The organism is Paenibacillus sp. J22R67 (assembly GCF_059692175.1).
In genome coordinates this window covers 748,137-805,807 of record NZ_JCAUAX010000002.1, presented here as the reverse complement: position 1 = coordinate 805,807, position 57,671 = coordinate 748,137, and the positions used below count along the sequence as shown (strand labels likewise).

The window sequence follows — 57,671 nt, the reverse complement described above, 5'->3', positions numbered from 1 at the left end:
TGCGGGTTACTTTTTTTGTTAGGCTATGTAGTGGGCATTAAGTGAACGTTAGACGAGGAAGAATACGACGCCTAGGATGATGTAGACAAAGAGCAGCAGGAGACCTTCATACCAATTGGTTGAACCATCCTGCGTAATCGATTTGGTTATGAAGACGGCTACCCCGATGGCGGCAATCTCATAGGTCGTGAATACGATATTCATTGGCGTGCCGCTCATGAAGAAGCTGATCAATACTAGCACTGGAGCTACGAATAGCGCAATTTGCAAAGAGCTGCCGATGGCAATTTCGACGGCTGCACCCATTTTATTTTTCATCGCCATCATGACGGCTGCGCTGTGTTCGGCAGCATTTCCGATAATCGCTACAAGGAAGGCCCCGACGAAGAGCTCTGAGAATCCGAATTTGTGAGTAACTTCATCTAAGGTGCCGACCAGCCACTCACTCGTGAAAGCAACCATCACGGTGGATAGAACTAGGAAGAGAATAGAAGTTGATTTGGACCAAGCGGCCTCTCCGTGTTCAATGGCTTCATCAGAAAGCACGCTTTTGTGAGTAACCATGGAGAATAGAAGCCAGAGCAGGTAGGCGGCTATAAGTATAATCGATACAATCATGCTCATATTGGTTGTCTCACTAGTCGTTAAGCCTCCTGAGAAAATCGCAGGAATGAAAAGCGCGACGACGCCTAGAATCATCAAGGACGAATTGTGAGAAGCCAGCTTTACGTTAAACGTTTGCTCTTTGAATTTGAGTCCACCTGCAAAAATACTAAGCCCGAGTACTAGCAGGAGATTCCCGATGATAGCCCCTGTAAGGCTGGCCTTAACGATATCGTACAAGCCGTCCTTCACAAGGAAGATGGCAATGATAAGCTCGGCTGCATTGCCAAACGTGGCGTTAAGGAATCCACCAACCCGTTCGCCAGCATAATGGGCCACACTTTCAGTCGCTTTGCCTAGGAACCCGGCGACAAAAATAATCGCGATACAGGCAATGACGAATTGCAGGGTTGTATCCATATGGGCGTAGTGCGCAATCCCTGTCAATACAAAAGAAATGATTAAACCCGCATAAAACAATTTACCTTTCAATGTACAACCTCCGAGTCTTGAAATATTGGTACTTTTTTACTTCTTTTTACTATACCCACTTTGCCCGATAAAGTAAATTCGATTTGGACATTTGCAGCAGTTCTTGCTTTCATCTATTGAACTTATTACAATAGATTTATACCAGAGTGGAGAAGTTTGGCATTCCATTCAAAGAACCCTATAATAGGAGTTGATCCATATGTCCGAAGACAATCAAACCGGTTTAATTCGTATTTCTGATGATGTAGTATCCACTATAGCAGGTCTTGCAGCTCTTGAAACAGCTGGCATAGCAGGAATGTCAGGTGGCATTTCAGAAGGCTTAGCTAAGCGCTTGAGCGGTAAAAACGTGCAACGAGGCGTATCAGTAGAGGTAGGCCAAGTGGAAGCGGCCATCGATTTACGCGTTATCGTCAATTACGGTTCCCGTATTCAGGATGTATGCAGGGATCTCCAAGAGAACGTTCGGGAAGCTGTCGAAAATATGACAGGCTTAAATGTGGTTGAAGTGAACGTTAAAGTAGAAGGCGTTGCTTTCAAAGAAGATGAAGCACTAGACGATCCTAATCGTGTAAAATAGAAAAAAGACCCAATCGAAGTTTCCTGTCGATTAGGGTCTTTTTTTGGTAGCAGGTTCTTCTTTGCGTGTTTGTTCCCGAGATATGCTAAGTATAATACCCATACTGATCAGTGAGACCATCATAGAAGATCCCCCGGCTGATATAAACGGAAGGGTTACCCCGGTTAGAGGGATGGTTCCTGTGACGCCTCCAATATTAACAAAGGCTTGAAAGCCGAACATCACCATGATACCGACTCCCGCAAGCATGCCGAACATATCCGGACAGCGAACAGCAATAAGGATACCCCGCCAAATGAAGAAAACGAAAACAAGAATAAATAGAGCACTTCCTATGAATCCTAATTCCTCACCGATAATAGCAAAAATAAAATCGTTATGGGCTTCAGGTAAGTAGTGAAGTTTCTGGATGCCTTGTCCAAAGCCAGCCCCGCGCAAGCCGCCATGTCCAAATGCGTATAAGGATTGGACAACTTGATGACCAGAGCCCTGGGGGTCTGAAAAAGGATCTAGAAACGAAGTCAAACGGTCTATTCGATAGTTAGTGCCCTTGGCACCGCCTTTTAACATGTAAAGGGCTATACCGATTGCACCAAGGGTCAGTAAGCTTGTCCCCAGTAAAAAGATGTGCTTCAAATTTGAACCGCCAACCATAATCACAATGGCCGAGCAAATAAAAAGAATCATGCATGAACCAAAATCCGGTTGGAGCATGATCAAGAAACAGACGAAGCCGACAACAATTAAGGCAGGGAGCAGTCCCTTTTTGAAATTGCGGAATTTTTCGTCCTTGTTGCTGATTAATGAAGCCAGATACAGGATGACAATCAACTTGGCGAACTCTGTTGGCTGAATGCCGAACTTACCAAGCGTGTACCAACTGCTGGCTCCGTTAGCTTTGGTTGTGAAGATAACGAAGATTAAGGCAATCACGATAAAGAAGAACGCAGGGATGACAAGCTTTTTGAGCTTCGTGTAATGGAGATTCATGCAAAAGAGCATGCCGATAGTTCCAATTCCGACTGCAATTAGCTGCTTTTTCGTGAATGCCCAGGGATCTCCATAATAGGCGCTTGTCATCGAGCTTGCACTGAAAACCATGGCCAGACCGAAGCATACAAGTACAAAGGTTAATAGAAGCAGCAGAAAATCCGGCGTTCCTCTTCGAGGTGGATTCATGCTGTATCCTCGCCTAGTCCGCCAACGCTTGCTTCAGCTGATCCAATTTTTGTTTGGAAAGTTTGAGCACGGATTCAGGAACTGGTGAATCGTAGTCCAAACCATGTGGGAATGTTTCTCTACCTATGTATGCATCCTCTAGAAACAAAATCGCGTAAGGAGATTCCAGTTTGCCCGATTCTACACGTGCATTGACACGTAAGAAGTACACGGAATTACTTGCTTTATCTTCCATTTTGAAATCATAAGTAGCACGAGTGTATTCCCACTGCCAGCGCACGAAACCAAGCTTCGTCGTTACTTCATCCAGGTGAGCCAAATCGCTTTTTAAGCCTTTTAGGCCAGTTGCTTCAATAATCACTTATAACGCCTCCATATTGTACGTATGCATTCTTTATTCATGATAGTATGTTTCCAAAGGTTCTGCAAGTCGATAGCTTCGTCTAATTTCTAATATTTGATGGCACTTTGGAGATGAAACTGGAGCATTAATTTGGTAGAATAGGTTCAATCACTAAGGCAAATAGGAAATACCAAGATATAAGGACGAGCGGAGGATTTATCTATGATTGATTTTCAAGCGGACTTACAAGCCATTTATGAAGAAATGGTTGGCTGGAGGCGCTATCTGCATCAAAACCCTGAGCTCTCCTTCCATGAATACCAGACGGCTGATTTCGTAGCGACTCACCTTCGCAGTTGGGATATCGAAGTTCGTCAAGGTGTTGGCGGCAACGGAGTTGTCGGTCTGCTTCGCGGCAGTGGAGAAGGGCCAACCGTTGCTCTGCGAGCCGATATGGATGCTCTTCCTATTCAAGATGAGAAAGACTGCTCGTATACGTCACTCACCAAAGGAGTTATGCATGCGTGCGGACATGATGCCCACACATCAACACTGCTCGGAATCGCGAAGATAGCGAGTAAGCACCGGGCTGAGCTGAAAGGAAATCTGGTTTTTCTGTTCCAGCATGCCGAGGAAATCACTCCTGGCGGGGCAGACTCCATGATCCAAGATGGAGCGCTTGAAGGTGTAGATGCTGTGTTTGGCGTGCATTTGTGGACACCATTCCCAGTAGGCAACGTTTACTCCAAAGCAGGTCCCTTAATGGCAGCTCCTGACGAATTTATGATTCAGATTCAAGGTAAAGGCGGTCACGGCGGATTGCCTCATCAAACCATTGACAGCATCTACGTTGCCTCGCAATTAGTCGTGAATCTGCAATCGATTGTAAGCCGTCAGGTAGATCCGATCGAACCATGCGTAGTAAGTATCGGTTCCTTTCACGGAGGGACGAGCTTCAATGTCATTGCAGAAACGAGTGCGTTAAGCGGGACTGTTAGGACTTTTAACGCAGAGCTTAGACAAGATGTCAAGCAGCGTATCGAGCGGATGGTGCATGCCACTTGCGAGATGTTCGGAGCTGCCTACGAAATTGATTACAAGCTGGGCTATCCAACGGTAGTTAATGATGTGAACGAAGCTCAACGATTCTTTAAGGTAGGTACTGCCTTATTTGGGGCAGAAGCTACGCATGAATCTCCACTTATTATGGCCGGAGAAGACTTCTCTTATTATTTGCACCATAGACCGGGGTGTTACATGTTTGTAGGCGCGGGTAATGTAGAAGCGGGCATTATTCATCCGCATCATCATCCTAAATTTGATATCGATGAGAAGTCCATGCTGCATGCAGCTAATTTGCTATTAGGAATGGCTTTGGATTATATGGCATGAATGCCGTCACCCCTTTGGAGAATGCTATGTCTGTAAGACAACTCTAGGGGAGGGATCGTTGATATGGCTGGTAAAACAGTTCGAGAGATTATGAGTAAAGATTGCGTGACAGTGACTTTGCAGGATAATGTATACGAAATTGCTTTGAAAATGAAACAGCACGATATCGGATTCGTTGCCGTTGTAGACGGTAAAAAGCTAATTGGTGTTGTTACCGACCGAGATTTGGTCGTTCGCGGATATGCGGAAAAGCATTCAGGTTCTACGGCCGTTGAGCAGGTGATAACGAAGGATGTCGCAACTATAGATCCGAATACTTCAATTGAAGAAGCAGCTAAAATAATGGCGAAAAATCAAATCCGCCGACTGCCGGTTGTTGAGAACGGTGAGCTCGTGGGCATCGTAGCCATCGGGGATTTGGCTGTGCGCGGCAGTTTCGAAGATGAAGCTGGTCAAGCACTTGGCAAAATCTCTTCCGATAAAACGCCGGTCGGAGCTAGATAAAAGGCATATTCTGAGTAATTTGGACCGGGAACCCGGTCCTTTTTGCTTGGCTAAAATAGCGTTTCTGTCAAAGTTCGCAATAAGGTAGTCAATCTGCGACAAGATGCGAACGCATAAATATGCTACATTGGTAACGTGTTCAATTTTGAATCTGACAAGAAAAAGGTGATTACATATGGAGAAGGTTAGGATTGGTATTATCGGTCTGGGCAATATGGGAACTGGACATGCCAAATATTTGGTGAAGAACGAAGTAAAAGGCGCTGAGTTAACAGCTATATGTGAATTCAGAGCGGATCGTTTGGAGTGGGCGAAAGAAAACCTAAGTCAGGACATCCAATTATTCGACAATCTTGATGCATTCCTGAACTCAGGCGTCATTGATAGCGTACTGATTGCGACTCCACACTATGACCATCCCGAAGTAGCGATAAAAGCTTTTAAAGCTGGACTTCATGTTTTGTGTGAGAAACCAGCTGGCGTTTATACGAAACAAGTTCGTCAAATGAATGAGGCAGCTAAAGAGTCAGGCAAAGTATTCAGCATGATGTATAACCAACGTACTAATCCTTTATATAAAAAGCTAAAAGATTTGGTGGAATCTGGTGAACTCGGCGAAATCCGCAGAACAAACTGGATCATTACCAACTGGTATAGATCCCAAAGCTACTACGATTCAGGCGGCTGGCGCGCAACATGGGCTGGTGAAGGTGGTGGCGTTCTTATTAACCAGGACCCGCATCAGCTTGATTTGTGGCAGTGGACGATTGACATGATGCCGAAGCGTGTTCGCGCATTTTGTTACTTCGGGAAGCACCGCAATATCGAGGTTGAAGACGATGTAACAGCATTCGTTGAGTACGAGAACGGCGCAACAGGGTTGTTCGTTACAACGACAGGGGAAGCTCCTGGAACAAATCGTTTTGAGATTTCCGGTGATCGCGGCAAAATTGTTATTGAAGATGGCAAGCTGACATTCTGGCGTTTGCGCGTTTCCGAAAGAGAATTTAACGAAACGTTCAAAGGCGGATTCGGTCAACCAGAATGCTGGAAAATCGACATCCCAATCGAAGGCAAAGAAACAAGTCACATGGGGATTACACAAAACTTCGTGGATGCAATCCTACACGGTACGCCACTTGTTGCTCCAGGCGAAGAAGGCATCAAAGGCTTAATGCTTTCCAATGCGATGCTGTTATCTACTTGGACAGACAACTGGGTTGATCTGCCGATTGACGAAGAGCTTTTCGAACAACATTTGCAGGACAAAATCAAGAATTCCACAGTTAACAAAGAAGCCGGATATAAGACGTTCGACGTTTCCGCTTCAAGATAAATCATACAAACCATTGACCCTGTCGAAACATGGGTAAGATCGTGGAGGAATTCGGATATGCAAAAAAGCGATGGAATGAATTATGCACCAAAAGGTAAGCCGAACATCGTCGTGCAAAAAGGGGAGTTCGTCTTCGCAGCTATTGCCTTAGATCATGGTCATATCTATGGGATGTGTAATGGTTTGCTGGAAGCTGGAGCAGAACTGAAGTGGGTCTATGACCAAGATCCTGCGAAAGTAGCAGCTTTTATTGAGAAATACCCACAAGCGAAAGCAGCCTCTTCAGAGCAAGAAATTTTCGATGATGCTGAAGTTAAGCTGATCGCTGCGGCTGCAGTTCCGTCAGAGCGCGGACCACTAGGCATCCGGGCGATGGAGAACGGTAAAGACTACTTTACGGACAAAACACCATTTACCTCGCTGGATCAGCTTGCTGCTGCCAAAGCGAAGGTAGAAGAGACTGGCCGTAAATATGCGGTTTACTTCAGTGAGCGTCTGCACGTAGAAAGCGCTGTATTTGCTGGACAGTTGATTGAAGAAGGCGCTATCGGGCGCGTTGTACAAGTGATCGGACTTGGACCACACCGACTGGGTGCTGCAGGCCGACCGGGTTGGTTTTTCGAAAAAGATAAGTATGGCGGTATTCTGTGTGATATCGGCTCTCATCAAATCGAACAATTTCTGCATTACGCGGGATGTAAAGATGCTACCGTTGTAAGCAGTAAAGTAGCTAACTACCATGCGAAGGATTATCCGGAGCTGGAGGATTTCGGTGACGCTACGCTCGTTGGGGATAACGGGGCAACGAACTATTTCCGTGTGGACTGGCTGACACCGAGCGGTCTTGGGACATGGGGAGACGGACGTACGCTGATTCTGGGGACAGAAGGATATATTGAGCTTCGTAAATATATTGACATCGCGCGTGACCCGCAAGGAGATCAGTTGTATCTGGTCAATCAGCAAGGGGAGAAACACTACAGTCTTCATGGACAAGTAGGCTTTCCTTTCTTTGGCCAATTGATCCTTGATTGTATCAATCGGACAGAGAATGCGATGACGCAGGCTCATACGTTCAAAGCAGCAGAGCTCTGCTTGCTTGCACAGGAGAAAGCAATTCGCGTTGAATAGAGGTTATCAAACGGGTAGTCTGGCGATCGTCGCCGGGCTGCCCGTTTGGTTTGTTCATGAATAAAACGAACAAGCCAAGTAGGTTTAAATCCCTTCCTTTCTTTTCATACTAGTGAGAAAGGAGATGGCAACCAATGAAAGTAGATTCTACCCGTCCTCTGATCGTACAAAGCGACTTGTCTGTCTTATTGGAGACGCATCATCCTGAATTTGAGTCGGTTCGGGGAGTTCTCTCCCGTTTCGCGGATCTCATCAAAAGCCCGGAGCATCTGCACATGTATCGGATTACACCGTTATCGCTGTGGAATGCAACGGCTGCAGGTATGCCAATTGAACAAATGTCGGCTTGCCTTCAGCAAAATGCGAAATTCGGTGTTCCTTCCTCCGTACTTAGCGGAATTCGTAAATATGCAAACCGATATGGCATTCTGCGCATGGAAAACGTCGGCAACGAACTCTATCTCGTGAGTGACGATACGGTCATTCTGAGAGAAATTCGTGCGTATGATTCGCTGAAAAAATATTTAGAAGATACCCGCGGTGAGCGGGCTATTGCCATCTCTCCGGCTTATCGCGGCGTCTTGAAGCAGGAATTGATTAAGCTCGGTTATCCAGTTGAAGATTTGGCGGCATACCGGAGCGGTGAATTTCTTCCTATTCAGCTGCGCGATGAAGAAACAATTGAAGAGCCTTTCCAGCTGCGCGACTATCAAAAGAGTGCCGTTGATGCCTTTCATCGCATCGGAGAAGGGGGAAGCGGCGTTCTTGTGCTGCCTTGCGGGGCAGGCAAAACCGTGATTGGTATCGCCGCAATGGCAAGATGCAACTGCGCGACGTTGATTCTCACATCGAATGTCACATCTGTCAAGCAGTGGAAGCGGGAGATTTTGAGCAAAACAGGGCTTGCGGAAGACCAGGTCGGCGAATATAACGGAACGACGAAGGATGTACGGCCGGTCACTATTGCAACGTATCAAATCCTAACACATCGTGGGAAAAAGGAAGATGACTTTGCTCATATGCGTTTGTTCAGCGAAAGAGAATGGGGGCTTATCATTTATGATGAGGTACATCTTCTGCCAGCTCCTGTTTTTCGGGCTACAGCAGATATTCAGGCGACACGCAGACTCGGTTTGACCGCTACCCTAATCAGGGAAGATGGCCGAGAGGAAGATGTTTTCTCCCTAGTAGGGCCCAAGAAGTTTGATATGGCTTGGAAAGAGCTCGAGTCGCAAGGCTGGATTGCTAAAGTTACCTGCCAAGAAGTGCGTGTTCGTCTATCCGAGAGCGATCGTGACCTGTACGGAGCCTCTGGTGCTAGACAGCAATTCCGGATTGCAGGCGAAAATAGGGCCAAACAACAGGTGATAGACCACTTGCTAAGACTCCATGTCGATGAACCAACGTTAATTATTGGCCAATATATTGATCAGTTAGAACAGATTTCAGCTCATACTGGTGCGCCTATGATCAGTGGTTCTATGGCGTATGAACACAGAGAGGAACTCTATGATCAATTTAAAAAGGGGCAGCTGCCGCTCTTAATTGTCTCCAAGGTGGCTAATTTTGCAGTAGATTTGCCGGATGCCGCGGTGGCAATCCAGGTATCGGGAAGCTATGGTTCGCGGCAAGAGGAGGCTCAGCGGCTGGGGCGCATTCTTCGCCCGAAGAGCAGTGGTGCGAATGCAGCCGTATTTTATTCAATTATCAGCGAAGATACGAAAGAGCAGGACTTTGCCATGAAACGTCAACTGTTTCTGGTCGAGCAAGGGTATGAATACCGCATTACACGTTGGAGTCCTGAGACGAAAGATCGAAAAGGAGAGCAGCATGAGATATGAGCATGTAGTAAGTCGAATGCCGGAGGCACTGAAGCAGCTTATTTCTAGCCAAACTTGGTGTTCTTCTTACATCAAAGAAGGAGTCGGATTGCCTGATCTGCTGACTGATCGGAAATATCTCCTAAAACTGCTGTCCCATCTGTCCGTGGATGAGAAAAACACACTCCGCCTTGTTCTTTCCGCATTTGGCTGTGAATCGTTCACGAGCGCTGCGCTTGAAAAGCAAGCTGGCCTCCGAATGGCAGGCGCACAAGTCGCTATTGGCCTGGTAGGTCTTAGACGGGCAGGCGTTATTGCCGCTTTCAGCAAAACCTGGGGGGAGCAGCTTTTTGTGCTGCCTGAAGATGCTTTTGACGCCTGGCAGGGATTGCTTTTTCCTTCCGCAGTGCTTAAAACTGTTGCGGATGAAAGCACGCTAGAGTCGATGCCAGCGGGGGCTATCCAAGCGAATGGTTCACAGCAGGAAGAAGCAACCGTGCACCCGAGAGGTCTTGCTCAACAGCTCTTTCATTTTATTGTGGGCTGCTCGCAGCAGCCTTCACTTCCTCTAACCAATAAAGGGACCTTACATAAAAAACAGATATTGAAGCTCACCGAGCAACTTGCTCTTCCGAACGATCTGCTGCGTGCAGCGGGTATTACTTATGCATTCAGAGATATTTACGATGATGGTGCAGTATTAATGCTAGAAATGGCTATTCGGATGGGTTTCATTGCGGGGAATGGCAATCAGCTAGTCGTATGCAAGAACGCCTTTCTAGCATGGCTAGATGGTCCCTATGAGAGGCAGCAGAGGGCGCTTTACGGCGTTTGGAGTCAATTGCTGCTTCCTGCTCCTGTCTGGCTACAGCATGGCTTAGCGTTGATGGAGAGGGCAGAGAGAGGGCGATGGGTTGAAGTTGGCGCCGTAGTGAGAGCGATTATGGCCTGCTGCGCTGAGAGTGGTCAGATGAAAGAAGTTGATTCTCTTACTCGTGCGCTACTCTCTAGCTGGATTGCGCCGTTGTCGAGCTTCCGTTTTGTAGAGCTTGCTGCTGATAAAGAAGGCGGCATTTGGTTTCGATGGCTGATTTCACCTAAGAGCGAATGGGAAGATGAGGCTGAATTCAGCGGTGATCAGACAAATATTTTGGAAAAACAATCGAAGACTCCTTCGTTTTATGTGCAGCCTGACTTTGAAATTCTGCTGCTTCCAGATGCATCGCTTCGAACAGAATGGGAGATCGCGGCTTTCTCCGATCTTAAGCAAACAGATCATGTTCGTACTTACCGTATGACAAAAGAAGGCTTTCATCGCGCCTGGGAAATAGGGCAAAGTAGTGAAGAGATCATCTCCATGCTGCAAGAGAATGCTTATTATGAAATTCCTGAACCAGTAACTATGACCCTGCGACAATGGGGGGAGCAGATCGGCAAGGTGCATTTTGAAGAGGTAACGCTGCTTCGCTGCCGTTCGAGCGAAATTGCAGATGCCCTGCTAAGAAACGAGAAATGCCAGCCGTTTCTTAGGGATCGTATCAGCGATGCTGACTTCATCGTGCCCAAAGCACAATTGGCTCAGCTTACTAAATGTTTAGACCATATGGGATATAACCCTAAAAGCAGCCGTAAAGAGGCAAATAATTTTGGAATCAACGCTGAAAATGCCCCCGGAAATCAGACGCCCGGTTTATGTTATTCCAGAGATTCGATTCAGCTTTATGAAATGGATGCCGAGCTGCCCGAAAGAGATGGCTTGTACCCGGATATGGGGGATATTCCGTTAAGTTGGCTGCAGGATTTCCGTTCATACCATGGTTCAACGCGTAAAGAAATGATTCGCAAGGCCATTGAATGGAAGAGCTGCTTGCAGCTGCGCAAAGAGGGGCAGAGCCGCTTCATAATCCCTCGAAATCTGCGGGAAGAACGATCAGGCTGGATCTTGGAGGGACTAGAAGAACTACAAGAGATTGCATTGGCTGGTGAGGACTGGGAGGAAATGAAATTGATTTTGCCGGGCATTAATGACGAGGGTGTATAGAGAAAAGGAAGAAACTCTTGAGGAACTGTGGTATAGTAGAGATGTCAGATACTCTTTAAGAGGAAGGAAGTTGAACATAGGTATGTTACAGACAATGGAAGCAGAAACGATCGATATGTCGGCCGTTCTTATGCAGGCCTATGACATGGGTGACATGATTAATTCCTCTGCTGAAGTGGCAGATTATTTATATTGGAAGAACGCTGTTGAGAACAGTGCGGAAGTGAAACAGCTTAAAGCCGTCTTTGCAAGAAAGAAAGATGCTTTCGAAGAATGTGAGCGTTTCGGGCATTATCACCCGAGCTATCATGAAGCTTTGGCTGCTGTGAACGAGGTTCAGGACAAGTTGCATCAAGTCGAGGCTGTTCGCAGATTCAAAGAAGCGGAGGATCGCTTGGACGATTTACTGTTTACCGTATCCACGACGATCGCTCACGCTGTATCTGATTCTATCAAAGTTCCCAGCAATAACCCGCTCCCAACCGGCAAAGGATGTTCCTCGGGTGGAAGCTGCAGCGGCAATTGCGGTTAATCTATGCTACAACTGGAAATCGGGGCGGATGATTCCGACCTCGGTTCCTTGCCAGTTATGAACGGTAGGCGTATGAAAAGCAGCAAGCTGACTGCTTTCGGTCGCCGAAAGCAGATCTAACTGCTTCAGAGCTTCAACGACAGCTGGATATAGCGCTCGTTGGTTACCGTCTTCAATCTTCAGCACCAGACCCAACCCCTTTTCGGGAACCGTTAGTGCGAAAATGCCCTCAGCACCCATTTTGCCGATGATTCGGCCCTGCGTGACTTCGATTAATTGCGTATCGAAGCGATCGCTGCCTGCTAGGTATTGAGGATATTTTCGCACCGCGGCGACGATTCTCTGGCAAGCGTTTGCACGGACCTCGGGCAGCGCTTCCGGGCTTCCAAGCCTAGCGAAAGCAAGTGCGAGATGGTTGATGGGCATGCCGAATACCGGCACTCCGCAGCCGTCGATTCCGAGCTCCATCTGCGATTTCGGGATGTCGGACATGGCGCAGACCGCCTCCAGCATGAGCTGCTGCACTGGATGCTGCAGGCTCATGTATGTATCCGGCGATGCGCCGAGATGCGCACAAAGCGCCAGCATGCCTGAATGCTTGCCCGAGCAGTTGTTATGCAGCGTGGTCGGCGCTTCTCCCCGTTCGCGCATGGCCTGTGCGGTCGGCGCGTGGTAGGGCTCATGAGCACCGCACTGCAGGTGCTCGTGATGGAACCCGAGCTTGCCCAAGATACCTTGGGCAGCGCTCACGTGCTCAGCTTCCCCATTATGGGAAGCGCAGCACAAAGCAATTTCGGCATCTCCGAGGCCGAAATGATCTGCCGCGCCGGATTCGATGACCGGCAGCGCTTGTATGAGCTTCGCCGTTGAACGGGCGAAGGTTAGAAGCTGCGGGTCGCCTGCCCCGTGCAGCAGCGAGCCCTGGTTGTTAACAACCGCGAGATGAACGCGGTGAATACTTTCCGTTATGTTCCCGCGGTACACGCGGACAATGGTGTTAGAAGGCTTCATGTAAGGGTATCACTCCATACTAGGATTATTGAAAAGAGGTTGCAATCATGATGATTGAGCGTAGCGGGTTAATCATTTGGGTTAACGATATCAAGGCCGCCAGAAACTTGGAAAGATTCGGTTCACTTCATTACATATCCAAGAAAATGAATTATGCAGTTCTTTATATACATGCAAGTAAAGTTGAAGAGACGACTCGCAGCTTACTTAAGCTGCCATACGTCAAAAAAGTAGAAAAATCTTATCGCAACGAAATCAAAACCGAATACAGTAGTGATGTACCGGACAAAACTAGATTTTACACCCTTTGAGGCTGTAGTGCAAAACGAAAGCTTCGGAAGAAGCTTTTTTTATTTTTTGAATTTTTAGATAATAAGCATTTTTTCAGGAATTCACAAATATTTATTAATAATTTTATATATTCTTACATGGGAAAAAAAGTTATAATCAAGTAAACTATAACTTACATACAGTCATGGAATAGGTACGCGGACTCATTTTTCTAGGAAAGGGGGTGTGATCATGAAAGACAAAGTAATGGGCAGATGGAGTACTTATGAACCATTCTTCGTGCAGCTGGGTGACAAGAAAGTGGCGGATGTCGTGATCACGAATCATGCGAAGCTGAGATGGAGCGATCGTGTTTCTAGCGAAAACAACTCATTGGAGGAAATCTGTGCTTTTCTATGGGAAAAGCTTAAAAATGATAACATCGTCCCTTATTATCGAAATGAAGAAGACGTTTATTTGATTGATGATGACCTTGTCGTCGTTGCAGAGTTTTCTCACCTGGAGAATGAGACGGATCTGGTGGGCAATCCGCTGCATAAGATGATCATCGTCACCTTCCTCGGGAGAATGTCCGAAACCATGGAGCTCCGCGATTTGAAATCATATTATTCTTGGCTTAGGCATTCACGGCGCATGACGTTAATCAAGAATAGCCGCAAGCGCCGATAACTCGATAATAACTGGATCAAGAGCGTGTCCATCGTGGCATGCTCTTTTTTATGTCTTAATGGACTGCGCGCGCGCAATTTCATATAATGGTAGCAAAGAGAGGCGGGTTTTCATGGCACTTAATTTTCATCAACTCCACATTTTTTATACTGTTGCGGAAAAAGGAAGTTTCTCACACGCCGCCGGAGCGCTTCATATGACCCAACCTGCCGTTACGATGCAGGTTCAATCCCTTGAGGATTATTTCGGCGTGAAGTTATTTCACCGCAGCACCAAGAAGATTGAACTTTCTGAAGCGGGAAGAGCACTGATGCCTTTTGCCAAGAATAGCATTGAGTTGATCCGTGAAACGGATGTTGCGATGTCCAAGTTCACCAAAATGATTGAAGGACGTCTGCAGCTTGGCGCGAGTTTGACGATGGGTGAATACATTTTACCTCGTCTCCTTGGTCCATTCAGCAAAGATTATCCGAACATCTCCGTTTCCATGAAGGTTATGAATACGACTCAGATTCTGGATGAGGTTCTTGGGCATCAGCTTAATTTCGGGCTTGTCGAGGCGCCGATTCATCATCCGGATGTTCATACGGAAGCGATTCTAAGCGATGAGCTTAAGCTTATTGTGCCAGCAGACCATCCCTTAGCTGACATGGAGGTCGTTACACTCGAGGAAGTGTTGAAATATCCATTCGTGCTTCGTGAACAGGGCTCCGGGACTAGAAGAGTAATGGAAGAGGAATTCGCCCGCTGCAACATGGATTGTTCCACGATGAAGATTGTCATGGAGCTAGGCAGTACTGGCGCAATCAAATCAGCCGTTGAAGCTGGGCTTGGTATATCCATCCTCTCGCAGTCTTCGGTTAAGCATGAAGTGACCTTAGGGCTGTTTAAAGTGAAGACGATTGCAAATATCCGTTTTGAACGCAGCTTCTATGCGATCTATCTAAATTCCACGCTGCTTCCTATATCCGCAGTAAGTTTTATGACCTTTTTACGGCAGGAAGAATTGAGCCGTTTTCTATAACATGTGCGATATCCGGTGAAGGAAAAAGGGATAAAGGGAAAAAGGGGGAACAGAATGACAGCGAAAAAGGAAGCGGACTTGCATACACATACAACGGCTTCGGATGGGACGCAGCGCCCTGCTGCTAATGTGCAAATGGCCCACGATGCCGGACTGGCGGCAATTGCCATTACGGATCATGATACGGTTTCTGGGGTGGCTGAAGCGCTTGCAGAGGGGGCGAAACTCGGCATTGAAGTCGTGCCAGGGGTCGAGATTTCAACTGTCGAAGGTGGTCAAGACATCCATGTGCTGGGGTACTATATTCAGATTGATGATGCTCAGTTTCTGCAAAGATTGGCCTCATTGCGCGACACCCGAAATACGCGCAATGACATGATTATTGAGCGCTTGCAGCAGCTCGGCTTGGACATCACGATGGATGATGTGCTCAAAGAAGTAGCGAATATTAAGCGCAAAGGGGATACCGTCGGAAGACCTCATATTGCTGCTGTGCTTCTGAACAAAGGTTATGTTTCCTCGATAAGTGAAGCTTTTGATAAGTATTTGGCTACAGGAGCTGCCGCTTATGCCAACCCGCCGCGGATCAAACCGGAAACGGCTATCGAGTGGATTCACGAAGCAGGTGGCAAGGCCGTTCTTGCTCATCCAGGCATATACCATGACGATGCACTCGTTGAGGCTATTACGCAGCAAGGATTAGACGGCATTGAGGTTTATCATTCCGACCACACACCGGAAGATGAAGCGAGGTATCTTGAACTTGCTCAGCGCACAGGACTTCTCATCACTGCAGGCTCAGATTTCCACGGCGAACGGGGCGGCGTAGTATTTCATGCGCCTATCGGCTCCAAGCGAATTGGGATCGAAGTCTTGCAAAGCCTACAAATCGAGAAGGAGCAGCGTTAATGAAAAAGATTCGCAAAGCCATCATTCCTGCGGCTGGTTTAGGGACGCGATTCCTGCCAGCCACGAAAGCGCAGCCGAAAGAAATGCTGCCGATTGTGGACAAGCCTGCCATCCAATACATCGTAGAAGAAGCAATTGAGTCTGGGATTGAGGATATCATCATTGTAACCGGCCGCAACAAACGTGCGATTGAAGATCATTTTGATAAATCTGTTGAACTCGAAATGATGCTCGAAGAAAAGGGCAGCACACAATTGTTGAACATTGTCCAGTCTGTCTCTAACCTGGCAGATGTTCATTATATTAGGCAAAAGCAGCCCTTAGGTCTCGGTCATGCCATCCTTTGCGCACGTAAATTTATTGGCGATGAGCCGTTTGCCGTGCTTTTAGGCGATGACATCCTGCAATCTTCTACACCTGGACTCAAGCAGATGTTAGACATATATGAACAGACGGAAACGTCCGTTATCGCTGTACAAGAAGTGCCATGGGAAGATGTGAGTAAATATGGGATCGTATCCCCCGCGACGAACTACGGCAGCTATCGTTTGATTGAGGATTTGGTTGAAAAGCCTGATCGTGACCAAGCGCCTTCGAATTTAGCGGTGATTGGCCGTTATCTCATCATGCCTGAAATCTTCGGCATCTTGGAACGCCAAGAGCCAGGCCGTGGAGGAGAAATTCAACTAACGGATGCCCTCCGTGTCCTTAATCGCGTGCAGCAAATGGCCGCCTATTTGATGCAAGCGAATCGCTACGACGTGGGCGACAAATTTGGATATATTGAAGCGACCATCGAGCTTGCCCTCCAACGGCCAGATTTGCAGAATCAGGTGAAAGCGTATCTCCTCAATTTGGCTAGAAAGTTAGAAGCGGAGTAAAAACAAAAAGAACCTAGTGCAGGAAGGCTGCGCTAGGTTCTTTCTTTATTTTATAGTTACTTTCATTTGCTTGATGTCCTGTTCATCTGGTGTCACGAACAGCGTTTTCTGATTCACATAGATAACGAATCCAGGTTTGGAACCATTCGGTTTATGGACATGTTTGATCGTTGTGTAGTCAACAGGAACTTGACTGGAATGCTTGGCTTGGCTGAAATAAGCGGCTAACTGCGCAGCCTCTCGCAGTGTTGCCTCGGAATAGTTGTCGCTCCGGATGACGACATGAGAGCCAGGAATATCCTTCGTATGCAGCCAAGTATCGGATGAAGAAGCGAGCCGGTTTGTTAAAAACTCGTTTTGCGTATTGTTTTTGCCGACATATATCGGAATTTGCTCACTAGACATATAGCACGCCAAAGCAGGCTTATCTTTTTTCTTCTTTTTGCGCTGCTTTTTGTTACGGTCGCGGATATAGCCTTGTTCCATGAGTTCATCGCGGATTTCTTCGATATCAGTCAAAGAAGCTACACCTAGCTGCTGCAGTAAGGAGTTCAAATACGTAATTTCCTGATGTGTTTGTTCGATTTGTTCCTCGACAATAGCGGTACTGTTTTTCATTTTTGTGTATTTTTTAAAATAGCGCTGCGCATTTTCAGACGGGTTCAACAAAGGGTCCAAAGGAATTTTGATCAGAGCCTGATCTTCATCATAGTAGTTGGTCGTTTCGAGCTCGCGATCGCCTTTGTTAACGGTATGCAGGGAAGCTGTCAGCAGCTCGCCAAGTATTCGAAATTTGTCGGCATCTTTAGAATCATCGACGGTCTCTTGCAGTTTTTCTAGTTTTTTAACATTTTTATTTGATTCATTCTGTAAAAAGCGGAGCAAATCCGATACACGCTGTTTGACCGTATCTCTTTCGGCTTTGTCTCCATAGAACATCTCTAAGCATGCACTAGGCGTTGGGTACGTCTTGGACGTGCCATCAACATGCGTTAGCGGTGTCATGGCGAAAAACAATTTGCCGGTACTTGTCTGCTCGGTAATGACAGGTTCGTAGTGGTGCTCGCGCACTGCTGTCATGATACCGTCAAAAGAGTGCCATAAAGCGTCGATATCGAACGTTTGTTTGGTTTTGTCGCCTTTGCGGCTGCGATATACGATTTCTTTGGCAATTAATGGGCTCAACCCGCTGAATGCAGCGACTAGCCTTTGTTCAGGTTTATCCGAATTCGAGGACTCTTCCCCAGATATTTGAGCCATCGTATCAAAGAAGGTTGCCTTATCCACGTTAAGTGGATTTTGCTTATCCTGCGCAGGCGGTGTGACATACTTGCTTCCTGGCATGACGACACGATAGGAGGAGATGGCAGGGGTTACGTGATGAATACCGTCCAGAATGGTGTCAGTCGCCGGATCTAATAGAATGATATTACTATGCCGTCCCATAATCTCCACGAGAATTTGCTTGGTGCTCATATCACCTAGTTCATCTCGGTGGCGGATTTGAAACCGGATGACGCGTTCCATACCAATTTGTTCCACGGCCTCAATAACCCCGTTCTCACAGTGCTTGCGAAGGAGCATGCAGAACATAGGAGCATCCATCGGATTTAAAGATGTTTGCTCGGTGAGCTGGACCCGTGGGAAGGTGGGATTCGCTGAAAGAAGAAGCTTGAGATTTTGCCCTTGCGCCCGGATTTGCAGGATAACGTCATTCTCGCTGGGCTGGTGAATTTTATTAATGCGGCCACCAACACACGTTTGTAATTCATGAACAATCGCGTGCAGGACTAGTCCGTCTAAAGCCATGATACATACAACTCCATTCTAGGTGAAAACTTTGCTAATCTCTATGATGCCATACTTTTCACAAAAACTTAAGTCTTAGCCACCGGGAAAGATGATTTCAGGGATATTTTCCGGCTTGTCTGAATACATTTACGTATGAGTGGGAGGCAAGATCAAGTGGGAAGTGGGAGGGAGAAGGGCGAATGAGTCAGAATAAGTGGTACCAGTTGACATCGGAAGAAGTCCTGCAGTTACAGCAGGTGGACACGCAGCAAGGATTGCCCTGGGAAGAAGCCTGGAAGCGGCAGGGAGAAGCAGGTCGCAATGAGCTGACTGAAGGGCATCGCGTCTCTCCGATTACGCTGCTATTGAATCAATTCAAAGATTTCATGGTGCTGGTGTTATTAGGGGCGACTCTGATCTCCGGCTTGCTGGGCGAATATTTAGATGCTATCACGATCGTTGTTATCATTGTCATGAACGGCATCCTTGGCTTTACCCAAGAATTCCGCGCCGAACGTTCGCTACGCGCACTTAAAGAACTATCAGCACCGAATGCGAACGTGTGGAGAGAAGGCGCCGTTCATCAAATACCAGCTCGTGATTTGGTGCCTGGCGATATCATTTTACTTGAAAGCGGGGACCGCGTTCCAGCAGATGTTCGTTTCCTGGAGACGAATGGCGTGTATATCGAGGAGTCAGCGCTAACAGGTGAGTCTGTGGCCGTCAGCAAGCAAACAGGAGCTATTGCGCAGGACGAAGTACCGCTTGGGGATCAGCGAAATCTAGGGTTTATGGGGACGATGGTTTCAAGAGGCACAGCCAAAGCCATTGTCGTTCGAATCGGAATGAATACGGAAATGGGTAAAATCGCAGATTTGATTCAAAATACGGAATCCATGGAAACGCCGCTTCAGCACCGTTTAGAACAGCTCGGGAAGATATTGATTATCGTAGCAATCGCGTTAACTGTTCTCGTCGTCGTTGCCGGTATTATGCATGGACAACAGCCTTATGCCATGTTCTTGGCAGGAGTGAGTTTGGCCGTTGCCGCAATCCCAGAAGGCTTGCCTGCTATTGTGACTATTGCTCTGGCACTTGGCGTGCAGCGAATGATTAAACGCAAAGCGATTGTAAGAAAGCTGCCTTCTGTTGAAACATTAGGATGCGCATCGGTGATCTGCTCCGATAAAACAGGAACACTCACACAGAACAAAATGACCGTTACACACTTATGGGTTGGCGGCGATGTGCTGGAAGTCACAGGCGACGGCTATACGCCTGTAGGGGACATTCAAATTGGCGGACAAAGCGCGGATTTGCTCAAAAACCCTTCATTAAGCAGGTTGCTCCATGTGTCCGTGCTTTGTAATAACGCAACGTTATATGAGGAAAAGCAGGAGTTGAAACGCAAGAAAGGCAAGGATGCCAAAGAGAATGTCGTCTCTGTCTGGAATATCAAAGGGGATCCGACCGAAGGAGCGTTAGTTGTTCTCAGCGCGAAAAGCGGTATTACACAAGAATCGCTTAGTGATAAATATAAACGGATCGCTGAATTCCCTTTTGACTCTGAGCGCAAACGGATGTCTGTTCTCGTGACTTCGGAGAATGGCCGCATGGCATGCACCAAGGGAGCACCTGACGTTCTGCTCCAGCACTGCAGCTACATTCTATGGGATGGCAAAGTCATTCCATTCACGTCTACGCTTAAGCAAAAAGTTATGGCGGCTAATGAAGGTATGGCAAGATCCGCCTTACGGGTGCTTGGCATCGCCTATAAGGAGCTAAAAAGCACTGATCGCTACGACGACTATGAAACGGTGGAAACTGGCTTGATCTTCATCGGGCTAACCGGCATGATTGACCCGCCTCGTAAAGAAGTGCGCGAAGCCATCTCCAAATGCCGCAAAGCAGGCATTAAAACGGTTATGATTACCGGCGACCATCAGACGACGGCAGAGGCAATTGCCAAACAGCTCGGCATGATTCAAGGCAGTGGAGTTAGCTTGAGCGGGCAACAACTCGCTTCCATGTCGGACGAGGATCTGGAAGCCAAGGTTAACGATACTTACGTGTATGCAAGGGTATCCCCTGAGCACAAGCTGCGTATTGTCAAAGCCTTGCAGCGTAAAGGACATGTTGTCGCTATGACAGGTGACGGAGTGAATGATGCTCCGGCGATTAAAGCAGCGGATATTGGCATTGCGATGGGGATCACGGGGACGGACGTTTCGAAGGAAGCTTCTTCTTTGATTCTCAGCGATGATAATTTCTCCACGATTGTCGCAGCGATTGAAGAAGGACGAGGGATTTACGAAAACATCCGCAAATTCATCCGGTATTTGCTGGCATCCAATGTCGGGGAGATCATGACGATGTTTATCGCGATGATGGCAGGTCTGCCTTTGCCGCTGGTACCGATCCAGATTCTCTGGGTGAATCTGGTGACGGACGGGCTTCCGGCGATGGCGCTTGGCGTTGACCAAGCTGAGAAGGATTTGATGCAGCATAAGCCACGCTCAGCAAAGGAAAATATCTTCGCAAGACGGCTTGGCTGGAAAATCATCTCGCGCGGAATTCTTATCGGTATATGTACCTTGGCGGCCTTCTGGCTCGTGCTGCGAGCTGATCCTTCGGATGCCGCAACCTTATTGAAAGCACAAAGCGTCGCATTCGCTACGCTGGTAATGGCTCAGCTGATTCATGTGTTCGATTGCCGCAGTTCTCGTTCAATTTTCCACCGCAATCCGTTGCAAAATCGTTACCTTGTTCTTGCGGTATTATCCTCTCTCATATTAATGTTAGCCGTTATGTATGTGGATACGCTTCAACCGATTTTCAAAACCGTTCCTCTTGGCTGGAAGGATTGGATTCTTGTTCTGATCGCCGCAGGCATCCCGACCTTTCTTATGGGGCTGGGCAGCGTGCTCTCACCGAAGCGTACCAAAGGTTCTCGTCCTGCTGCTTATACGTCATCCAAGGCAAGTTTCAGATAAGTTTAGACGTGAGGCTGTCTCTAAGGTCTTTAAGACCTCTGGGATGGCCTTTTCCTATTTAACGGAACTAAAAACAGGAGAAAGGGCTATGCATTCAATCATTTTTGCGCTATGATATTGGCTAAAACACACATTTGGAGTGCTGATTACAATGAAATTCACGAAATTGCATGGTTTAGGCAATGATTTTATTGTCATAGCTGGTGAAAAAGAACTTCCTGCCGATGTGGATCAGCTTGCGATCCGGTTGTGCAATCGCTTCTTTGGGATTGGCGCTGACGGCTTAGTATATATTCTTCCTTCCGAGAAGGCAGATTTCAAAATGCGCATTATTAACTCCGACGGATCTGAAGCTGAGCAATGCGGCAATGCGATTCGTTGCGTGTCTAAATATGTTTACGATCACAAGCTCACTGAAGCAACAGAGATTACTGTTGAAACTTTGGGAGCAGGCGTTCAGAAGGTCCAACTGAACGTGCAAGAGGGGAAAGTCGCGACGGTCCGAGTGGATATGGGGCAGCCGATTTTGCAAGGACTCGAAGTTCCTACGACGGTAGATGAGGCCAAAGTCATCAATCATCCTATTGAAGTAGACGGAAGAGAGTTTCGATTTACAGCTGTATCGATGGGGAACCCGCACTGTGTCATTTATGTGGATGATGCGGTTAATTTCGATCTTGCCGTATGGGGTCCGAAGCTTGAAGTACACCCCATGTTCCCGCGTAAAATCAATGTGGAATTCGCTACGGTGAAGAATCGCGCGTTCACGGATATGCGTGTCTGGGAGCGGGGGGCGGGTCCTACGCTTGCTTGCGGGACCGGTGCTTGTGCGACGTTGGTTTCTTCCGTTCTTAATGGGCTTACTGACCGTCAGGCTACAGTTTCGCTGAAAGGCGGAGATTTGTTCATCGAATGGAATGAAGAAGATAATCACGTTTATATGACGGGACCTGCTGAAGAAGTGTATCAGGGGACGCTGGACTAGCACGGTATTAGAATTATTGATAAAACGTTTATCTTAATATCTCCCATCATTTGTGATACATTATAACTACATTTTTTTAGTAAGCGGGGAGATTATGATGAAACTGGATCTTCGGGCGGCGCTGCAGCGGGAAATTTTGACTGGTGACGGCGCGATGGGGACTTATTTATATCAGATGGGATTTCCGGTAGGCATTTCTTATGAAGAACTGAATCTACTCAGACCGGAAACGGTCGCTGAAGTGCACCGCCGCTATTTTGAGGCAGGTGCTCGTCTTATTGAAACGAATACCTTTTCGGCTAACCGTGAAAAATTATCTAAGTATGGGTTAGAAGGAGATGTTGAAGCGATCAACCGTGCAGGTGTAGAACTTGCTCGGAAGGTTGTCGGAAAAGATGCTTATGTGGTTGGAGCGATAGGTTCAATTCGTGCGGGCAAACGCAAAAATGTTCGCACCGCCGATGTCGAAGAATCGCTGCGCGAGCAGATCTCCATTCTTCTGGATTCGCCGGTTGACGGGCTCATGCTGGAAACCTTTTATGACTTGGAAGAGCTTCAGTTGGCGCTGCGCATTATCCGCAGCATGAGCGATCTGCCCGTGATTTGCCAGTTCGCGAACGAAGGAACTGGCAGCACACAGGACGGGGTTCCGCTGCAGGAGGCTTTTCTGCGATTGCGAGATGAAGGTGCCGACGTCATCGGCTTCAACTGCCGCGTCGGCCCGAACGGGATTCTCCGCTCGATGGAGAAACTGACCCCGCTGGCCGGCGTGCCGTTCTCCGCGTTCCCGAACGCGGGACTGCCCGACTATGTCGACGGGCAGTACACGTACGCGGCGACGCCCCAGTACTTCGCCGAAAGCGCGCTGCGCTTCGCCGAGCTCGGCGCGCGCATCATTGGCGGGTGCTGCGGCACCACGCCGGAGCATATCGCCGCAGTCGCGAAGGCGCTGCAGGACTACGTGCCGGCAGCGCCGGGCACGGCGGCTCCCGCGCGCGCTGTGCGCGTGCTAGAACCAGCGCCGGCGAAGCCTGCGCCGCCGGCTGGCAAGCCTTCGCTGCTGGAGATCGTGAAGCAGCGCAAAACCGTTATTGTCGAGCTGGATCCCCCGCGGGATCTCGACATCGACAAATTTATGCAGGGCTCGAAGGCCCTGCAGGATGCGAACGTCGACGCCATTACGATGGCCGACAATTCACTCGCGGTGACGCGCATGAGCAATCTGGCACTCGGCTACCTCGTGCAGGATAAGCTTGGCGCGCGTCCGCTGATTCATATCGCGTGCCGCGACCGCAACATGATTGGGACGCAGTCCCATCTCATGGGGCTTCACGCGCTGGGCATCGACCATGTGCTGGCCGTGACCGGCGATCCCGCCAAATTCGGCGATCTCCCTGGGTCCAGCTCGGTTTACGACCTGACATCCTTCGAGATTATTCGGATGATTAAACAGCTGAACGAAGGAATTGCGTTCTCCGGCAAACCGCTGAAGCAGAAAGCGAACTTCGTGGTGGGGGCTGCTTTTAATCCGAATGTCAAGCATTTGGACAAAGCGGTTCAGCGTTTGGAGCGCAAAATCGAAGCTGGCGCCGATTACATTATGACGCAGCCAGTGTATGACGCTAAGCTCATTGAACAAATCTATGAAGCGACCAAGCATTTGAATATACCGATCTTCATCGGGATTGCACCGCTCGCGAGCGGAGGGAACGCGGAGTATTTGCATAATGAAGTGCCAGGTATCCGCTTGTCGGATGAAGTTAGAGCGCGCATGAGTGGACTCAAGGGTCCAGAGGGCCGTGCGATAGGCGTGGAGATTGCCAAAGAGCTGCTGGATGCGGCAATGCCTTACTTCAATGGCATCTATCTGATGACCCCATTTCTGGCGTATGAGATGTGTGTTGACCTGACAAAGTATGTGTGGGAAAAGTCGAATCGTCATGATTTCCACTTGTACCCACTTTCAAAATGAATTAAAATAGGGTAATGGATGTGATTAGGATGATTTGCAGTATGACCGGATTCGGACAAGCGAATCGTTCTTTTGCCGGATACAACGTGTTTATCGATGTGAAATCGGTCAATCATAGGTATAGTGAAGTGTCGATTCGAATGCCGAAGGAATGGGCGGTCTTTGAAGACGCTTTGAAGAAAACGGTGCTGCAAGCTGTGAGGAGAGGGCGCGTTGACGTCTTCGTTACAGCGGAACGTGAAGCGGCTTCCACCAAGAGCGTGACGGTTGACTTCGCATTGGCAGATGCTTATTTGCAGGCTGCAGAGGAGTTGAAGGGACGCTATGGATACGCCGAACAGGTCGGTCTCAAAGATTTATTAAGACTACCTGATCTCATTCAGATGAAAGAGCTTCGCAAGGAGCCTGACGAAGAGATCGAACAGGAATTGTGCGCCTGCTTGCAGGAGGCCGTTGCCAAATTATCCGATATGCGGATGCGAGAAGGAGCATTTCTGGAACAGGATATTCGTGAACGTCTGGCTGAGCTGAAACGGATCCATGCGGAACTGGAAGCTTTAGCGCCTGGAGTCGTGCAAGATTACGCGGCTAAGCTTACGAATAGAATTCAGACTCTCCTGCAGGATCAGACACCTGTGGATGAGATGAGGCTGGCGACAGAAATTGCGATTTTCGCAGACCGGTCTAACGTAGATGAGGAATTGACTCGTCTGAAGAGTCATTTTGGGCAATGTGATCAATTGCTTTCAGAGAAAGAGCCTGTCGGACGAAAGTTGGACTTCTTGATTCAAGAAATGAATCGGGAAGTGAACACGATTGGATCGAAGTCGAATCATTCGGAGCCTACGGCTAGAGTGATTGCGATGAAGGCAGAGCTTGAAAAGATGCGCGAGCAAATACAGAATATCGAGTGAAGCGGCATGAAGCTTCGCGAGGAGGAAGCCCTAAATGGCTATCAAATTAATCAATATCGGGTTCGGCAACATCGTATCGGCGAACCGCATTATCTCGATTGTGAGTCCAGAATCGGCTCCGATCAAGAGGATCATTCAAGAGGCGCGTGATCGTCACATGCTGATTGACGCTACATATGGTAGAAGAACCCGTGCCGTTATTATCACGGACAGCGATCATGTGATTTTGTCGGCAGTACAACCAGAGACGGTAGCGCATAGACTTTCCAACAAGGACGATGATCATGACGAGTAATACGAACACTCTTGAGCGTGAGAGAGGTATTTTGATTGTTTTATCCGGCCCTTCTGGTGTCGGTAAAGGTACCGTGTGCGCCGCGCTGCGCAAATGCTCTCCTGATATTGTATATTCCGTATCGGCGACAACACGATCTCCGAGACAAGGGGAAGTCGACGGTGTCAACTATTTCTTCAAAACGCGGGAGCAATTCCAACAAATGATTGATGCGGATGAAGTGTTGGAATGGGCAGAATACGTAGGTAATTTTTATGGGACACCGAGACGTTTTGTTGAAGAAACGCTGCGCTCCGGCAAAGACGTTATCCTGGAGATTGAAGTTCAGGGTGCTTTGCAAGTGAAGCAAAAGTTTTCCGAAGGCGTGTTTATTTTCTTGCTGCCTCCTTCGCTGGATGAGCTTGAGAATCGAATTGTAACACGTGGTACAGAAACGGACGAAGTCATCCGCAGTCGCATGTCGGTAGCGATTGACGAAATCCGTTTAATGGAACACTACGATTATGCCATTGTGAATGATCATGTGGAATCAGCTTGCTCCAAAATACAAGCGATTCTTACGGCTGAACATTGCAAAAAAGAGCGTGTGTATCCCAAAATCGTACAATGGATAGATGAGGTGAAATAAATGTTATACCCTTCAATTGATAAATTGCTAGATATCGTAGACAGCAAGTATTCGCTCGTTGTCGCTGCATCCAAAAGAGCGAGATCTCTTCGCGACGGTGCAAAATCAGATTTGAAAGGCCAAAAAGCTCATAAGCATGTTGGTGTGGCGCTTGAAGAGCTTTATGGCCACTACATTGGCTATGAGAAAATCGAGCCGACAGAGAACGAGAAAGAGAAATAAATCGCTTACCCAACAACCCTTTGTGGTTGTTATTTTTTTCTCAGAATAGCAGATAGAAAGGGGATACCCATGAGTGCTTTGCAGGGTAAAACGATTGTACTTGGCGTGTGCGGAGGGATTGCTGCCTATAAAGCGGCTGCGCTCACGAGCAAGCTGACTCAGGCGGGAGCGGTGGTGCGTGTCATTATGACAGCATCCGCTGTTCAATTCGTGGCGCCGCTAACGTTCCAAGTTCTGTCTCGTCATCATGTCTTTGTGGATACCTTTGATGAGAAAGATCCTTCTGTTGTTTCCCATATTAACTTGGCGGATAGCGCTGACCTCGTGCTTGTTGCACCGGCAACAGCGAATACGATCGCCAAAATAGCGTTAGGGTTAGGCGATGACATGCTCAGCACAACGCTGCTGGCAACGACTGCACCGATCTGGATTGCGCCTGCGATGAACGTGCACATGTACGAAAATCCAGCTGTGCAGATGAACATGCAGACTTTGCTAAGCCGTGGTGTACGTTTCATTGAGCCGGGCGAAGGGCAGCTTGCATGCGGGTATGTCGGCAAAGGCCGGCTTGCGGAGCCGGAAGAGATATTTGCTGCAGTGGAGCGGCATTTTAAGGGAGAAGTTCGCCGTCTTGAAGGGCAGCGAGTGCTTGTGACGGCCGGAGGCACGGTAGAACGCATTGACCCCGTTCGTTATATTACGAATGATTCTTCCGGTAAAATGGGCTATGCTATCGCTGAGGAAGCTGTGCGTATGGGAGCCAAGGTGACTCTGGTCTCGGGTCCGAGCGCATTACCTGTACCTGCTGGTGTTGAGCTGGTATCTGTTCAGTCCGCGCTGGATATGAGGGAGGCTGTCTTATCCCGTTTTGAGGAAAGCCATGTGGTAATCAAAGCTGCTGCGGTCGCTGACTACCGCTCATCTGTTATCGCTGATCAAAAAATCAAGAAAAAATCGGATTCAATGACGCTCGAGTTGATTAAAAATCCAGATATTTTGCAGGAACTGGGTACGCTCAAAAAGCATCAGTTCGTTATCGGCTTTGCTGCGGAAACGGAGCGGCTCGATGAGCATGCGCTCGACAAGCTGAAGCGTAAAAATTGTGATCTTATTGTCGGGAACGATGTATCGCAGGAAGGGGCTGGCTTTAGCGGAGATACGAATGTGGTGCGTATTTTTGACCGAAACGGACTCGTAGAGGCGCTGCCTATCCTGAGCAAGAAAGATGTCGCACGCAGACTGCTCGAGTTGACAGCGGATCGTTTACCAACTAAGGCGAGTGAATCCTGATGTACGCGAAGGTCATTGTAGATGTTCCTGCGAAACAAACGAACCGTGCGTTCGATTATGAAGTGCCCTCGGCTCTAAGGAAGTGGGTCGAGGTGGGGAGCCGTGTGGGCGTACCTTTTGGGCCTCGGGTGCTGCAAGGCTTCGTAGTGGAATTGCAGGAGAACACACAGCTTGATGTGAAACGGATTAAACCCATACAGAACGTCCTGGATCTAGTGCCTCCTTTGACAGACGAGCTTGTGATGCTTGGCAGATGGATTAGCCATATGTATTTGTGCCACGAAGTCACAGCTCTTCAAGCCATGCTGCCGGCTGCACTCAAAGCGAAGTATGAGCGGGCGATTGGGGTTGGCGAGGAGTTTGGTGAACAGTCGCTCTTGGACATGCCGGATTTGCAGGCAATTGTAGCCTACGTTAAGTCCAAAGGGTCCGTTCCTATGGACGCTTTGATGGAACGCTTTGCGGCGGACGGTGCCCTCATCAAGCAATTGCTTGGCGCGGGCATATTGACGGAGGTCCAGGTGGTTAAGGACCGAATGAGCACGAAGAAGGCGCTAACCGTATTTCCTCCTGCGGGTGGCAGCGGGCTAGAGCAGGCGCTTTCCGAGCTTCCGGCGAGAGCTAACAAGCAGCAGGATGTACTGCGTTATTTGATGGAGCATCCTCACGCCATTCGGCTTACGGAACTGATGGAAACGGTGGAAGTAGGCGCTTCAACGGTTAAAAGCTTAGCCGATCGCGGATGGATCGAGCTGCGCGAAGTCGAAGTCATGCGCGACCCTTATGCGGGTCGTGCTTTTGCGAGGACGCAGCCTCTTGAGTTAACAGAGGAGCAGAGCCGTGTTTTTGCGGAAATTCAGGCTGCTGTCGCTGAGGAGCGCCATGAGGTCTTTCTTTTGCATGGCGTCACAGGCAGTGGTAAAACGGAAGTTTATTTGCAATCCATCCAGCAATGCTTGGATATGGGGAAAGAAGCGATCGTGCTCGTACCCGAAATTTCGTTGACACCGCAAATGGTGGAACGATTTAAGGGGCGATTCGGCGATCTGGTTGCTGTGCTGCACAGCCGGTTATCGAATGGGGAACGATACGACGAATGGCGCAAAATTACGCGCAAGCAAGTGAAAGTGGTTATTGGCGCTCGTTCCGCGATTTTTGCTCCTTTTACGAAAATAGGACTTATTATTATTGATGAGGAACATGAGTCTTCTTATAAGCAGGAAGAAAGTCCCAAATATCATACGCGCGATGTGGCGGTTAAGCGTGCAAGCATGCAAGGATCAGTCGTTGTGCTCGGTTCAGCGACACCATCGCTAGAGAGCTTAGAGAGAACAAGACGACGCAGAGATCGGGTAGAGCCTCCTTACAGATTGCTCACGATGAAGGAGCGGGTGGCCAGCAGGCCGATGCCTCCTGTTGCGATTATTGATATGCGCGAGGAATTGAAAAGCGGAAATCGTTCGATGTTTAGCACAGCGCTGTATAAAGCCATTGAAGATCGGTTACACAAGAAAGAACAGATTGTTTTGCTGCTGAACCGGCGAGGGTACGCGACTTTCGTCATGTGCCGTACCTGTGGATACGTCTCGACATGTCCGCATTGCGATATTTCACTTACGTACCATCAGAGCTCACGTATGCTGCGCTGCCATTATTGCGGTTATGCGGAACGCGAGGTGACCGAGTGTCCTAGCTGTCAGTCCAAGCATATTCGCCATTTTGGCACAGGCACGCAGCGTGTTGAAGAGGAACTGGGTAAAATATTCCCAGGTATTCGCGTCATTCGAATGGATGTCGATACGACGACAGAGAAGGGTTCGCATGAAAAGTGGCTGACGATGTTTCGCGAGAAGCAGGCGGATGTGCTGCTTGGGACGCAGATGGTCGCCAAAGGGCTCGATTTTCCTGATGTGACCCTAGTTGGGGTTATTGCTGCGGATACCGTGCTGAATATTCCGGATTTCCGTTCGGCGGAGCGAACCTTTCAGCTTCTAACACAGGTAGCCGGGCGTGCGGGCCGTCATGAAAAGCAAGGGGAAGTGTTCGTCCAGACTTACACGCCTGAGCATTACAGCGTGCAATACGCAAGTCAGCATGACTTTATTGCTTTTGCCAACCATGAGCTGGATGTACGTGCAAATTTAGGCTATCCGCCTTATCAACGATTGATTTTGGTTACTTTTTCACATGAGCAGGTACCGCTTTTGGTGCGTTTCGCGGAAGCTTTTGTCACGAGGCTCAAAGAGATCGCGCTTGAGTATTCTACGAAACAAATTGACCTGTTTTCAGACACGGTTTCCGGGGACAACTCTTTCCAAATGGACGTGCTAGGCCCAGTCGCATCGCCTATTTCCCGAATCAAAGATAGATATCGATTCCAATGCGTGGTAAAATATCGTGGGGAAGATCAGGCGGCAGAGATTGTTGGCCGGACGGTGGCTTGGTTTGAAGAGCGCTCATCGAAGGAAAAGCTGCTGATCAGTGTGGATGTTGACCCCCAATATTTGATGTAAGAAATCCCAAATAGAGAAGACTCAAAGGTAGGTGCACGTTATGGCTATTCGTATTATTGTAAAAGATCCAGATCCTGTGCTGCGGGAAAAAGCGATCACAGTGACCAAATTTAATTCCAATCTGCATAAATTGCTTGACGATATGGCAGACACGATGTATGAGGCAGAGGGCGTAGGCCTTGCTGCTCCACAGATCGGTATTCTCAAACGCGTGATTGTGATGGATTGCGGCGAAGAGCATGGCGGATTGATCGAAATGGTCAACCCAGAAATCGTTTCTTCCAGCGGCGAACAAAACGGACCGGAAGGCTGCTTAAGCATCCCTGGACTCCGCGGTGATGTCTTACGCCCAATGAATGTTACGGCCAAAGGCCAAGATCGCAACGGAAATCCAATAGAAGTTACGGGCACTGAGCTGCTAGCTCGCTGCATTTTCCATGAAATTGATCACTTGAACGGGATTCTGTTTACGGACCTGGCAACCAAAACATACACTAGCGATGAAGAGGAAGATTCTGAGTGAATATCATTTTCATGGGTACACCGGATTTTGCAGTACCTTCCCTACAGGCTCTTCTGGAGGAAGGTTATAACGTGACGACGGTTGTCACGCAGCCGGATCGGCCGAAAGGACGCAAGCGCGTCCTGACGCCGCCGCCGGTGAAGGTGGAAGCGGAGAAACACGGCATTCCGGTGCTGCAGCCGGAGAAGCTGCGCCAAGCGGATTCCGTGGAGCTTCTGCGCCAGCTGAAGCCTGATCTGATCGTGACGGCTGCTTATGGTCAGATTTTGCCCAAAGCTGTTCTTGATCTGCCGCAATATGGCTGCATTAACATCCATGCGTCCTTGCTGCCTAAGTACCGCGGCGGAGCACCGATTCATCATGCTGTGCTGCGCGGCGAAGCAACGACAGGCGTCACGATCATGTATATGGCCGTTGGACTGGATACGGGCGACATGATTTCCCGTGTGGAGCTTCCAATTGAGGATACCGATACGACAGGGACTTTGTTTGAAAAGCTAAGCATCGCCGGCAGCGAGTTGTTGAAACGCACCTTGCCGGATTTACTGGCAGGACGTATTCAGGCTGTCCCGCAAAATGAGGCTGACGCGATCTACTCCCCGAATATCCGCAGGGAGGACGAGCTGATTGACTGGTCGCGTTCGGCGGTGGAGATTTGGAATCAAGTGCGTGGCCTGAATCCTTTCCCTGGGGCTTACACCCTCTGGAATGGGGAAGTCATGAAGATTTGGGAGAGCGCGAATCCGAAGGAAACAACAAGCCGCAGCTTCGCAGAAGCTCCTGCTCCCGGAACGGTTCTTGGCAGCAGTGAGCACGGTATTGAAGTGATGACCGGCGAAGGTACGCTATGGCTGACCCATATTCAACCTGCTGGCAAAAAGGCGATGCCCGTCTCCGAATTTATTCGCGGCGTGCAAATCGCAGTAGGTACGACATTCGGCAGTGTGGGCGAAGATCAGCCATAACTTAACAAAAATGAGGTATTCGATTTGTCAACGCAAAAATCAAACCGTCCGCAACATGGATCTAACCAAACACAAGGGGCTCGTAAGCCCTTGTCATCAAAAACTTCCGGGGGCGCTGCGAAGAGCAGCGCTGTTAAGCATTCTGCCCGCGAAGCGGCGCTGGATGTATTGATTCGTGTTGAAGAGAATCAATCGTACAGCAATCTTCTGCTCAATCAGGTTTTGCAGAAGCACGCCCTTGAACGGGCCGATGCGGGGCTGGCGACTGAACTTGTGTATGGAACCATCGGACGTAAAAATACGATTGATTTCTTTTTGGAGCGTTTTGTGAGCAAAGGGCTTGCGAAGCTGGAGCCATGGGTCAGATGCTTGCTGCGGCTGAGCTTCTACCAGCTGCATTACTTGGACCGCATCCCCGACCATGCGGTCGTCAGCGAAGCGGTCAATATCGCGAAGCGCCGAGGCCACCAGGGCATCTCGGGCATGGTCAACGGCGTGCTGCGCGCAATCATCCGCAGCAAAGCGGAGCTTACGCTTCCGGCGGCGCTCGGCGACGTGAAGCGCATCGCGCTGGGCCACTCCCATCCGGAGTGGCTCGTGCGCCGATGGATCCGTCAGCTGGGACCTGAGCTGACGGAACAGATCTGTGCGGCGAACAATGAGCCGCCGCACGTGAGCATTCGCGCGAATGCGAGGCACCGCAGCCGTCTGGAGCTGCTGGAGCAGCTTCAGGGCAGCGGCCTCAGCGCGGAAGCGTCAAAGCTGGCCCCGGCCGGCATCCTTGTGCAGGGGGCCGGGAACATGGCTTTGTCCCCCGGTTTCTTGCAGGGGGACTTCTCCATTCAAGACGAGAGCTCGATGCTCGTCGCCGAAGCTCTTGAGCCGCGTCCAGGCATGACGGTGCTGGACTGCTGCGCCGCCCCTGGCGGCAAAACAGCGCACATTGCGGAGAAGATGGATGATAACGGTAAGATCTGGGCTTGTGATCTGCATGAGCATAAGCAGAAGCTGATCGCAGATCAGGCGGATCGTCTGGGACTGTCGTCGATTCAGACGCTTGTGATGGATGCTGCGAAGCTGGACGAGCATTTTGCGGCGGAGTCGTTCGACCGCATCCTGCTCGACGCGCCGTGTTCCGGCTTAGGCGTTATTCGCCGCAAGCCTGATTTAAAGTGGGCGAAGCAGGAAGCTGAGATCGATGCGATCAGCGAACTGCAGTACGCGATCTTAAGCCGAGTACATCGGCTGCTGAAGCCTGGCGGCGTGCTGGTATACAGCACGTGCACAATTGAGCATGCGGAGAACGCAGGCATGGTGGAGCGTTTCCTCGCGGAGCATCGCGATTTTGAGCTCGCACCGCTGCCGGCGGAAGCATTTGCGAGCATTGATCCTGCGGCTGCTGCCACAGGCATGGTGCAAATTCTGCCGCAGCAGTATCATTCGGACGGCTTTTTCATAGCGCGGCTGCGCAAGCGTGCCTAGCTGCTAGAGGGGGATGTGTGTTCGTCCCCGCTTTGTGATAAAATAGACAGGATTAGCAATAAAGCTGGAACAAATAACAACAGGTTGTGATAAATAGTGTCTAATAAACCGTATTTGAAAGAAAAACCATTTGTATATGATTTAAACTGGGATGAGTGGCAGAGCTGGGTAAAAGAAAACGGCGAGTCCTCATTTCGAGCTGGGCAAATTTTTGACTGGCTGTATATTAAGCGTGTGTTCAGCTTTGACGAGATGTCCAACTTGCCGAAGGCGCTGCGAGACAAACTGAAGGATCAGTTTGAATTCGTTACGCTGTCTGAGATCGCAAAGTACCAGTCGCAGGACGGCACCGTCAAGTTCTTATTTGAACTTGAAGATAAGAATGCGATCGAAACCGTCGTCATGAAGCATAACTACGGCAACAGTATTTGCGTCACTACGCAAGTAGGCTGCCGGGTTGGCTGTACCTTTTGCGCGTCTACACTAGGCGGTCTTAAGCGGGATTTGAGACCCGGGGAAATTGTGGCTCAGGTCGTTAAAGCTCAGAAGCTGCTGGATGAGACTGGGGAGCGCGTTTCTTCTATCGTCATCATGGGAATCGGCGAGCCATTTGAGAACTATGAAGCGACGATGAATTTCTTGCGCGTGATGATTCATCCGAAGGGCTTGAACATTGGACAGCGTCATATCACGGTTTCGACAAGCGGAATTGTGCCAAACATTTATAAGTTCGCAGATGAGAATCTACAAGTCAACTTGGCGATTTCTATCCATGCTCCGAATGATGCGCTCCGCTCGAAACTAATGCCGGTCAATCGCAGATTTCCTTTCGTTGATTTGATCGAAGCATGTAAGTATTACATTGCCAAAACCGGCAGACGCATCACGTTCGAATATGCCCTCATGGGGGAAGTGAACGATCAGGCTGAACATGCAGAGGAACTGGCGCAAGTGTTGAAGGATATGCCGCTTAGCCACGTGAACCTGATTCCTGTGAATTTCGTGGCCGAACGGGATTTCAAACGTACGCCTAGGGACGATATTTTCACCTTCCAACGTATTCTTGAGAAGGCCAAAATTAATGCCACCATACGCCGTGAACAAGGCAGTGACATCGCTGCTGCATGCGGACAACTGCGCGCGAAGCATATGGAGAGCAAGTCATGAGGTGAAATCAGGATGAAGATGGTAAGCCGTACCGATATCGGTAAAGTCCGTTTAGTGAATGAGGACCGCGCCGCCATACAGCATGAGCTGAATGGCCTTTCTTTGGCTATTGTCGCTGATGGTATGGGGGGACACCAGGCTGGCGATATTGCCAGCCAAATGGCAATTGATATGATCAGTAATGAACTGCAAACCATCCATTGGGGAATGCCCGTTGACGCTTGTAAGCAAGTGCTGAAGGAAGCGATCGAGAAGGCGAATGAGAAAATTTATGAATTTGCCTCTGGACAAGAAAGTTATCATGGCATGGGCACGACAGTTGTCGCCGTGATCGCTTCCCAAGAGCTGCTGATCATCGGTCACATCGGTGACAGCCGTGCGTACAAAGTTGCCGGGGAGTCGATTACTCAGCTAACAGAAGACCATTCCCTGGTGTATGAGCTTGTGAAGAACGGACAGATAACCCTTGAAGAAGCCGATCATCATCCCCGGCGTAATTGGATTACGCGAGCGCTGGGCACAGAGCCTAGTGTAGAGGTTGATTTGTACGAGTATTCGTGGCGGCCGGGGGATACAATTCTGATCTGCTCCGACGGTTTAAGCGGATTAGTGGATTCCGGCGATATCTTACGAATCATCAAATCGCACGCCGAGCTGGATGCTGCTGCGGAACAATTGATTCAAAGCGCGCTGAGTGAAGGTGGAGACGATAACGTAACGGTTGTTTTACTTGCGCACGATTCTGATTCGGACGAAAAAAGGGGTGATGGGAATTGATCGGTAGAAAGCTTGGGGGCCGCTATGAAATTCTAGACCGTATTGGCGGAGGCGGCATGGCTTTAGTTTATAAAGGGCATGATCTTTTATTAAATCGTAAAGTGGCTGTAAAAGTACTGCGACAGCAGTATGTACATGACGAAGAGTTCATTCGTCGTTTCCGCAGAGAAGCTCAAGCAGCCGCTTCCCTTTCTCATCCTAATGTCGTCAGTATTTATGACGTGGGACAAGAAGAAGATGTGCATTACATTGTCATGGAATACATAGAAGGCACTACTTTGAATGATTTAATTAAGGAAAGAGCACCACTGCAGGTGGAAGACGCTGTTCATTACGCCAGCCAAATTGCAGATGCGCTCGATCACGCTCATCATAATGAAATTATTCATCGGGATATTAAGCCGCACAATATTTTGATCGGTAAAAACGGCCGCGTCAAAGTGACGGATTTCGGTATCGCGCGGGCTGCTACGTCTTCCACGATAACGCAAACGGGAGCCGTTGTCGGTTCTGTGCATTATTTCTCGCCAGAGCATGCGAAAGGTACGAATACAGGCGAAAAGTCCGATTTGTATTCCCTCGGTATTGTGATGTATCAAATGCTGACGGGGCGGCTGCCTTTTCTTGGCGAAAGTCCGATCTCTGTGGCTTTGAAGCATTTGCAGGAAGATGTGGAAGATCCTCGTAAAGTAAATCCTCTCATTCCGCAGAGCGTGGAAAACATTATTCTAAAAGCCATGCGCAAAAAGCCCGATGAACGCTACCAGTCTGCGAAGCTGATGATGGCGGATCTTGATACGTGCTTACATCCGGATCGCCGGAATGAAGCCAAAGTAGCTTTTTGGGATGCCGATGGGATGGACGAGGAGCGTACCTTGGTTATGCCAGCCATTCGTGCGGATCAGCTTGCGAGCTTCGATGACGACGATGAACCTGAGAAGCCCACTTGGCGCGAGGAGCCTGCTGCCAAGAAGGGGAAGGGTTGGATTAAGCCGCTTGTTTGGATCGTCATTTTGCTGATGATTCTTGGCGCTATGTGGTACGCGGTCGGATACGTGAAAGGGATGTTCGCCATCGAAACGGTGGAAGTTCCTAACGTGGTGAACAAAACGCTAACCGAAGCGCAAGCCGAATTAACAGCTGCCAAGCTGGGTTTCACCGTGGAGATCGATGCGGAGAGCAAAGCACCTAAGGATACGGTTATCCGTCAAAATCCAAGCGGCATGCGAATGAACGTTGGCACCAAGGTGACGCTGTATGTTAGTAAAGGCGCTCCTAAAATCAAGATGGAAAGCTATATTGGCCAGCAGCTCAAAGACGCTAAGCTGAAGCTGGAAGCGCTCGGGATTAGCGATGATCAGATTACGTTCACCCAAACGACAACGGATGATCCGCCAGACACAATTCTGAAGCAGACGCCTCTAGTCGGAGAAGAATTTGAGCTGGATAAAGCAGCGATTACTTTCGTTGTAAGCAAAGCAAAAGAAACCTTCAAAATGCCGGATCTCGTCGGCATGACGGAGGCTGAAGCGAAGGCGCAAATCACCAAGTTGAACCTTAAGCTTCCTGCGAACGGCATTACACGCGAGAAAAGCTACAAGGTTGCCAAAGGGAAAGTAATCAAGCAATTTCCATTTGATAAAAACACGGATGTCTCCGTTGGCTCTGAAATCTCTTTGATTATTAGCGATGGATTGCCGGAAGATGCTGGACAACTAACTGTCAGTGTCCCGGTAAAGCCGACGACGGAGGGCAAGGATTCCGAGTTCAAAATTATCGTTAGCGATGCGCAGTATGAGAACTTCGAATACAAAACAGAAAAAGTATCAAAACCTCAAAACTTGGATGTCAAAGTCATTGTTTCTCCGGATAAGAAAGCCGTCATTTTGATTAAAGAAGGAGACAACTTGGTTAACTCCATTACGCGCACCTATCAAGATTATTTAGATCAAAAGAATGGCAAGAACGTCTCGCCGAGTCCTAGCGTCTCGCCTTCCTCGTCGCCTAAACAGCAAAACAACGGACCGGCTATTCCGGTGGGCGGCAATGGGCAAGGTCAATCAGGTGGCGCTGCCTCAAAACCACCTACTGGAGGCACAGATTAATGCCGCAAGGAATGATTGTTAAAGCTTTGAGCGGTTATTACTATGTTCTGCCCGAAGGGGCGGAGCTCCAGGATGTAAATACGATTACTTGTCGCGGTAGGGGCGTGTTCAAGAACAGGAAGATAACGCCTCTTGTCGGGGATCGGGTCATGTTTGAGGAGACCGAGAATGGGGAAGGGACTGTTACTGAAATTCTGCCGCGCTCTTCGGAGCTGATCCGTCCTCCGATTGCCAATGTGAACGTGGTTGTACTTGTATTCTCAGTTACAGAGCCTGTTCTGAATTTACAGCTGCTAGATAAATTTCTTGTTCATATTGAAAACACAGGCATCGAAGTTGTCCTTTGCTTCACCAAAAGTGATCTATTGTCAGAACATAATAATCCTGCAGCACCTAAAGAAATGACGGTCGCGGAGCTGGAGCGGATTACGAAGCTGTATGAGGGGATCGGTTATACGGTGCTCAAGACGAGTTCTCGCCAGAGAGTGGGTGTGGAAGCGATTCTGCATCATCTCGAAGGCGCGGTCAGCGTTTTCGCAGGGCAATCCGGTGTAGGCAAGTCCTCTTTGCTGAATGAAATGATTAGCGGCCGCAACTTGGAGACCAATGCGATCTCTCAACGTTTGGGCCGAGGGAAGCATACTACCCGCCATGTTGAGCTGCTTCCTTTGAACAATGGTGGCCTCGTTGCAGATACGCCGGGATTCAGCCAGCTGGATTTCATGGAAGTCGAGGCAGAAGGGCTTAGCAGCTGCTTCAAAGAGTTCGCTGAGGTAGCGGAAGGTTGTCGGTTTAGAGGCTGTTTGCATCTGCATGAGCCGGATTGCAAGGTTCGTGATGCGGTGGCCGAAGGAACGATTGCCGCTTCGCGTTATGATCATTACTTGTTATTTTTAGGGGAAATCAAGGATCGGAAGAGGAGGTATTAGGAACGAATGGTACATGTAGCACCTTCTATTTTATCAGCTAACTTCGCTAAACTTGGTGAAGAGATTAAAGACGCCGAGCTTGGCGGAGCAGATTGGATCCATGTGGATGTCATGGATGGCCATTTCGTGCCCAATATTACGATTGGACCACTTGTTGTTGAAGCGATACGGCCGGTGACGAAGCTGCCGCTGGACGTCCATTTAATGATAGAGGAGCCTGATCGCTATATTCCTGACTTTATTAAAGCGGGCGCAGACCTCATCTCCGTCCATGTAGAGGCTTGTACACATCTGCATCGGACGCTTCATCTGATTAAGCAAAGCGGCGTCAAAACAGGGGTTGTTCTTAACCCTGCAACACCGATTTCGCTTATTGAACACGTGCTCGATGAGCATCTGGATCTTGTTCTTATTATGACCGTCAATCCTGGCTTTGGCGGACAAGCGTTCATTCCCGGCATGCTGAGCAAAATCCGCGCATTGCGCGATCAAGCGAACGCTAAAGGGCTGAGCGGCCTGCACATTGAGGTGGATGGCGGAATCAACGAAGTGACAGCTCGCCAGGTGATCGAAGCGGGAGCTGATGTGCTCGTCGCAGGCAACGCTGTATTTGGTCAGTCCGACCGCGCGGATGCGATTAGACGAATTCGGGGGTAGAGGGGAACGGGACGATGAGATTTCTCTGGCTGTTTCTGTACAGTCTAGTTTGCGCCGTGCTTCTTGCGTGTTTTTCTAACATACACGATATCACGAAGTATATTTTTTCACTCGGTGCTTTGTATCTGGGGATGCGTTTCTTCCGGCGGTTTGAGGGACTCGGATTTCGGATCTGGTTCATCGTGATTGCTGTGATCTTGTATTTCATGTTCAACTTAATTTATGCGCTATACACGCAGACGGGTATAACTGCACCCTAGCTGCATACATATAGTTACAAGAGCGATGCGCTCTTGTAGCTTTTTTTGCTTTCTGGAAGCGAATAGATCGGAGAAAGTAAAATAGAAGGTACTTTTTCACGACCGGGGCATATACTGTTGTAATGATGTTAGTGCTCACGAAGTCGAAGTCAGTCTTCGGGCATGCGTCCGTTTACTGGCTAAACTCTAAGGAGGGGTAGAGAATGAAGTTCTACACAATCAAGCTACCAAAATTTTTGGGTGGGTTCGTGAAAGCTGTACTTAATACGTTTAGCAAAAACTAAGTTAGCTAACACATACGAAGTCCCAATCCCCAGAAATGCAAAAAAAGCACCGGAAGGTGCTTTTTGTCTTTTTACATAAAGTATAAGTATCCGAAAATTAAACGCGAGCCACTTTACCGGACTTCAACGCACGAGCACTTACGTAAACCCGTTTTGGTTTACCATCAACGAGGATGCGAACCTTTTGAACGTTAACTCCCCAAGTACGCTTATTTTTATTGTTAGCGTGGGACACGTGGTTTCCTGATTTAGGACTTTTACCTGTAACGAAACATTTGCGGGACATGTTTGACACCTCCTTCGGCAGTATACAAAGCAGCCTGGGTGGCAAGCCTAAGCTTGACATGACAGCTTTCCTCAAATTTAGACTTTGCTTCTTGCGATTCTTATAATAACCAGCAAAAACACACTTAAATATAATAGCATAGCAAAAGGAGCAGAGTCAACGAATTACCTTCTTTTTTGCCGTTTATTTATTAAGTATGTTATAGTACAATGAAGATTAGCCCACCTTTCCGAATACATAGTAATTGACGATTTGGCGTCGACTTTGCTAAAGCAAAGCTGGAATGGGAATACTTACATAATTAGTCGCTAAAGTGAAACATGAAGGAGTTGTAAGATAATGCCAATTGAACTCACAACCGAGTTTGGAAAAGTGTATATTACCAATGAAGTGATTTCAACTCTGGCGGGATCCGCTGCGTTAGATTGTTATGGACTTGTTGGCATGGCCACTAGAAAGCAATTAAAAGACGGAATAGCAGAACTGTTAGGGCGGGACAATTTAAGCCGCGGTGTCGAAGTTCGTCGGGAGAACGGGCGACTCGAGATTGATCTTTATATTATTGTCAGCTATGGAACTAAAATATCCGTCGTTGCCGGCAATGTCCAAACGAAAGTCAAATATATTTTGAATGATGTCGTAGGGCTTCATGTAGACGATGTGAACATTTTTGTTCAAGGCGTTCGTGTAGCTAAATAAAAGCCCGATAACCAGGAAGGGGAATCACTTTGAGTAAGCGCTTTATTTCAATAAATGGAAATGACTTCACTGCCATGGTCTTGGCGGGTGCGGATAACCTTCGCAGAAATGTAGACAAGGTTAATGGATTGAACGTTTTCCCTGTACCCGATGGAGATACCGGCACCAACATGAATTTAACACTCACCGCTGGTTGTGAGGAACTGAAAAAGAAGCCATCCTCTCATATTGGGAAAGCAGCTGATGCATTGTCCAAAGGGTTACTGATGGGCGCCCGGGGTAACTCTGGGGTTATTCTGTCACAGCTGTTTCGCGGATTCGCGAAGCATGTGCACGATCTTGAGAATGTGAATGCACAGCAATTCGCGGCTGCGTTGCAGCAAGGGGTAGAGACAGCGTATAAGGCTGTCGTGAAGCCGGTAGAAGGCACGATTTTGACAGTGTCCAAAGAAGCAGCCAAACATGCCACGCAGTATAGACGCGGCGGCGATCTGCTCGATCTTATGCAGGAAGTTTTGAGCAAGGCGAACGAAGCCCTCGCTAGAACGCCTGAGCAGCTTGCTGTGCTCAAGCAGGTTGGGGTGGTAGATGCAGGCGGTCAAGGACTTGTCTGCGTGTATGAAGGCTTCGTCACAGCGTTAAACGGCGGTCTGCTTCAGGTGGAAGAAGACTACGCGACGATGGATACAAGGCTCGATACGGTTTCTGTAGTTCCGGGCTTGAACCTGGCCAAAGAAGTCCATGCCCATCTTCCAGCGCAGGCGCACTTGGCTACTGCAGATATCGAATTCGGTTATTGTACGGAATTTATGCTAACGATTGAACCTGGCAAGGTGACAGGGCTTGCTTTCGACGAAGGCAGGTTCCGCGAGCAGCTTAGCAAACTGGGAGATTCTTTGCTCGTCGTTGCCGATGACGAACTGGTCAAGGTGCATATTCATGCCGAATATCCAGGTGAAGTCATGAACCAAGCGATGAATTACGGCGCATTAAGCCGCATCAAAATTGAAAATATGCGCGATCAGCATTCACATATATTGGAAGAGATGACCACGGAAGGTTACGAGGCTCCTGTTCCGACTGCTGCAACAGCGGCAGCACCGGGCAAGACGTATGGTTTCGTTGCAGTCGCTTTGGGTGAGGGCATTACAGAGATTTTGTCCAGTGTAGGCGTTGATGTCGTATTGTCCGGTGGACAAACGATGAATCCAAGTACAGAGGACATCGTGAATGCGGTTAACAGCATTCATGCGCAAACGATCTACGTGCTGCCGAACAACTCCAACATCATCCTCGCAGCGCAGCAAGCAGTTGATCTGGTCGACAAAACTTTGATCGTAATTCCATCCAAATCCATTCCCCAAGGTCTTGCAGCCATTCTGGCGTTCCAAGAGAAAGCAGATGCCCAAACAAATACGGAAGCGATGAACGAATCACTTCGCCGTGTGAAATCCGGTCAAGTGACTTACGCGGTGCGTGATACGAATATGGACGGTATTGACATCAAGCAGGGGCATTTTATCGGTATTCAAGATGGCCGAATTGTGTCTTCACAGCCAAGTCTGATGGATGCTTGTAAGAAGCTGCTCGAAGAAATGATTGATGAAGGCAGCGAGATCGTGACAATCCTCACCGGAGAAGATGCCGTGAGCACAGAGACAGAAGAACTTGAGGCCTTCATTCAGGCGGTTTATCCCGAGATTGAAGTTGAGCTTCACCCAGGCGGACAGCCATTGTACGCGTACCTGTTCTCTGTAGAGTAAACGATCATCCCTTCGGTGGATTAAATTCGGGAAATGGAGTGAGCCCTGTTGACACATATTCGTATTGTAACGGACAGCACGGCCGACATACCTTTGGCACTTAGACAAGAGCTTAACATTGAGATGGTGCCGCTTAAGATTCATTTTGGAGATGAACAATTTTTAGATGCGGTGACGCTGCGATCTGAGGAATTTTATCCTAAGCTGACCTCGTCACCTCATTTTCCTAGAACTTCACAACCGTCTCCTGCGGAGTTCCTAGGCTTATATCAGAGCTTGCTAGAAGAGCCGAATACGGAAATCATTTCAATTCATTTATCTTCTGCACTGAGCGGAACGTACCAGTCGGCCTTGCTCGCCTCCACGATGCTGGAGGAGTTTACCGGCAAGGTTCATGTGGTTGATTCCCGCTCTGCTTCTTATGGTATCGGCGCCCTTGTTGTCGCTGCGGCGAAAGCGGCCAAAGCTGGGCAAAGCTCAGCTGAGATTATAGAGCTAGTACAAAGGATTAGAGAGAACTTTTACATATATTTCCTTGTAGATACACTCGAATTTCTGCAAAAAGGTGGAAGAATCGGCAAAGCGTCGGCGTTATTTGGTTCTCTGCTGAATATTAAGCCTATTCTCTCGATTGATGGTGAGGGTGAAGTGACGGCTATTGATAAGGTTCGGGGTCAAAAGAAAGCGATCGCGCGCATTCTAGAGCTGCTTGCGGCTGACGTGCCGAATCGGCGTATTCCGTCCATACATATTGCCCATGCCAACAATTTGGAAGGCGCTCAGCTGTTGCGAGAAGTCATTACGCAGCAATTTGAGGTGCAGCATGTTGACTATATTACACTGGGGCCTGTCATTGGCGCACACGCTGGACCCGGTACTATCGCAGCATTCGTCAGTGCGGTGTAAGTGATGGATTTAAATCAAGTTGTCGTACGCGAAGTCCATGGAGTCGGCGCTCAAAAAGCACTTGAGCTAAACGCCATGGGCATTTTTACGGTTATGGATTTACTGGAGTATGTGCCATTCCGGTATGAGGACTACACAGTGCGCGATATCGCTAGCGTGAAAGACGGCGACCGTGTCACGGTGAAAGGATATATCATCGGGGAGCCGGTGCTGCAGCGCTACAGCGGCAAGTCTCGACTCTCCTGCAAGGTGATGGTCGATGACTTTCTCCTGACGGCGGTGTGGTTCAACCGCCACTTTTTGAAAGATCGCTTGCGACCGCAGCAGGAGATTATTCTAACCGGCAAATGGGATGGCAAGCGGAGGCAAATGAGCGTGTCCGATTCCGAGTTCCCCGGACAAGGTGATTCGAATACCGGCACCATTCAGCCGGTCTATTCGGTTGCAGGCTCGATTACGCAAAAATGGATGCGTAAAGCCATTCAGCAGGCGCTGACACAGTACAGCGCCATGATCAGTGAAGTGCTGCCGGCGGGCATTACCGGCAGGTACGGGTTTATGCCGCGCAGCAAGGCGCTGGCTGTCATCCACACGCCTAGTGGTGTGGAGGAGGGCAAGCAGGCGCGCAGCCGCATGGTGTATGAGGAGCTGTTCCTATTCCAGCTCAAGCTGCAGGCTTACCGCGCAGTGACGCGAAGCCGCGCGGACGGGGTGAAGCAGCAGGTTGACCTGCCTGCTGTGCGCGCCTTCGTGCGCGCGCTGCCCTTCCAGCTGACGGAGTCGCAGAAGAAGGTCGTGGGCGAGATCCTGCACGATATGCAGGAGCCGTACAGTATGAACCGACTGCTGCAAGGCGATGTCGGTGCAGGGAAAACGATCGTCGCGGCTATAGGGCTCTACGCGACGTTCAAGGCCGGCTACCAAGGCGCGCTGATGGTGCCGACGGAGATCCTGGCGGAGCAGCACAAGCGCTCCCTGGACCGCTTGTTTGAGCCCTACGGGCTGCAGGTTGCGCTGCTCACAGGCAGCTCGACGGACCGCCAACGGCGGGATCTGCTCGCTTCGTTGCAGATGGGCATGATTGACGTGCTGGTGGGGACGCACGCGCTCATTCAAGAGGACGTCTACTTCCGCCAGCTGGGGCTGGTCGTGACGGATGAGCAGCACCGTTTCGGGGTGAATCAGCGCAGCATTTTGCGGCGCAAGGGGATGAACCCCGACGTGCTGACAATGACGGCGACGCCGATTCCGCGAACGCTGGCGATTACCGCTTTCGGCGACATGGATGTGTCGACGCTGCGGGAGCTGCCCAAAGGGCGTAAGCCGATCAAGACGTATGCCGTGCAGCATGCTATGCTGGAGCGAGTGCTTGGTTTCATCCAGCGCGAGGTGGCGGCAGGGCGACAAGCGTATGTGATTTGTCCGCTTATCGAAGAGTCGGACAAGCTGGACGTGCAGAATGCCATCGACGTCCACATTCAGCTGCAGCAGCATTTTCCGCATATGCGGATCGGCCTGCTGCACGGGCGTATGAGCGCGCAGGAGAAGGAAGCGATCATGCGCGCATTCAAGGAAGGGACCGTGGAGGCGCTGGTGTCGACCACGGTCATCGAGGTTGGCGTGGATGTGCCGAACGCCACGCTGATGGTCATCTACGACGCCGACCGCTTCGGCCTGTCACAGCTGCATCAGCTGCGTGGGCGGGTTGGACGCGGCGAGCACCAGTCCTTCTGCGTGCTCATCGCCGACCCGAAGACCGAGGTCGGCAAGGAGCGCATGAAGGCGATGACCGAAACCTCCGACGGCTTCGAGATTGCGAGGCGCGATCTGGAGCTGCGCGGGCCGGGGGATTTCTTCGGCACGAAGCAGAGCGGGCTGCCGGAGTTCCGCGTCGCCGACATGATGGCGGACTTCGAAGTCATGGAGCAGGCGCGTGATGATGCTGCTGAGCTCGTTGGCGATTCATCGTTCTGGACCGGCGCTTCCTTCATCCCCCTGAGAGCTTACTTGGAGCGTGCTCACATTTTTGATAGTGAAGTGCTAGATTAATCGAAACAAAACGCTAGGATAGACTGATGATTATTGTCAGTCGTGGTCCTAGCGTTTTTCATTTTGCAGGCAGAATGTTAATTCTATCCTAATTGAGGTTAGTTTCGTATCTGTCTATTGCGGAGCAGTCTTAGTACAATAAACGTAGAGGTTAAGTGGGCACACAGCTCGAAAGAGGGGGCCGTGGGAGCGCATAGCATTTTAATCGTGAAAGGTGTGTAGGAAATGACAAATCCGATTATTCAAGAACGAACAGAGCGCACGCAGTGGTTTTTGCAGGATCGATTCGGTATGTTCATTCACTGGGGACTGTATGCTATTCCAGCTAGGGGAGAATGGGTGCGCAATGCGGAACGCATTTCGGTAGAGGACTATCAAACGTACTTTGATGAATTTGATCCTGTTCGCTATGATCCTAAAGCGTGGGCGCACGCAGCCAAGCAAGCAGGTATGAAATATGCGGTATTAACGGCAAAACATCATGATGGTTTTTGCTTATTTGATAGCGCTCTCACGGAATATAAATCAACGAACACCAAGGCTGGGCGAGATTTAGTGCGCGAATTTATTGAAGCGTTTCGGGCGGAAGGTTTAAAGGTTGGGCTCTATTATTCGTTAATCGATTGGTATCATGAGGACTACCCGGCTTATGGGGATCGTCACCATCCGATGCGGGATAACGAGAGCTATGCAAGAAATCCAGAGACGTTCGACCGATATTTGCAATATATGCACGGGCAAGTCAAAGAGCTTCTAACGAATTATGGCAAGCTGGACATCATGTGGTTTGATTTCTCCTATGATCAGATGAAGGGGGAGACCTGGAAAGCAACAGAGCTGATGGCGATGATTCGGTCTCTGCAGCCGCATGTCATTGTAGACAACCGATTGGACGCAAGCGGCGAAGAAGGCGGAAGTATTTATACGAACAATCCACTTAGCTATTCGGGCGACTTTGCTTCACCGGAACAAATCATTCCCCCGCAAGGTGTGACGGATCACGAGGGCAATCCTATTCCATGGGAGGCTTGTATCACGCTGAATAATAACTGGGGTTATGCAGCTCAGGATTTCCAATATAAATCCCCGACTACCGTCATTCGGAAGCTGGTAGAGTGCGTCAGTAAAAATGGTAATTTGCTCTTGAATGTTGGTCCTAACGCGCTCGGCGAGATTCCGCAGGAGTCATTGGACATTTTGTCAGAGATTGGCGACTGGGTGGAGAAAAATGGGAACAGCATTTACGGCTGTGGGCAAGCCGATTGGCCGAAGCCGGAATGGGGCAGGTACACGCAAAAGGGCAATTTGCTGTATGCTCACTTGTTCGAAGAAAGCGTAGGTCCGATTAACTTGAACGGTTTGGCAGGTAAGGTGAAGAAAGCCAGGCTGCTGTCGGATGGTTCAGAGGTCTTCTTAAGCCGCCCTTGGAATGCTGCTCAGTATCCGGAGGATGCGTTCATGAGTTTCGATAGACCAGAGCACTCCAGCTATCCGCTTCCGGATAAGAGAGCGACTGTTGTGGAGCTTACGTTACTTTGATTTTTAAATTAACATTTGACCACGCCCTCATTCGATTTTAAGATAATAGTAGTCCTACTATTATTTTGGAAACGAAGGTGCCATCATTTGACTTATTTTCTTGTATATGTACTGCTGATGAATATCATTACTTTCATAGAAATGGGGCACGACAAGGGGCAAGCCAAAAAAGGCGGCCGCAGAGTCCCGGAGAAACGGCTGTTTATGTTTGCTGCACTTGGTGGCGGGATCGGTGGTTGGCTCGGCATGCGGGTTTGGCGGCATAAGACGAAGCACACCTCATTCGTTATTGGCATGCCGCTGCTTGTTGCGCTAAATTGCATATGTGTTATTTTGATCGCCATTTATATGTAGTCAAGTTTGTGTTCGTTCCCTCATATGTATAAAACATGACGGGACATCGGAGGTACGAACATGAGTTATCAGCTGTACGGCATCGATCCTGCGTTGATTGAGCGAGTCAAGTTCAAATTAAGAAACCCGGCGATCAAGGAACGCCTCATTATGCTGCTGCAAAGTGTCACGAAGGCTGATTTGCAAAATCGTATGAAGGTCACACAGCTCATTGGGATTGCCTCTGGCATTCTTGGCGAGAATCTAACCGGATTTCAGACGAATCAGATTTTGGAGTTCATTCTTTCTCAAAAAATCGATCCCTCGAACACGTTTCACTTGATCAAACTGTGGTCCATGTTTCGATAAGTTAGATAAAAAATGCCGCCTGAGAGGTCTAAGCGACCTGGTCAGGTGGTATTTTTTTACTTTCCAAAAAAACCACTTGCATAACGAATACGTGTTCGGTATATAATAAGTAACACGAATATATGTTCGCATATGGTGGTGGAAATTATGAGTGTTCATGCAAGAATTGAGACAGAAGAGGATGTTCAAATTATTAAGGAATATACGCTGCTGCCCATTTTACTCGATATGTTGGCAAGGGATATGGAGGAACTCAAGGTTTATAAGGATAAAATTGTGTACAATCATATTCTTTTTTACCTCAGAGAGGTGGAGACCGCCATTTATCCTCAATTACAAAGTATTAAGAGCGTTATGAAGAAAAGAGATATTAAAGTGATTCATACCGAAATGAATGCATTAGGGATTAACGTAGAGTACAAAGTCCGGGGCTACATCCATCACTTCACGATGCTTCGCAGCTTAGTTAAAGCAGAACTCATGACTACGCTGATGAATATGCGGGGGGGATTACGGTGAGCAAAGGAAAGGAGCGGACGATATTCCTAGCGGATTGCCAGAGCTTCTACGCAAGTGTAGAGAAGGCGGATTATCCGGGGGTGAGGGATAAACCGGTTGCGGTCGCTGGAGACCCTGCCTTGCGTTCTGGCATCATTCTAGCTGCTTGTCCCATTGCCAAATCATATGGCGTTTCCACGGCCGAGCGGCTGGGAGAAGCGCTCAAGAAATGCCCGGAACTGGTCGTTATGCGCCCACGCATGCAGCATTATATTGATGTTTCACTCATGATTACTAAAATATACGAAGAATTTACCGATCTCGTTGAGGTTTTCAGTATCGATGAGCAGTTTCTAGACATTACGGCAAGCCTGCCTATTTTTGGGGACCCAGATACGATTGCGATGGCGATTCAGCGCAAGGTGCTGCAGCAAACGGGCGTGAAGGTCCGTATAGGCATTAGCTCGAATAAAATATTGGCGAAGATCGCAACCGATATTTGGGCTAAAAAGAATGAGAACGGCATTTTCACGCTGCGCCCGTCCGCTGTAGAGGAGTACTTATGGGCGCAGCCTGTAAGTAAAATGTTTGGTGTAGGTTCACGGATGACCGCGCATTTTGGCAGACTGGGCATGTACACCATCGGTGATGTGGCAAGAACGCCGCTGCCGGTGCTCAAGGACAAATTTCGTGCACGCTTCGGCAAGCAATCAGATATTCATGCGGAAGTGATGTGGCGAACAGCGAATGGTTTGGACGATAGTCCGGTTACGCCTGGTACGTTTGACACGCCTCCGAAGTCTATAGGCCATATGATGACTCTCCCTAGGGACTATGCGGAATCCGCGGAGGTGGATACGATCCTGCTCGAGCTTACCGAAGAGGTATGCCGCGATTGCCGGCGCAAGGGATATATGGCGTCCATTGTGACCGTTAGCTGCATGTGCAGCCCATTTGACGCTCCGACAGGCTTTTCACGCCAAATGAAGATGGCTGACCCTACGAATCATACGAGAACAGTTTTTCAAGCCGTTAAGCAGCTGTTCTACAAGTTCTGGGACACGATGCCCGTCCGCCGTGCCGGTGTAATGTTAAGTCAATTCGTTGACGATGATACTTATCAGCTTACGCTTTTTGAGGATCAGGTTAAGGCGAGGGCACTTGAGAAAGTAACCGACAGCCTCAAGGACCGATTCGGTAACGCAGCGATTGTGCGGGCTTCCTCGCTCACGACAGCTGGTCAAGCACAGAACAGAGCGCTCAAAATCGGGGGGCACTATAAATGAGTAAGAAACTAGAAAAGAACGGTTTATGGGAATCCAGCAGGATGATGCTGCCGCAGCACCGGGAAGCACTGCAAAATTTGCGCAGCGACAAGGCTGTTCCGGCGAATCGTCCTACAGCGGAGGACATTGGCATTATGCGAGACTACGTGCTGCTGCCCTTGATGCATGGGATGATCAAAAGAAAGGCCGTAGAGATCGAAAGATCCGCCGAAACGCTTAGACAGCTCTATTCGCGCGCTGCTCACGCGCTTGCGGCTCAAATTCTAGCCGATTTAAGTGAAACCAAAACAAAAATGATGCACAGAAGCATTCAATTGGTTGAAGAAGAGAAGAATGATCGAGCCATTCACTACCGCTACGTTTGCCGCGGGCATGAAGACGCGCTGATTATTGCGAAAGATTACATGCGTGCTGAAATGAGCGTGCGAACGGCCAGATACATTGATCACTTCGTCGCAAGCATGTACAAAAAAGGTGACGAACTCAAAACTTAGTTCATGATATACACAAAGAAAATATGACGCAACCCGCAGCCCGGTGGAGAAACCCTCCTCGGGCTGTGCGAATTGACGTGAGTATCTCTTTTTCACATAATGGAGAAGAGAGATTGTAACGTTAGACAGAGAAGTGGGAAACAGAGACTCTCGCTAGGAAATATCAAGGCAAAGGATGTGCGGCCATGTGCGGACGTTATACAATTACCGTGACAATAGAGGAGCTGATGCTGCGGTATGATATTTATTACAAATATCCTGCGAGATACAGCCCCAAATACAATGTGGCACCCGGTCAGCAAGTCATGGCGATCGTTCACGACGGTGAGAAAAATAAGCTTGGTGAGCTGCGCTGGGGGCTTGTTCCGGAATGGGCGAAGGACGAGAAGCTAGGCTATTCGATGCTGAATGCAAGGTCGGAATCACTTGCGGACAAGCCTGCGTTCCGCAAACCCTTTGAGCGCAAACGCTGCTTGATTCCGGCAGATTCCTTCTATGACTGGAAGGGGACCGGGAAGCAGAAGCAGCCTATGCGCATTATGCTGCGCAGCAAGGAGGTCTTCAGTATGGCGGGGCTGTATGACACATGGACATCTCCAGATGGTACGCGAATATCCACATGCACCGTGATTACTACGGAAGCGAACGAAATGATGGTTGATATTCATGAGCGTATGCCGGTTATTTTACCGCGAGAGGCAGAAGCGGTTTGGCTGGACCGCAGCATAACGAACACGGATGTGCTGCGCCCGCTGCTGAAGCCATACCCGTCTGACGACATGTATGCGTACCCTGTGTCTAGCCGGGTGGGCAATGTGCGCAATGATGATGAGTTATGCATAGAACCGTTAAGCCTGCTGCTGTAGGCGGATTGAGAGAATGGGAGAGGTAAAATGAGAATACGTATGGTTCTAAGCATCACGCTTGTATTTGCCATTATTTTCGGGTTGAACGGTTACATCGGCTGGCACGGCCAGGTCTTTCTAACTGACCAGTTGGGTTCTTGGTTTCATCCCGGCATATATTGGGTTGTTTTCTGGATTGTTGCCTTGTCGTATCTATTAGCATGGGCTGGTTCCAAAGTACTGCCTGCTGGTATGAAGATGGTATTAAAAATTGTCGGTTCTTACTGGTTTGCCCTCATGCAGTTCGGTTTTCTGCTGCTACCGTTGACGGACGTGGTCGCAGGACTGCTTCATCTGGCATCTGTACCTGCTGCTACATTTACGCCTATCCTTGGGTGGATAGATGTAGTAATTATTGTTCTCGTCATGATTCGTGGTTCCTACAATGCGCGAAGCCCAATTCTGAGAAAGTATGAGATTACGATTCCCAAAAAAGCAGGCGACTGGGAGCAGCTACGCATCGCTGTGGCTTCTGACATTCATTTGGGATCAATTGTGGGCAATCGTCATTTGCGAAAGCTGGTGAAGCATGTCAATGGCTTAAAGCCAGACTTGATACTTTTGCCAGGGGACGTTATTGATGATGATATTCGACCGTTTATCCGCTATGATATGGGTACAACGATGCGAGAACTGCAAGCTCCGCTAGGGATTTATGCCGTATTAGGCAATCATGAATACATTGGTGGCCACATTCCTGCCTTCATAGAACAGATGGACAAAATCGGTATTCGTGTACTCATGGATGAAACTGTGCATATCCAAGATCGGTTGTATCTCGTGGGCCGAAAAGACAAGGCGGCCGAACGAACGGCCGAAGGGCGAAAAGCACTTGCGTCCTTGCTGGATGGGACTGATCTAGGTCAGCCTATTATTGTCATGGACCATCAACCGTATCATTTAGATAAAGCGGAGGCGGCGGGCGCTGATGTCATGCTTTCAGGACACACGCACAGGGGGCAAATTAGTCCGAATCACCTCATCACAAGAAGGCTTTTTGAGCTTGATTGGGGGTACTTGAAGAAGGGGAATCTGCATGCAATCGTTTCCTCAGGCTTTGGTACATGGGGGCCGCCGGTTCGTCTAGGGAGCCGTTCCGAAATTATTGAGTTAATCATCCATTTTAAAAGCAACGAGAGAAAAGAGGAGTAATCTACCATGCAAGATGCAGAAAAAAAACAAATTACACCCGCTGAACTAGCAGCAGCTATGCTGCAGTTTACGATGAAAAGCATCGAGAATAGTTGGGATACCCTAAAGCCGGCAGCTGCCGCTTATTTACAAGATCCGGTTTTAACGCAAGATAAAGAAGACGAACTCATAAAAGAGATTTACATAGCGGCCTTGGCGCTAGAAATTTATTGTATTCCGCACGCCTTTGATACAGAAATTGCGCGCTTGGTCAAATCGGGAATGGGAGAAATAATGGCTTCAAACAACTTATCTGAGCATCGATTATCTGAATCCATTAGTCAGCACTATCTTCCTCGGTTGGCAACCGTAGAATTATCCACAACAGCGGATCTGGCTATGGCACTCGCTCAAGAAGCGGCAAGTATTCTATATGACCGATTAGAGCTTCCGCTGAAGCCAATTGACCCGACGAACAGCTTGTTGTGGGTCAAGCTGTTTCCGTTTCTCGTGCAACATGTAGGGAAATGGCCGATTCTATCTACGAACTTCGAAGTTATTCAGGAGCGGAGGTAGTCATGGTGATGGTGGCACAGAAAAGAGTTACTGTTTATCTCTTATCCGGCTTCCTTGGGAGCGGGAAAACGACCTTATTAACCAAAGCGATTGATCATTTTACCGAAGCAGGGCGGAAGCCGGCTGTCATCATGAATGAGATCGGTGAAGTGAATTTGGACGGGCAGCTGGTTGCAAATGAAGTGCCGATGTCCGAGCTGTTGGGCGGGTGTATCTGTTGTTCGAGCCGAGGGGATTTGGCAACAGCTCTTCACGAGCTAGTGACCGGGGAACAGCCTGACTTAATTTTCATTGAATCGACAGGTATCGCGAATCCAATGGAAATCATTGATGAAGTAACGGATGCTTCGCTTATCATTTCAGTGGAGCTCAAAGCAGTCATCACAGTTGTAGATGCTCCGCAATTGCTGGAACTTAACCGGACAAGCAGGGGCAAAACATATCGCCTCATGAAGGAACAGATCCGGTGCGCGAACTTGCTTCTTCTGAATAAGACAGATCTGTTGGTGGGAACGGCACTTGAGGAAGTGGATGCACTTGTGCGCGAATGGAATCCATATGCCTCCATACATTTTACAGTTTTTAGTCAGATTGATATGAGACTCGTTGAAATGCTCGAAGAAGAGGGATATGCTTCAACCCATTTGACTGATGAGCATGTTTCACATGATCACGAATCAGATAGTCGTACTTCACACGAAGAACATGATCATGCTCACGAGCACGGTAGCCACCATCATCATTCTCACAGTCATGTGATGGCGTATACGCATTTTTTTGAACGAGCCGTAGATAGTAATGCTTTTGAAGAGTTTGTCAGTAAGCTTCCCCAAGAAGTGTATCGTGCTAAAGGAATTCTTAGCTTCTCTGACACTTCAAGCCGGTTCCTATTTCAATATGCGTACAGGGAAATGGATTTCGTCAAAATTACACCAAAAGGCGAGGTGCCTGACGTTGCTGTATTTATTGGGGAGAATTTCTCTAGAGATACCGTACGGGATGCATTGCTGAAGCTGGAATCCATGTCGGGTAGTGACTCCAAATCATAATCATAGTTTTCAAGAAGAATCCCAGCACGTAAAGCTGTGGGTTCTTTTTACTGTCAGAAAATACGTTATTAATCATAATTATTACTATTATGTGTTATAATGAGTGGGAGGCGAATTGGACAAGATTGTCGAAACATGGATGGTCAGCTACTTGACGTAGGGTGCCAATTTGCTGCACTATGTTAATAGAACAATTCATGACAGAGGAGTAATGCAAGTGGGCACTCATACACATACGATTGACGAGATGCTGAAGGCCATGGCTCAGCAGGGCTGGAGAATTACAGAGCAGCGCAGGAGTTTGGCAACATTATTTGCGGAATCTGGAAGTTATTTATCGCCGAAAGACGTTTATGAATACATGAAAATCAAATATCCTGGTGTGAGTTTCGATACGGTGTACCGTAATCTTCGACTGTTGAGTGAGATGGGCGTGCTGGAGCAGTTTCATTTGGCTGACGGTTTGAAATTTAAAGCGAGCTGCTTATCCCACCATCATCACCATATGATCTGTGTAGGCTGCGAGAAGACGGTGACATTCGAATTTTGCCCGATGAAGCTAGTCAAGGATTTGCCGGAGAGCTTTGAAATTCAAAGTCATCGGTTTGAGATATTTGGTTATTGTGCGGAATGCAAGCCGTCGGCAACTGCTGCACCAATCGAACATTAAAAAAGTCATGGAACTTCGTTCCGTGACTTTTTTTGACGGAAAGAACAGCCGGAAGCGCACCGTGTGGTGCGTTTCTCGGTTTATTTGCTTTTGGCTACGTGAAGCAGTTCAGGTACGGTGACAAAGGTATAGCCGGCCGCCTTGAGCTTCGTGATTAGCGGTCCAATGGCCTGAACGGTCCCTGATAAATCTTGGCTTTCAGCTCCACCCGAGTGCTGCAGGATAATAGAACCGGGCTTCGTTTGCTGCATAATATTGCTCAGCACCTGCTCGGAATTCAGTGATTTCCAATCCAGGGAATCGACATTCCAATTCACGATCAAATAATGATGGTCAGCAACCCACCTGACCTGCTCCTCATTAATTGCGCCGTAGGGAGGACGGATAAGTTTAGGTGCGTAGCCGATTAAGCCTTGCAGCACATTTTCCGTGTTCATAATCTGGTTTTGGAATTTGTCTACTGATAATTTCGGTAAGTTCGCATGGCTATAAGAATGATTGCCAACGACATGGCCTTCACGAACAATTCGTCTAATGATATCAGGGTGGGTACTAGCCTGTGAGCCGAGCACGAAAAAAGTTGCTTTTACTTGGTTAGCCTTAAGAGCGTCAAGTACCTTAGGTGTAAACCGTGTGTCAGGTCCATCATCGAAGGTTAGGGCGACCTTCTTCTCCTGGCTGGATCCGCGCAGTTTGAAGGTGTCTGGGTATTTGACTACGAGCTGTGAAAGCGTAAGTTTTTTCTGAGAAATTCGAACTTGGCCAGAGTTTTTTTGAACGGGAACGGAGGGCTTCTTAGAGCTGGATCCCTCAGGATGCGCGGCTTTCTTTGGGTTGTTTCTAGGCGATGGGCTGGGTGTAACAGCCGTTGGCGCAGATTTAGGTGGTGCGGTAGTCAGAGGTGTTGGCTTCGGCGATGGCGTTAATGCTTCTATGTTCCTTGGGCTCGGCAAAGGTTCAAAATCAAACACGCTGTTATGGAGATTGGACTCTATTGTTGCTTCTTGCTCATCGATATGTGCATTTTGCGCTAAATGCTGATCCTGATATGGCTTGCTTTTAGGCACACCGCATCCAGCAGCCAGCAGGCAAACGATGGCAGCGGAGCATACCCACTTGGTGGTCATGGCAATCCCTCCGAGCATTATGATATGCTCTAGCTTTTGTAATGAAGGGACCGCCTATCCTGTGAAATAAAGGAATAACATCTATTGGAAACCATGGGCATGAACTATTTTCAGTCATAGACCGTCATTACATATACTAAAACCGCAAACGTGAAAGGAGCGAAAGTGAGGACATGATAGCCCTGATGAACAACAGAAAATTAATAATTTTGATCGTTTTTGTGCTGTGCGCAGGTTGTTTTCATGAAAAAGCCTCAACGCTGCCAACAGCTACCCAATCGAACAAACCAGACAAGCAAACTCGCGGACTTTCGGTCATTCCAGGAGAAAATATACAAGTACATGATGAAAATGCACATAAGCAGAATGTCGCTACCAAGGCTATTACATTTGTGGATGAGTCGCAAGGTTACGGTATTATGTCTGGAAATGGAAAAGCTTCGCTTATGCAAACTAACGATGGTGGGATGACTTGGAAGGCTCAGAGTGGGATAGCTACTTTATCGGTGCCAAGCATGCTTTCTTTTCTTGATTCTCAAACAGGCTGGCTGCTGACAAATAAATCTAAAGACCGTGGATCGGAACTTAGCTTAACCGCGGACGGAGGTCAAACATGGGAAGTAATTGCCCAGGATCTACCGGTGCTTGAGGAAGAGAAGGAGATTGTGTTCTTCCGCTTCTTTGATCGGCAAAACGGATTGATTGCCGTTCGCAACGACAAAGATTTGGTATTGCTTCGTACGCAAGATGGGGGGATCACTTGGTTGGCATCAAATCGTATCGCGTTGCCAAGCGAAGGTATCGTTACATTCCTTTCATCGCTAGAGGGCTGGTTTATTGGTTCTAGCTCAATCCCAAGTCCAAGTGAAAAAAACAGGGCAGTTGTAACGTTTTACCACATGACAGACGGGGAATCATGGGAAGAAGCAGGAAAAATGTCAACACCTCTCATGCCGAAGGCACTGTCTTTTGTAGATGCAGGACATGGTTTCGTGCTGCTGCAGTTGAATCAGCCAAATCGTGTTCAAGAGCAAGCGCGGCAACTGCTTCGGACCAGCGACGGCGGCAAAACATGGAGCCAGCACGCGTTTCCCGCCGCGTTTCCGCCGGTTGATGCGAGTTTACAGGTTAGTTTCCTTACATCAAGCAGCGGCTGGCTCTGGGATGCCGGAAATTTGTGGAAAACGAAAGATGGAGGCTTGAATTGGCAGCGGTTAACGCCTTAGAATTTCAAATGATTTTCTGATAAGTTACGATATCAAGGAATTTGCCCCATTTGAAGCCAACCTCGCGAAAGTGAGCGCACTGGGTGTAGCCATTTTTCGAAAACATATGAATACTGGGTTTGTTATCTGCACAAATCGTAGAGATTAAGGAATGAAAACCTTGTTCTTTCGCGAACGCTTCAATATATTGAATGGCGGCAGAACCGAGCCCCTTGCCTACGCATCCAGGTTGCAAATAGATCGTCACTTCTCCTGTAGTGGCATAAGCTTGCTTTTTTTTGTGAGGCATTACTTGAACATATCCTTGGAGTTCTCCATCCAATGTGATCACAAAAGTTTGAAACCGCGAGTTCGGATGAATAACACTTTCTGTAAACTCGGTGATTTCAACAGGTTCCGTATGAAAAGAGGCGGTCGAATTCATAACGAAGTGATTGTAAATTTCCATTAAAGCGGGAATATCTGAGGTTTCTATTGATTTATACATAATCTTAGACATATAAGACTCCTTCTCTTCTTTTTCAAATAGACATCTAGCATCATTCCATGTATCTTAGATATAATATCTTACTATTAAAAGAAGATAAAGTTGAACATCGCAAATAGGGGGAGTCACATGTCGGGCAGTTCAGGTTACATTCTCGTGATTGTTATTGGAGTCATTGTACTTGCAGGTCTTACATTCATGAATCTTCGCAAAATTAGCAAATCCACCGCGGATTTGACCCAGCTCAAAAAAAGAACGCTTCTCTGGAGTGAAATCTCGCTGGCGTTGTTTGTACTGCAGTTGTTCTTCCGTGATCGTCAGGGCGGATTCTTGCTATTCTTTGGAATTCTGACTCTATTTACAGGGGCTCACTATCTTGGTGTACGGTATTATTCGAAAAAAAGGGGTAAATAACAAAAGGAGAGAGGCTTTCCTAAGTAGTCGGGGCTACTGGTGGAAAGTCTCTTTTTTATGGGGTGATTACTCTTTCCAGCTTGTTGGTTGTGTTTTCATTGGCAATTTCAGCTTCTGGTACCATTTCTTCTTTTTCTTTTGTTCTAATAACGTTCTTAGCTGCAGCATAACAAGCTTCGCCCTGTCTTCATCGGCATATTTGTCTCGTAGACGTTCAAAAATTGTAGGATCTTGCATTGGATTTGGATACCTTCTTTTCTGACTGTAAGATAAATGCGAAAAAAGGAGAATATATGTTCTTGTTTGATTATTATAGCATATGAGTTTTCGAGATGCTAGTCAAATAGCTCCATGAGGAATTTTCTCATGAGGCT

The 57,671-nt window shown here is 48.5% G+C and carries 58 protein-coding genes; 49 read left to right on the top strand and 9 right to left on the bottom strand.

What is annotated here, in order from left to right; translation table 11 throughout:
• Positions 1 to 48: 48 nt before the first annotated feature.
• Positions 49 to 1,095, bottom strand: a complete 1,047-nt coding sequence (cax, locus tag AC58VC_RS09865) for a calcium/proton exchanger (RefSeq protein WP_497368611.1) — start codon at positions 1,093 to 1,095, stop codon at positions 49 to 51.
• A 199-nt stretch (positions 1,096 to 1,294) separates the two neighbouring features.
• On the opposite strand from cax, the gene AC58VC_RS09860 reads away from it, so the two are divergent.
• The gene (locus tag AC58VC_RS09860; RefSeq protein ID WP_497368610.1) at positions 1,295 to 1,675 is read left to right on the top strand and encodes an Asp23/Gls24 family envelope stress response protein; all 381 of its coding nucleotides are present in this window, start codon (positions 1,295 to 1,297) and stop codon (positions 1,673 to 1,675) included.
• Positions 1,676 to 1,705: 30 nt separating this feature from the next.
• Here the strand turns inward: AC58VC_RS09860 and ftsW are convergent, their stop codons facing one another.
• Together ftsW and AC58VC_RS09850 are read right to left on the bottom strand one after the other, a co-directional pair.
• On the bottom strand, positions 1,706 to 2,854 hold the full coding sequence (gene ftsW / locus AC58VC_RS09855) for a putative lipid II flippase FtsW (protein ID WP_497368609.1): 1,149 nt from the start codon (positions 2,852 to 2,854) through the stop codon (positions 1,706 to 1,708).
• Between the two features lie 13 nt (positions 2,855 to 2,867).
• Positions 2,868 to 3,215: a YugN family protein gene (locus tag AC58VC_RS09850; RefSeq protein WP_497368608.1), complete on the bottom strand. Its 348-nt coding sequence runs from the start codon at positions 3,213 to 3,215 to the stop codon at positions 2,868 to 2,870.
• 204 nt (positions 3,216 to 3,419) lie between these two features.
• Between AC58VC_RS09850 and AC58VC_RS09845 the strand changes: the two genes are divergently transcribed.
• From AC58VC_RS09845 to AC58VC_RS09815, 7 genes are all read left to right on the top strand, one after another.
• Positions 3,420 to 4,589, top strand: coding sequence for a M20 family metallopeptidase (locus tag AC58VC_RS09845; RefSeq protein WP_497368607.1), 1,170 nt, complete (start codon positions 3,420 to 3,422; stop codon positions 4,587 to 4,589).
• 63 nt (positions 4,590 to 4,652) lie between these two features.
• Positions 4,653 to 5,093 (top strand): CBS domain-containing protein, encoded by a 441-nt coding sequence (locus AC58VC_RS09840; protein WP_497368606.1) that lies wholly within the window; start codon positions 4,653 to 4,655, stop codon positions 5,091 to 5,093.
• Positions 5,094 to 5,268: 175 nt separating this feature from the next.
• On the top strand, positions 5,269 to 6,429 hold the full coding sequence (locus tag AC58VC_RS09835; protein ID WP_497368605.1) for a Gfo/Idh/MocA family protein: 1,161 nt from the start codon (positions 5,269 to 5,271) through the stop codon (positions 6,427 to 6,429).
• 57 nt (positions 6,430 to 6,486) lie between these two features.
• On the top strand, positions 6,487 to 7,560 hold the full coding sequence (locus AC58VC_RS09830) for a Gfo/Idh/MocA family protein (RefSeq protein WP_497368604.1): 1,074 nt from the start codon (positions 6,487 to 6,489) through the stop codon (positions 7,558 to 7,560).
• Positions 7,561 to 7,694: 134 nt separating this feature from the next.
• Positions 7,695 to 9,401 carry a DNA repair helicase XPB gene (locus AC58VC_RS09825; protein ID WP_497368603.1) on the top strand — a complete coding sequence of 569 codons (1,707 nt, stop codon included), beginning with the start codon at positions 7,695 to 7,697 and terminating at the stop codon, positions 9,399 to 9,401.
• Complete coding sequence (locus AC58VC_RS09820) at positions 9,391 to 11,421, top strand: helicase-associated domain-containing protein (protein WP_497368602.1); 2,031 nt, start codon at positions 9,391 to 9,393, stop codon at positions 11,419 to 11,421. The genes AC58VC_RS09825 and AC58VC_RS09820 overlap by 11 nt, the downstream gene beginning before the upstream one ends.
• Positions 11,422 to 11,503: 82 nt before the next feature.
• Complete coding sequence (locus AC58VC_RS09815; protein ID WP_161405929.1) at positions 11,504 to 11,953, top strand: YlbF family regulator; 450 nt, start codon at positions 11,504 to 11,506, stop codon at positions 11,951 to 11,953.
• 6 nt (positions 11,954 to 11,959) lie between these two features.
• On the opposite strand, the gene AC58VC_RS09810 is transcribed toward AC58VC_RS09815, so the two are convergent.
• The gene (locus tag AC58VC_RS09810; RefSeq protein ID WP_497368601.1) at positions 11,960 to 12,964 is read right to left on the bottom strand and encodes an asparaginase; all 1,005 of its coding nucleotides are present in this window, start codon (positions 12,962 to 12,964) and stop codon (positions 11,960 to 11,962) included.
• Positions 12,965 to 13,011: 47 nt separating this feature from the next.
• Here AC58VC_RS09810 and AC58VC_RS09805 point away from each other — a divergent pair, with 47 nt between their 5' ends.
• The 5 genes from AC58VC_RS09805 to galU all read left to right on the top strand — a co-directional run bounded on the left by AC58VC_RS09805 (position 13,012) and on the right by galU (position 16,738).
• Complete coding sequence (locus AC58VC_RS09805) at positions 13,012 to 13,275, top strand: YlbG family protein (RefSeq protein WP_028558190.1); 264 nt, start codon at positions 13,012 to 13,014, stop codon at positions 13,273 to 13,275.
• A 211-nt stretch (positions 13,276 to 13,486) separates the two neighbouring features.
• Positions 13,487 to 13,924 (top strand): hypothetical protein, encoded by a 438-nt coding sequence (locus AC58VC_RS09800; RefSeq protein ID WP_161405927.1) that lies wholly within the window; start codon positions 13,487 to 13,489, stop codon positions 13,922 to 13,924.
• Positions 13,925 to 14,036: 112 nt separating this feature from the next.
• Entirely contained in the window at positions 14,037 to 14,948 is a 912-nt protein-coding gene (locus AC58VC_RS09795; protein WP_497368600.1) for a selenium metabolism-associated LysR family transcriptional regulator, read from the top strand.
• 54 nt (positions 14,949 to 15,002) lie between these two features.
• Positions 15,003 to 15,857: a PHP domain-containing protein gene (locus AC58VC_RS09790; RefSeq protein ID WP_497368599.1), complete on the top strand. Its 855-nt coding sequence runs from the start codon at positions 15,003 to 15,005 to the stop codon at positions 15,855 to 15,857.
• Entirely contained in the window at positions 15,857 to 16,738 is an 882-nt protein-coding gene (galU, locus tag AC58VC_RS09785; RefSeq protein ID WP_497368598.1) for a UTP--glucose-1-phosphate uridylyltransferase GalU, read from the top strand. Before AC58VC_RS09790 ends, galU begins: the two co-directional genes overlap by 1 nt.
• A 45-nt stretch (positions 16,739 to 16,783) precedes the next feature.
• Here galU and AC58VC_RS09780 read toward each other — a convergent pair whose 3' ends face one another.
• Positions 16,784 to 18,547, bottom strand: coding sequence for an Rqc2 family fibronectin-binding protein (locus AC58VC_RS09780; protein ID WP_497368597.1), 1,764 nt, complete (start codon positions 18,545 to 18,547; stop codon positions 16,784 to 16,786).
• 182 nt (positions 18,548 to 18,729) lie between these two features.
• Here AC58VC_RS09780 and AC58VC_RS09775 point away from each other — a divergent pair, with 182 nt between their 5' ends.
• The 19 genes from AC58VC_RS09775 to spoVM all read left to right on the top strand — a co-directional run bounded on the left by AC58VC_RS09775 (position 18,730) and on the right by spoVM (position 39,490).
• Positions 18,730 to 21,522, top strand: coding sequence for a calcium-translocating P-type ATPase, SERCA-type (locus tag AC58VC_RS09775; protein ID WP_497368596.1), 2,793 nt, complete (start codon positions 18,730 to 18,732; stop codon positions 21,520 to 21,522).
• Positions 21,523 to 21,673: 151 nt separating this feature from the next.
• The gene (gene dapF / locus AC58VC_RS09770; RefSeq protein ID WP_497368595.1) at positions 21,674 to 22,507 is read left to right on the top strand and encodes a diaminopimelate epimerase; all 834 of its coding nucleotides are present in this window, start codon (positions 21,674 to 21,676) and stop codon (positions 22,505 to 22,507) included.
• 97 nt (positions 22,508 to 22,604) lie between these two features.
• Positions 22,605 to 24,479, top strand: coding sequence for a bifunctional homocysteine S-methyltransferase/methylenetetrahydrofolate reductase (locus AC58VC_RS09765; RefSeq protein WP_497368594.1), 1,875 nt, complete (start codon positions 22,605 to 22,607; stop codon positions 24,477 to 24,479).
• A 41-nt stretch (positions 24,480 to 24,520) separates the two neighbouring features.
• Complete coding sequence (locus AC58VC_RS09760) at positions 24,521 to 25,393, top strand: YicC/YloC family endoribonuclease (protein ID WP_497368593.1); 873 nt, start codon at positions 24,521 to 24,523, stop codon at positions 25,391 to 25,393.
• 34 nt (positions 25,394 to 25,427) lie between these two features.
• A complete protein-coding gene (gene remA, locus AC58VC_RS09755; protein WP_009672664.1) occupies positions 25,428 to 25,688 on the top strand; it encodes an extracellular matrix/biofilm regulator RemA in 261 nt (86 codons plus the stop codon).
• On the top strand, positions 25,678 to 26,316 hold the full coding sequence (gmk, locus tag AC58VC_RS09750) for a guanylate kinase (RefSeq protein WP_497369009.1): 639 nt from the start codon (positions 25,678 to 25,680) through the stop codon (positions 26,314 to 26,316). The genes remA and gmk overlap by 11 nt, the downstream gene beginning before the upstream one ends.
• Positions 26,317 to 26,538 (top strand): DNA-directed RNA polymerase subunit omega, encoded by a 222-nt coding sequence (gene rpoZ / locus AC58VC_RS09745; RefSeq protein ID WP_497368592.1) that lies wholly within the window; start codon positions 26,317 to 26,319, stop codon positions 26,536 to 26,538.
• A gap of 69 nt (positions 26,539 to 26,607) precedes the next feature.
• Complete coding sequence (gene coaBC / locus AC58VC_RS09740; protein ID WP_497368591.1) at positions 26,608 to 27,828, top strand: bifunctional phosphopantothenoylcysteine decarboxylase/phosphopantothenate--cysteine ligase CoaBC; 1,221 nt, start codon at positions 26,608 to 26,610, stop codon at positions 27,826 to 27,828.
• Positions 27,828 to 30,341: a primosomal protein N' gene (priA, locus tag AC58VC_RS09735; protein WP_497368590.1), complete on the top strand. Its 2,514-nt coding sequence runs from the start codon at positions 27,828 to 27,830 to the stop codon at positions 30,339 to 30,341. The genes coaBC and priA overlap by 1 nt, the downstream gene beginning before the upstream one ends.
• A gap of 40 nt (positions 30,342 to 30,381) precedes the next feature.
• Positions 30,382 to 30,864, top strand: a complete 483-nt coding sequence (def, locus tag AC58VC_RS09730; protein WP_145656673.1) for a peptide deformylase — start codon at positions 30,382 to 30,384, stop codon at positions 30,862 to 30,864.
• Positions 30,865 to 30,875: 11 nt separating this feature from the next.
• Positions 30,876 to 31,829 carry a methionyl-tRNA formyltransferase gene (fmt, locus tag AC58VC_RS09725; protein WP_497369008.1) on the top strand — a complete coding sequence of 318 codons (954 nt, stop codon included), beginning with the start codon at positions 30,876 to 30,878 and terminating at the stop codon, positions 31,827 to 31,829.
• Positions 31,830 to 31,919: 90 nt separating this feature from the next.
• Positions 31,920 to 33,311: a 16S rRNA (cytosine(967)-C(5))-methyltransferase RsmB gene (gene rsmB, locus AC58VC_RS09720; RefSeq protein ID WP_497368589.1), complete on the top strand. Its 1,392-nt coding sequence runs from the start codon at positions 31,920 to 31,922 to the stop codon at positions 33,309 to 33,311.
• Positions 33,312 to 33,407: 96 nt separating this feature from the next.
• Positions 33,408 to 34,478, top strand: coding sequence for a dual-specificity RNA methyltransferase RlmN (gene rlmN, locus AC58VC_RS09715; RefSeq protein WP_161405915.1), 1,071 nt, complete (start codon positions 33,408 to 33,410; stop codon positions 34,476 to 34,478).
• Between the two features lie 12 nt (positions 34,479 to 34,490).
• Positions 34,491 to 35,255, top strand: coding sequence for a Stp1/IreP family PP2C-type Ser/Thr phosphatase (locus AC58VC_RS09710; RefSeq protein ID WP_497368588.1), 765 nt, complete (start codon positions 34,491 to 34,493; stop codon positions 35,253 to 35,255).
• The gene (gene pknB, locus AC58VC_RS09705; RefSeq protein ID WP_497368587.1) at positions 35,252 to 37,360 is read left to right on the top strand and encodes a Stk1 family PASTA domain-containing Ser/Thr kinase; all 2,109 of its coding nucleotides are present in this window, start codon (positions 35,252 to 35,254) and stop codon (positions 37,358 to 37,360) included. The genes AC58VC_RS09710 and pknB overlap by 4 nt, the downstream gene beginning before the upstream one ends.
• On the top strand, positions 37,360 to 38,289 hold the full coding sequence (rsgA, locus tag AC58VC_RS09700) for a ribosome small subunit-dependent GTPase A (RefSeq protein ID WP_497368586.1): 930 nt from the start codon (positions 37,360 to 37,362) through the stop codon (positions 38,287 to 38,289). The genes pknB and rsgA overlap by 1 nt, the downstream gene beginning before the upstream one ends.
• A 6-nt stretch (positions 38,290 to 38,295) precedes the next feature.
• Positions 38,296 to 38,946, top strand: a complete 651-nt coding sequence (gene rpe, locus AC58VC_RS09695; protein WP_497368585.1) for a ribulose-phosphate 3-epimerase — start codon at positions 38,296 to 38,298, stop codon at positions 38,944 to 38,946.
• Between the two features lie 14 nt (positions 38,947 to 38,960).
• The gene (locus tag AC58VC_RS09690; protein WP_497368584.1) at positions 38,961 to 39,206 is read left to right on the top strand and encodes a hypothetical protein; all 246 of its coding nucleotides are present in this window, start codon (positions 38,961 to 38,963) and stop codon (positions 39,204 to 39,206) included.
• Positions 39,207 to 39,409: 203 nt separating this feature from the next.
• Entirely contained in the window at positions 39,410 to 39,490 is an 81-nt protein-coding gene (gene spoVM / locus AC58VC_RS09685) for a stage V sporulation protein SpoVM (RefSeq protein WP_014652194.1), read from the top strand.
• Between the two features lie 97 nt (positions 39,491 to 39,587).
• Here spoVM and rpmB read toward each other — a convergent pair whose 3' ends face one another.
• Complete coding sequence (gene rpmB / locus AC58VC_RS09680; protein WP_127452218.1) at positions 39,588 to 39,776, bottom strand: 50S ribosomal protein L28; 189 nt, start codon at positions 39,774 to 39,776, stop codon at positions 39,588 to 39,590.
• Positions 39,777 to 40,115: 339 nt separating this feature from the next.
• Between rpmB and AC58VC_RS09675 the strand changes: the two genes are divergently transcribed.
• From AC58VC_RS09675 to AC58VC_RS09605, 15 genes are all read left to right on the top strand, one after another.
• Positions 40,116 to 40,475 (top strand): Asp23/Gls24 family envelope stress response protein, encoded by a 360-nt coding sequence (locus AC58VC_RS09675; RefSeq protein WP_127452220.1) that lies wholly within the window; start codon positions 40,116 to 40,118, stop codon positions 40,473 to 40,475.
• A gap of 29 nt (positions 40,476 to 40,504) precedes the next feature.
• Entirely contained in the window at positions 40,505 to 42,238 is a 1,734-nt protein-coding gene (locus AC58VC_RS09670; RefSeq protein ID WP_497368583.1) for a DAK2 domain-containing protein, read from the top strand.
• A gap of 48 nt (positions 42,239 to 42,286) precedes the next feature.
• Positions 42,287 to 43,144 carry a DegV family protein gene (locus tag AC58VC_RS09665; protein WP_497368582.1) on the top strand — a complete coding sequence of 286 codons (858 nt, stop codon included), beginning with the start codon at positions 42,287 to 42,289 and terminating at the stop codon, positions 43,142 to 43,144.
• Positions 43,145 to 45,193 carry an ATP-dependent DNA helicase RecG gene (gene recG / locus AC58VC_RS09660; RefSeq protein WP_497368581.1) on the top strand — a complete coding sequence of 683 codons (2,049 nt, stop codon included), beginning with the start codon at positions 43,145 to 43,147 and terminating at the stop codon, positions 45,191 to 45,193.
• A gap of 225 nt (positions 45,194 to 45,418) precedes the next feature.
• Positions 45,419 to 46,732 carry an alpha-L-fucosidase gene (locus tag AC58VC_RS09655; RefSeq protein ID WP_497368580.1) on the top strand — a complete coding sequence of 438 codons (1,314 nt, stop codon included), beginning with the start codon at positions 45,419 to 45,421 and terminating at the stop codon, positions 46,730 to 46,732.
• 117 nt (positions 46,733 to 46,849) lie between these two features.
• The gene (locus AC58VC_RS09650) at positions 46,850 to 47,086 is read left to right on the top strand and encodes a DUF1294 domain-containing protein (protein WP_193581072.1); all 237 of its coding nucleotides are present in this window, start codon (positions 46,850 to 46,852) and stop codon (positions 47,084 to 47,086) included.
• 60 nt (positions 47,087 to 47,146) lie between these two features.
• Positions 47,147 to 47,434 (top strand): stage VI sporulation protein F, encoded by a 288-nt coding sequence (locus AC58VC_RS09645; RefSeq protein WP_497368579.1) that lies wholly within the window; start codon positions 47,147 to 47,149, stop codon positions 47,432 to 47,434.
• Positions 47,435 to 47,581: 147 nt separating this feature from the next.
• The gene (locus AC58VC_RS09640) at positions 47,582 to 47,953 is read left to right on the top strand and encodes a YhjD family protein (protein WP_127452234.1); all 372 of its coding nucleotides are present in this window, start codon (positions 47,582 to 47,584) and stop codon (positions 47,951 to 47,953) included.
• Positions 47,950 to 49,218, top strand: coding sequence for a DNA polymerase IV (locus AC58VC_RS09635; protein WP_497368578.1), 1,269 nt, complete (start codon positions 47,950 to 47,952; stop codon positions 49,216 to 49,218). The genes AC58VC_RS09640 and AC58VC_RS09635 overlap by 4 nt, the downstream gene beginning before the upstream one ends.
• A complete protein-coding gene (locus tag AC58VC_RS09630) occupies positions 49,215 to 49,712 on the top strand; it encodes a YhjD family protein (RefSeq protein WP_497368577.1) in 498 nt (165 codons plus the stop codon). The genes AC58VC_RS09635 and AC58VC_RS09630 overlap by 4 nt, the downstream gene beginning before the upstream one ends.
• Positions 49,713 to 49,897: 185 nt before the next feature.
• Positions 49,898 to 50,578 (top strand): SOS response-associated peptidase, encoded by a 681-nt coding sequence (locus AC58VC_RS09625; RefSeq protein WP_497368576.1) that lies wholly within the window; start codon positions 49,898 to 49,900, stop codon positions 50,576 to 50,578.
• Between the two features lie 27 nt (positions 50,579 to 50,605).
• Complete coding sequence (locus AC58VC_RS09620) at positions 50,606 to 51,769, top strand: metallophosphoesterase (protein WP_497368575.1); 1,164 nt, start codon at positions 50,606 to 50,608, stop codon at positions 51,767 to 51,769.
• Between the two features lie 6 nt (positions 51,770 to 51,775).
• Positions 51,776 to 52,324, top strand: a complete 549-nt coding sequence (locus tag AC58VC_RS09615) for a hypothetical protein (RefSeq protein WP_497368574.1) — start codon at positions 51,776 to 51,778, stop codon at positions 52,322 to 52,324.
• A gap of 2 nt (positions 52,325 to 52,326) precedes the next feature.
• Positions 52,327 to 53,373, top strand: coding sequence for a CobW family GTP-binding protein (locus AC58VC_RS09610; RefSeq protein WP_497368573.1), 1,047 nt, complete (start codon positions 52,327 to 52,329; stop codon positions 53,371 to 53,373).
• A 211-nt stretch (positions 53,374 to 53,584) separates the two neighbouring features.
• On the top strand, positions 53,585 to 54,043 hold the full coding sequence (locus AC58VC_RS09605; RefSeq protein ID WP_497368572.1) for a Fur family transcriptional regulator: 459 nt from the start codon (positions 53,585 to 53,587) through the stop codon (positions 54,041 to 54,043).
• Between the two features lie 80 nt (positions 54,044 to 54,123).
• Here AC58VC_RS09605 and AC58VC_RS09600 read toward each other — a convergent pair whose 3' ends face one another.
• Positions 54,124 to 55,170: a polysaccharide deacetylase family protein gene (locus tag AC58VC_RS09600; RefSeq protein ID WP_497368571.1), complete on the bottom strand. Its 1,047-nt coding sequence runs from the start codon at positions 55,168 to 55,170 to the stop codon at positions 54,124 to 54,126.
• A gap of 185 nt (positions 55,171 to 55,355) precedes the next feature.
• On the opposite strand from AC58VC_RS09600, the gene AC58VC_RS09595 reads away from it, so the two are divergent.
• Positions 55,356 to 56,396 (top strand): WD40/YVTN/BNR-like repeat-containing protein, encoded by a 1,041-nt coding sequence (locus AC58VC_RS09595; protein ID WP_497368570.1) that lies wholly within the window; start codon positions 55,356 to 55,358, stop codon positions 56,394 to 56,396.
• Positions 56,397 to 56,400: 4 nt separating this feature from the next.
• Here the strand turns inward: AC58VC_RS09595 and AC58VC_RS09590 are convergent, their stop codons facing one another.
• Positions 56,401 to 56,895, bottom strand: coding sequence for a GNAT family N-acetyltransferase (locus tag AC58VC_RS09590; protein WP_497368569.1), 495 nt, complete (start codon positions 56,893 to 56,895; stop codon positions 56,401 to 56,403).
• A 117-nt stretch (positions 56,896 to 57,012) separates the two neighbouring features.
• Here AC58VC_RS09590 and AC58VC_RS09585 point away from each other — a divergent pair, with 117 nt between their 5' ends.
• Positions 57,013 to 57,297 (top strand): hypothetical protein, encoded by a 285-nt coding sequence (locus tag AC58VC_RS09585; RefSeq protein ID WP_497368568.1) that lies wholly within the window; start codon positions 57,013 to 57,015, stop codon positions 57,295 to 57,297.
• A 66-nt stretch (positions 57,298 to 57,363) separates the two neighbouring features.
• On the opposite strand, the gene AC58VC_RS09580 is transcribed toward AC58VC_RS09585, so the two are convergent.
• On the bottom strand, positions 57,364 to 57,534 hold the full coding sequence (locus AC58VC_RS09580) for a hypothetical protein (protein WP_497368567.1): 171 nt from the start codon (positions 57,532 to 57,534) through the stop codon (positions 57,364 to 57,366).
• Positions 57,535 to 57,671: the final 137 nt, after the last annotated feature.

Coding starts and splice junctions, on each gene's coding strand:
- AC58VC_RS09630 (WP_497368577.1), top strand. CDS start 49,215: ATGAGTAAGAAACTAGAAAAGAACGGTTTATGGGAATCCAGCAGGATG.
- AC58VC_RS09640 (WP_127452234.1), top strand. CDS start 47,582: ATGAGTGTTCATGCAAGAATTGAGACAGAAGAGGATGTTCAAATTATT.
- AC58VC_RS09795 (WP_497368600.1), top strand. CDS start 14,037: ATGGCACTTAATTTTCATCAACTCCACATTTTTTATACTGTTGCGGAA.
- rpoZ (WP_497368592.1), top strand. CDS start 26,317: ATGTTATACCCTTCAATTGATAAATTGCTAGATATCGTAGACAGCAAG.
- rpe (WP_497368585.1), top strand. CDS start 38,296: ATGGTACATGTAGCACCTTCTATTTTATCAGCTAACTTCGCTAAACTT.
- AC58VC_RS09610 (WP_497368573.1), top strand. CDS start 52,327: ATGGTGATGGTGGCACAGAAAAGAGTTACTGTTTATCTCTTATCCGGC.
- rpmB (WP_127452218.1), bottom strand. CDS start 39,776: ATGTCCCGCAAATGTTTCGTTACAGGTAAAAGTCCTAAATCAGGAAAC.
- AC58VC_RS09590 (WP_497368569.1), bottom strand. CDS start 56,895: ATGTCTAAGATTATGTATAAATCAATAGAAACCTCAGATATTCCCGCT.
- ftsW (WP_497368609.1), bottom strand. CDS start 2,854: ATGAATCCACCTCGAAGAGGAACGCCGGATTTTCTGCTGCTTCTATTA.
- AC58VC_RS09760 (WP_497368593.1), top strand. CDS start 24,521: ATGACCGGATTCGGACAAGCGAATCGTTCTTTTGCCGGATACAACGTG.
- AC58VC_RS09595 (WP_497368570.1), top strand. CDS start 55,356: ATGAACAACAGAAAATTAATAATTTTGATCGTTTTTGTGCTGTGCGCA.
- AC58VC_RS09810 (WP_497368601.1), bottom strand. CDS start 12,964: ATGAAGCCTTCTAACACCATTGTCCGCGTGTACCGCGGGAACATAACG.
- rsgA (WP_497368586.1), top strand. CDS start 37,360: ATGCCGCAAGGAATGATTGTTAAAGCTTTGAGCGGTTATTACTATGTT.
- AC58VC_RS09825 (WP_497368603.1), top strand. CDS start 7,695: ATGAAAGTAGATTCTACCCGTCCTCTGATCGTACAAAGCGACTTGTCT.
- AC58VC_RS09815 (WP_161405929.1), top strand. CDS start 11,504: ATGTTACAGACAATGGAAGCAGAAACGATCGATATGTCGGCCGTTCTT.
- AC58VC_RS09600 (WP_497368571.1), bottom strand. CDS start 55,170: ATGACCACCAAGTGGGTATGCTCCGCTGCCATCGTTTGCCTGCTGGCT.
- AC58VC_RS09625 (WP_497368576.1), top strand. CDS start 49,898: ATGTGCGGACGTTATACAATTACCGTGACAATAGAGGAGCTGATGCTG.
- AC58VC_RS09690 (WP_497368584.1), top strand. CDS start 38,961: ATGAGATTTCTCTGGCTGTTTCTGTACAGTCTAGTTTGCGCCGTGCTT.
- remA (WP_009672664.1), top strand. CDS start 25,428: ATGGCTATCAAATTAATCAATATCGGGTTCGGCAACATCGTATCGGCG.
- AC58VC_RS09615 (WP_497368574.1), top strand. CDS start 51,776: ATGCAAGATGCAGAAAAAAAACAAATTACACCCGCTGAACTAGCAGCA.
- AC58VC_RS09830 (WP_497368604.1), top strand. CDS start 6,487: ATGCAAAAAAGCGATGGAATGAATTATGCACCAAAAGGTAAGCCGAAC.
- AC58VC_RS09805 (WP_028558190.1), top strand. CDS start 13,012: ATGATGATTGAGCGTAGCGGGTTAATCATTTGGGTTAACGATATCAAG.
- AC58VC_RS09585 (WP_497368568.1), top strand. CDS start 57,013: ATGTCGGGCAGTTCAGGTTACATTCTCGTGATTGTTATTGGAGTCATT.
- AC58VC_RS09845 (WP_497368607.1), top strand. CDS start 3,420: ATGATTGATTTTCAAGCGGACTTACAAGCCATTTATGAAGAAATGGTT.
- AC58VC_RS09800 (WP_161405927.1), top strand. CDS start 13,487: ATGAAAGACAAAGTAATGGGCAGATGGAGTACTTATGAACCATTCTTC.
- AC58VC_RS09710 (WP_497368588.1), top strand. CDS start 34,491: ATGAAGATGGTAAGCCGTACCGATATCGGTAAAGTCCGTTTAGTGAAT.
- AC58VC_RS09790 (WP_497368599.1), top strand. CDS start 15,003: ATGACAGCGAAAAAGGAAGCGGACTTGCATACACATACAACGGCTTCG.
- gmk (WP_497369009.1), top strand. CDS start 25,678: ATGACGAGTAATACGAACACTCTTGAGCGTGAGAGAGGTATTTTGATT.
- galU (WP_497368598.1), top strand. CDS start 15,857: ATGAAAAAGATTCGCAAAGCCATCATTCCTGCGGCTGGTTTAGGGACG.
- AC58VC_RS09840 (WP_497368606.1), top strand. CDS start 4,653: ATGGCTGGTAAAACAGTTCGAGAGATTATGAGTAAAGATTGCGTGACA.
- AC58VC_RS09620 (WP_497368575.1), top strand. CDS start 50,606: ATGAGAATACGTATGGTTCTAAGCATCACGCTTGTATTTGCCATTATT.
- AC58VC_RS09645 (WP_497368579.1), top strand. CDS start 47,147: ATGAGTTATCAGCTGTACGGCATCGATCCTGCGTTGATTGAGCGAGTC.
- def (WP_145656673.1), top strand. CDS start 30,382: ATGGCTATTCGTATTATTGTAAAAGATCCAGATCCTGTGCTGCGGGAA.
- AC58VC_RS09775 (WP_497368596.1), top strand. CDS start 18,730: ATGAGTCAGAATAAGTGGTACCAGTTGACATCGGAAGAAGTCCTGCAG.
- fmt (WP_497369008.1), top strand. CDS start 30,876: ATGGGTACACCGGATTTTGCAGTACCTTCCCTACAGGCTCTTCTGGAG.
- AC58VC_RS09655 (WP_497368580.1), top strand. CDS start 45,419: ATGACAAATCCGATTATTCAAGAACGAACAGAGCGCACGCAGTGGTTT.
- AC58VC_RS09835 (WP_497368605.1), top strand. CDS start 5,269: ATGGAGAAGGTTAGGATTGGTATTATCGGTCTGGGCAATATGGGAACT.
- dapF (WP_497368595.1), top strand. CDS start 21,674: ATGAAATTCACGAAATTGCATGGTTTAGGCAATGATTTTATTGTCATA.
- AC58VC_RS09820 (WP_497368602.1), top strand. CDS start 9,391: ATGAGATATGAGCATGTAGTAAGTCGAATGCCGGAGGCACTGAAGCAG.
- spoVM (WP_014652194.1), top strand. CDS start 39,410: ATGAAGTTCTACACAATCAAGCTACCAAAATTTTTGGGTGGGTTCGTG.
- coaBC (WP_497368591.1), top strand. CDS start 26,608: ATGAGTGCTTTGCAGGGTAAAACGATTGTACTTGGCGTGTGCGGAGGG.
- priA (WP_497368590.1), top strand. CDS start 27,828: ATGTACGCGAAGGTCATTGTAGATGTTCCTGCGAAACAAACGAACCGT.
- AC58VC_RS09780 (WP_497368597.1), bottom strand. CDS start 18,547: ATGGCTTTAGACGGACTAGTCCTGCACGCGATTGTTCATGAATTACAA.
- AC58VC_RS09650 (WP_193581072.1), top strand. CDS start 46,850: ATGAATATCATTACTTTCATAGAAATGGGGCACGACAAGGGGCAAGCC.
- AC58VC_RS09675 (WP_127452220.1), top strand. CDS start 40,116: ATGCCAATTGAACTCACAACCGAGTTTGGAAAAGTGTATATTACCAAT.
- AC58VC_RS09605 (WP_497368572.1), top strand. CDS start 53,585: ATGCAAGTGGGCACTCATACACATACGATTGACGAGATGCTGAAGGCC.
- AC58VC_RS09765 (WP_497368594.1), top strand. CDS start 22,605: ATGAAACTGGATCTTCGGGCGGCGCTGCAGCGGGAAATTTTGACTGGT.
- AC58VC_RS09580 (WP_497368567.1), bottom strand. CDS start 57,534: ATGCAAGATCCTACAATTTTTGAACGTCTACGAGACAAATATGCCGAT.
- AC58VC_RS09860 (WP_497368610.1), top strand. CDS start 1,295: ATGTCCGAAGACAATCAAACCGGTTTAATTCGTATTTCTGATGATGTA.